Source organism: Pseudomonas sp. NPDC089743 (assembly GCF_044748785.1).
Taxonomy (GTDB): Bacteria; Pseudomonadota; Gammaproteobacteria; order Pseudomonadales; family Pseudomonadaceae; genus Aquipseudomonas; species Aquipseudomonas putida_X.
Map to the genome: position 1 here is coordinate 112357 of NZ_JBIVGS010000006.1, position 57671 is coordinate 170027.

51 protein-coding genes (2 of these 51 only partly in view) are annotated in these 57671 nt (G+C 62.1%); 28 read left to right on the forward strand and 23 right to left on the reverse strand.

All coding sequences use genetic code 11. The features are described 5' to 3' along the window. The 7 genes from ACIPZC_RS13195 to ACIPZC_RS13225 form a co-directional block, all read right to left on the reverse strand. A protein-coding gene (locus tag ACIPZC_RS13195; RefSeq protein WP_400627366.1) for a DUF6708 domain-containing protein crosses the window boundary here: on the reverse strand, positions 1–485 show its 5' portion. The gene continues 136 nt to the left of window position 1, outside the view; only the first 485 of its 621 coding nucleotides appear in the window; the start codon lies at positions 483–485; its stop codon lies beyond the left edge, outside the window. Positions 486–667: 182 nt separating this feature from the next. Beyond that, positions 668–3868 (reverse strand): T6SS effector BTH_I2691 family protein, encoded by a 3201-nt coding sequence (locus tag ACIPZC_RS13200; protein WP_400627368.1) that lies wholly within the window; start codon positions 3866–3868, stop codon positions 668–670. Next, positions 3865–4788 carry a hypothetical protein gene (locus ACIPZC_RS13205; protein ID WP_400627370.1) on the reverse strand — a complete coding sequence of 308 codons (924 nt, stop codon included), beginning with the start codon at positions 4786–4788 and terminating at the stop codon, positions 3865–3867. Before ACIPZC_RS13205 ends, ACIPZC_RS13200 begins: the two co-directional genes overlap by 4 nt. Next, the gene (locus tag ACIPZC_RS13210; RefSeq protein WP_400627372.1) at positions 4785–6857 is read right to left on the reverse strand and encodes a type VI secretion system Vgr family protein; all 2073 of its coding nucleotides are present in this window, start codon (positions 6855–6857) and stop codon (positions 4785–4787) included. The genes ACIPZC_RS13205 and ACIPZC_RS13210 overlap by 4 nt, the downstream gene beginning before the upstream one ends. 26 nt (positions 6858–6883) lie before the next feature. Continuing rightward, positions 6884–7765, reverse strand: coding sequence for a type IVB secretion system protein IcmH/DotU (gene icmH, locus ACIPZC_RS13215; RefSeq protein ID WP_241804665.1), 882 nt, complete (start codon positions 7763–7765; stop codon positions 6884–6886). A 195-nt stretch (positions 7766–7960) separates the two neighbouring features. After that, positions 7961–8326: a YbaN family protein gene (locus ACIPZC_RS13220; protein WP_241804664.1), complete on the reverse strand. Its 366-nt coding sequence runs from the start codon at positions 8324–8326 to the stop codon at positions 7961–7963. Positions 8327–8333: 7 nt separating this feature from the next. Then, positions 8334–8921 carry a YecA family protein gene (locus ACIPZC_RS13225; protein WP_012315632.1) on the reverse strand — a complete coding sequence of 196 codons (588 nt, stop codon included), beginning with the start codon at positions 8919–8921 and terminating at the stop codon, positions 8334–8336. Positions 8922–9165: 244 nt separating this feature from the next. On the opposite strand from ACIPZC_RS13225, the gene recQ reads away from it, so the two are divergent. Together recQ and ACIPZC_RS13235 are read left to right on the forward strand one after the other, a co-directional pair. Beyond that, entirely contained in the window at positions 9166–11310 is a 2145-nt protein-coding gene (recQ, locus tag ACIPZC_RS13230) for a DNA helicase RecQ (protein WP_400627375.1), read from the forward strand. A gap of 141 nt (positions 11311–11451) precedes the next feature. Continuing rightward, on the forward strand, positions 11452–11889 hold the full coding sequence (locus ACIPZC_RS13235) for a MarR family transcriptional regulator (RefSeq protein WP_241804662.1): 438 nt from the start codon (positions 11452–11454) through the stop codon (positions 11887–11889). A 21-nt stretch (positions 11890–11910) separates the two neighbouring features. On the opposite strand, the gene ACIPZC_RS13240 is transcribed toward ACIPZC_RS13235, so the two are convergent. Beyond that, a complete protein-coding gene (locus ACIPZC_RS13240; protein ID WP_241804661.1) occupies positions 11911–14094 on the reverse strand; it encodes a patatin-like phospholipase family protein in 2184 nt (727 codons plus the stop codon). A 66-nt stretch (positions 14095–14160) separates the two neighbouring features. On the opposite strand from ACIPZC_RS13240, the gene ACIPZC_RS13245 reads away from it, so the two are divergent. Then, positions 14161–14442, forward strand: coding sequence for a SelT/SelW/SelH family protein (locus tag ACIPZC_RS13245; protein ID WP_241804660.1), 282 nt, complete (start codon positions 14161–14163; stop codon positions 14440–14442). Here the strand turns inward: ACIPZC_RS13245 and ACIPZC_RS13250 are convergent, their stop codons facing one another. Both ACIPZC_RS13250 and ACIPZC_RS13255 read right to left on the reverse strand, forming a co-directional pair. Further along, positions 14443–15333 carry a DMT family transporter gene (locus tag ACIPZC_RS13250; protein ID WP_400627378.1) on the reverse strand — a complete coding sequence of 297 codons (891 nt, stop codon included), beginning with the start codon at positions 15331–15333 and terminating at the stop codon, positions 14443–14445. A gap of 110 nt (positions 15334–15443) precedes the next feature. Continuing rightward, complete coding sequence (locus tag ACIPZC_RS13255; protein ID WP_241804658.1) at positions 15444–16217, reverse strand: AraC family transcriptional regulator; 774 nt, start codon at positions 16215–16217, stop codon at positions 15444–15446. Positions 16218–16344: 127 nt separating this feature from the next. Here ACIPZC_RS13255 and ACIPZC_RS13260 point away from each other — a divergent pair, with 127 nt between their 5' ends. After that, a complete protein-coding gene (locus ACIPZC_RS13260; RefSeq protein WP_400627381.1) occupies positions 16345–17157 on the forward strand; it encodes a UDP-2,3-diacylglucosamine diphosphatase in 813 nt (270 codons plus the stop codon). Between the two features lie 15 nt (positions 17158–17172). Here the strand turns inward: ACIPZC_RS13260 and ACIPZC_RS13265 are convergent, their stop codons facing one another. Next, entirely contained in the window at positions 17173–17484 is a 312-nt protein-coding gene (locus ACIPZC_RS13265) for a DUF962 domain-containing protein (protein ID WP_241804656.1), read from the reverse strand. Between the two features lie 155 nt (positions 17485–17639). On the opposite strand from ACIPZC_RS13265, the gene ACIPZC_RS13270 reads away from it, so the two are divergent. Next, positions 17640–18701 (forward strand): AraC family transcriptional regulator, encoded by a 1062-nt coding sequence (locus ACIPZC_RS13270; RefSeq protein WP_400627383.1) that lies wholly within the window; start codon positions 17640–17642, stop codon positions 18699–18701. On the opposite strand, the gene ACIPZC_RS13275 is transcribed toward ACIPZC_RS13270, so the two are convergent. After that, the gene (locus tag ACIPZC_RS13275; protein WP_241804654.1) at positions 18658–20112 is read right to left on the reverse strand and encodes a TrkH family potassium uptake protein; all 1455 of its coding nucleotides are present in this window, start codon (positions 20110–20112) and stop codon (positions 18658–18660) included. The genes ACIPZC_RS13270 and ACIPZC_RS13275 overlap by 44 nt on opposite strands. Before the next feature lie 181 nt (positions 20113–20293). Here ACIPZC_RS13275 and ACIPZC_RS13280 point away from each other — a divergent pair, with 181 nt between their 5' ends. Next, a complete protein-coding gene (locus ACIPZC_RS13280) occupies positions 20294–20851 on the forward strand; it encodes an NAD(P)H nitroreductase (RefSeq protein WP_267817849.1) in 558 nt (185 codons plus the stop codon). A gap of 113 nt (positions 20852–20964) precedes the next feature. Here the strand turns inward: ACIPZC_RS13280 and ACIPZC_RS13285 are convergent, their stop codons facing one another. From ACIPZC_RS13285 to ACIPZC_RS13305, 5 genes are all read right to left on the reverse strand, one after another. After that, complete coding sequence (locus tag ACIPZC_RS13285) at positions 20965–22305, reverse strand: ATP-binding protein (protein WP_400627386.1); 1341 nt, start codon at positions 22303–22305, stop codon at positions 20965–20967. Between the two features lie 58 nt (positions 22306–22363). Further along, entirely contained in the window at positions 22364–22780 is a 417-nt protein-coding gene (locus ACIPZC_RS13290; RefSeq protein WP_241804651.1) for a Spy/CpxP family protein refolding chaperone, read from the reverse strand. Between the two features lie 234 nt (positions 22781–23014). After that, positions 23015–23692, reverse strand: a complete 678-nt coding sequence (locus ACIPZC_RS13295) for a response regulator transcription factor (RefSeq protein ID WP_241804650.1) — start codon at positions 23690–23692, stop codon at positions 23015–23017. A 78-nt stretch (positions 23693–23770) separates the two neighbouring features. Continuing rightward, a complete protein-coding gene (locus tag ACIPZC_RS13300) occupies positions 23771–24070 on the reverse strand; it encodes a YciI family protein (protein ID WP_039604111.1) in 300 nt (99 codons plus the stop codon). Between the two features lies 1 nt (position 24071). Then, positions 24072–24665: a septation protein A gene (locus ACIPZC_RS13305; RefSeq protein WP_241804649.1), complete on the reverse strand. Its 594-nt coding sequence runs from the start codon at positions 24663–24665 to the stop codon at positions 24072–24074. A 67-nt stretch (positions 24666–24732) separates the two neighbouring features. Between ACIPZC_RS13305 and ACIPZC_RS13310 the strand changes: the two genes are divergently transcribed. The 6 genes from ACIPZC_RS13310 (at position 24733) to ACIPZC_RS13335 (ending at position 31365) form a co-directional block, all read left to right on the forward strand. Continuing rightward, a complete protein-coding gene (locus ACIPZC_RS13310; protein WP_400627390.1) occupies positions 24733–25593 on the forward strand; it encodes a PHP domain-containing protein in 861 nt (286 codons plus the stop codon). A 13-nt stretch (positions 25594–25606) separates the two neighbouring features. Continuing rightward, positions 25607–26236, forward strand: coding sequence for an L-threonylcarbamoyladenylate synthase (locus ACIPZC_RS13315; RefSeq protein ID WP_241804647.1), 630 nt, complete (start codon positions 25607–25609; stop codon positions 26234–26236). A 125-nt stretch (positions 26237–26361) separates the two neighbouring features. Next, positions 26362–27087, forward strand: coding sequence for a ScpA family protein (locus tag ACIPZC_RS13320; RefSeq protein ID WP_241804692.1), 726 nt, complete (start codon positions 26362–26364; stop codon positions 27085–27087). Further along, positions 27074–27871, forward strand: coding sequence for an SMC-Scp complex subunit ScpB (gene scpB, locus ACIPZC_RS13325; RefSeq protein ID WP_400627392.1), 798 nt, complete (start codon positions 27074–27076; stop codon positions 27869–27871). Before ACIPZC_RS13320 ends, scpB begins: the two co-directional genes overlap by 14 nt. Positions 27872–28098: 227 nt before the next feature. After that, complete coding sequence (gene rluB / locus ACIPZC_RS13330; protein ID WP_241804645.1) at positions 28099–29163, forward strand: 23S rRNA pseudouridine(2605) synthase RluB; 1065 nt, start codon at positions 28099–28101, stop codon at positions 29161–29163. 780 nt (positions 29164–29943) lie between these two features. Further along, the gene (locus ACIPZC_RS13335; RefSeq protein WP_241804644.1) at positions 29944–31365 is read left to right on the forward strand and encodes an amino acid permease; all 1422 of its coding nucleotides are present in this window, start codon (positions 29944–29946) and stop codon (positions 31363–31365) included. Positions 31366–31507: 142 nt separating this feature from the next. Here the strand turns inward: ACIPZC_RS13335 and ACIPZC_RS13340 are convergent, their stop codons facing one another. Further along, entirely contained in the window at positions 31508–32392 is an 885-nt protein-coding gene (locus ACIPZC_RS13340; RefSeq protein WP_400627395.1) for a LysR substrate-binding domain-containing protein, read from the reverse strand. A gap of 152 nt (positions 32393–32544) precedes the next feature. Between ACIPZC_RS13340 and ACIPZC_RS13345 the strand changes: the two genes are divergently transcribed. Further along, positions 32545–35562 carry an FAD-binding and (Fe-S)-binding domain-containing protein gene (locus tag ACIPZC_RS13345; protein WP_400627397.1) on the forward strand — a complete coding sequence of 1006 codons (3018 nt, stop codon included), beginning with the start codon at positions 32545–32547 and terminating at the stop codon, positions 35560–35562. A 29-nt stretch (positions 35563–35591) separates the two neighbouring features. Here the strand turns inward: ACIPZC_RS13345 and ACIPZC_RS13350 are convergent, their stop codons facing one another. The 4 genes from ACIPZC_RS13350 to phhA all read right to left on the reverse strand — a co-directional run bounded on the left by ACIPZC_RS13350 (position 35592) and on the right by phhA (position 38397). Then, positions 35592–36779 carry an MFS transporter gene (locus ACIPZC_RS13350; protein ID WP_400627399.1) on the reverse strand — a complete coding sequence of 396 codons (1188 nt, stop codon included), beginning with the start codon at positions 36777–36779 and terminating at the stop codon, positions 35592–35594. Positions 36780–36874: 95 nt separating this feature from the next. After that, on the reverse strand, positions 36875–37000 hold the full coding sequence (locus ACIPZC_RS13355; protein WP_256215917.1) for a hypothetical protein: 126 nt from the start codon (positions 36998–37000) through the stop codon (positions 36875–36877). Between the two features lie 212 nt (positions 37001–37212). Next, positions 37213–37569 (reverse strand): 4a-hydroxytetrahydrobiopterin dehydratase, encoded by a 357-nt coding sequence (locus tag ACIPZC_RS13360; RefSeq protein WP_003254532.1) that lies wholly within the window; start codon positions 37567–37569, stop codon positions 37213–37215. 39 nt (positions 37570–37608) lie between these two features. Then, positions 37609–38397, reverse strand: coding sequence for a phenylalanine 4-monooxygenase (gene phhA / locus ACIPZC_RS13365; RefSeq protein WP_012315607.1), 789 nt, complete (start codon positions 38395–38397; stop codon positions 37609–37611). 256 nt (positions 38398–38653) lie between these two features. On the opposite strand from phhA, the gene ACIPZC_RS13370 reads away from it, so the two are divergent. Next, entirely contained in the window at positions 38654–40213 is a 1560-nt protein-coding gene (locus ACIPZC_RS13370; RefSeq protein WP_400627403.1) for a sigma-54-dependent transcriptional regulator, read from the forward strand. 71 nt (positions 40214–40284) lie between these two features. On the opposite strand, the gene ACIPZC_RS13375 is transcribed toward ACIPZC_RS13370, so the two are convergent. Further along, positions 40285–40539 (reverse strand): DUF2790 domain-containing protein, encoded by a 255-nt coding sequence (locus ACIPZC_RS13375; RefSeq protein WP_241804639.1) that lies wholly within the window; start codon positions 40537–40539, stop codon positions 40285–40287. 426 nt (positions 40540–40965) lie between these two features. Between ACIPZC_RS13375 and acs the strand changes: the two genes are divergently transcribed. The 14 genes from acs to alaS all read left to right on the forward strand — a co-directional run. Then, positions 40966–42927: an acetate--CoA ligase gene (acs, locus tag ACIPZC_RS13380; RefSeq protein ID WP_241804638.1), complete on the forward strand. Its 1962-nt coding sequence runs from the start codon at positions 40966–40968 to the stop codon at positions 42925–42927. 507 nt (positions 42928–43434) lie between these two features. Continuing rightward, positions 43435–44220 (forward strand): ABC transporter substrate-binding protein, encoded by a 786-nt coding sequence (locus tag ACIPZC_RS13385; RefSeq protein ID WP_400627406.1) that lies wholly within the window; start codon positions 43435–43437, stop codon positions 44218–44220. An 88-nt stretch (positions 44221–44308) separates the two neighbouring features. Beyond that, entirely contained in the window at positions 44309–44998 is a 690-nt protein-coding gene (locus ACIPZC_RS13390) for an ABC transporter permease (protein WP_267817820.1), read from the forward strand. Further along, the gene (locus tag ACIPZC_RS13395) at positions 44995–45693 is read left to right on the forward strand and encodes an ABC transporter permease (RefSeq protein ID WP_241804635.1); all 699 of its coding nucleotides are present in this window, start codon (positions 44995–44997) and stop codon (positions 45691–45693) included. Before ACIPZC_RS13390 ends, ACIPZC_RS13395 begins: the two co-directional genes overlap by 4 nt. A 22-nt stretch (positions 45694–45715) precedes the next feature. Next, positions 45716–46480, forward strand: coding sequence for an ABC transporter ATP-binding protein (locus ACIPZC_RS13400; RefSeq protein ID WP_241804634.1), 765 nt, complete (start codon positions 45716–45718; stop codon positions 46478–46480). Positions 46481–46580: 100 nt separating this feature from the next. Then, positions 46581–47561, forward strand: coding sequence for a transcriptional regulator ArgR (gene argR / locus ACIPZC_RS13405; protein ID WP_267817816.1), 981 nt, complete (start codon positions 46581–46583; stop codon positions 47559–47561). A 329-nt stretch (positions 47562–47890) separates the two neighbouring features. After that, a complete protein-coding gene (locus ACIPZC_RS13410; RefSeq protein ID WP_400627409.1) occupies positions 47891–49111 on the forward strand; it encodes an aspartate aminotransferase family protein in 1221 nt (406 codons plus the stop codon). A 139-nt stretch (positions 49112–49250) separates the two neighbouring features. Beyond that, positions 49251–50270 carry an arginine/ornithine succinyltransferase subunit alpha gene (gene aruF, locus ACIPZC_RS13415; RefSeq protein WP_039602670.1) on the forward strand — a complete coding sequence of 340 codons (1020 nt, stop codon included), beginning with the start codon at positions 49251–49253 and terminating at the stop codon, positions 50268–50270. 54 nt (positions 50271–50324) lie between these two features. Next, a complete protein-coding gene (gene astA, locus ACIPZC_RS13420) occupies positions 50325–51353 on the forward strand; it encodes an arginine N-succinyltransferase (RefSeq protein WP_349976545.1) in 1029 nt (342 codons plus the stop codon). Further along, entirely contained in the window at positions 51354–52817 is a 1464-nt protein-coding gene (gene astD, locus ACIPZC_RS13425; RefSeq protein ID WP_400627412.1) for a succinylglutamate-semialdehyde dehydrogenase, read from the forward strand. It begins immediately after the preceding gene. 23 nt (positions 52818–52840) lie between these two features. Continuing rightward, positions 52841–54190: an N-succinylarginine dihydrolase gene (astB, locus tag ACIPZC_RS13430; protein ID WP_400627414.1), complete on the forward strand. Its 1350-nt coding sequence runs from the start codon at positions 52841–52843 to the stop codon at positions 54188–54190. Between the two features lie 15 nt (positions 54191–54205). Then, positions 54206–54496, forward strand: a complete 291-nt coding sequence (locus ACIPZC_RS13435) for a topoisomerase II (protein ID WP_400627416.1) — start codon at positions 54206–54208, stop codon at positions 54494–54496. Between the two features lie 10 nt (positions 54497–54506). After that, a complete protein-coding gene (gene astE / locus ACIPZC_RS13440; RefSeq protein WP_400627418.1) occupies positions 54507–55514 on the forward strand; it encodes a succinylglutamate desuccinylase in 1008 nt (335 codons plus the stop codon). A 338-nt stretch (positions 55515–55852) separates the two neighbouring features. Next, positions 55853–57671: the 5' portion of an alanine--tRNA ligase gene (gene alaS / locus ACIPZC_RS13445; RefSeq protein ID WP_400627420.1), read on the forward strand. The gene runs 806 nt beyond the window's last position; only the first 1819 of its 2625 coding nucleotides appear in the window; the start codon lies at positions 55853–55855; its stop codon lies beyond the right edge, outside the window.

A 57671-nucleotide genomic window follows, 5' to 3' on the forward strand; every position in this document is an offset into this window, starting at 1 on the left:
GCTGGAATAGCTTCGATACCGTCCTGCATGAAAAGCTTCGCAAGCTCCCAGTACTGCTTCCCTTGTTCGAGATCACAGGAAAAAAATACCCGGTCGATTACCTCATCAGTTTCCGGGTTGCGAACTGATAACAGGATGTTTTCAATAAGTCCGCCGCCCCCCATGGGTCTGTAGATACGATAGACCTCTGCTGTAAGATCATCCCAGTTGTGAGCGATAGGTTTAACTCCCCAATTTCTTTTGCCTAAAGGGTTAAGTCGATCGAATCGGTACTGGTAGAAGTAGACCTTTCGACGAGCCCTGTTGAAGCGAATAGGTTCGTTGCACGGTGTTTCTATTTCCATTCTTATGTATGGGATCATGATCCAATAACCAAAAAGGTATGTGGAAATGCTGATTGCAATTATGTCCAATCTAAGTTCTGATGGTGAGATCAATGCTTCCAGTATCGGTGCTACTATCAAGAAGAAGCTCAGTAGCGTCATTATGACTCCTGTTACAATCCAGTAGCCTCTGATTCTTATCGTCCTTCTGGTGAGCTCCATGTAGATACTATTGACATGGTTGGGTGGTATGTCCAGTTGAGCTGTGATGTCATCCGTTTTGGCTGGGGTGTTGGGGCCGGGTAAATTGTAAATCCTGCCTCGTGGGCGATAGACGTCTATCATTAGATATAATCCTGAATAGTGATCTCGGCGTAACTGTTCGGGCTGTGGCGATCTGGCCAGTAACTGACGAAAAGACTGGCGGCATGGATGTTGTGTTGGGCGATCTCTGGAATGAGCTCAAGATACCCTTTGAGTTCAAGAGTGTGCGTCAGGTGAGTGGTAGGGTTTTTTATCGGGCGTTCGTTTTTATTGATAATTAAACTTTCTGGTCGGTAGTCAGTGAACTTATGTCGCTTTGAGGGAGCTATCGCATATTGTTTTGAGGTCCGTGTTGGCAAAGGGGGAGTGAAAAAGCTTTCCTCGGCTATAACTTCCCCGCCATTATAATTGGGAGAGCGGCCGTCTCCGTGTCGATGAAGTACGATAACCCACTGATAGCTCGACGTTTTCTCGGTGAACGCTGGGAGCGAGAGGTGAAACTCTATCCACTGCTTTTTTTTCGAGCCCGCTGGATCACCGACTTTAGATGTTATGGTAGAGCTCTTGAATGTGAGCGAGCTTGAGATGTTTAGCGTAGCGGCATTCAGTTCTGCGAAAGCAATATCAGCAAGTTCTGGAGTTTTCCAATGAATCTTTGGGGTCTCTTCCGCTTTGCCGAAGTAGCAGCGCATCATCCAGCGCTCGATGGTGTTTGATTCTGCGGATGCTGCATATTTGATTAAGCTGTATGTGATAATGCTAAATGCAATAGCAGCTCCGAGAGGGCCGTAAAGCAGCGGGTTGAATACTGCTGCGATTGAGGCTGCGGTTCCTAGCAGCGCTGAGAAGGCTGCGGCCTTATAATTAGTATTTGCCCAGGTGTCACCAGCCTGCTTGGACCGATAAGCCGCGAGAATTGCTTGAACACCATCGAACACCCCAGAAGTAGCACTGACTAACGCTCCGATTCTGAATATTGATTGGCCCAGTGGCACGCTAGTTTGCCCTGATTTGCTCAGTATCAACCCTAGCGCCTCAATACCTCCACCGAGCACTCCAACACTTGAGCCATAAAACGCGGTCATGGCTTCAGCAGACTTAGCCCCAGTTTCCTCTTCCACTTTTTTCAGGTTCTTGCCCAGGCTGTCACTCAGCAAATACAACCCGCCCAGCGTGAGCAGCAACTCTCCGCTTCCCGCCACCCCCTTCAGCCCAGAAAAACTGCGTCGCACCATCTGCGACGCCTGCAGCGCGCTGATCCGTATCCCCTCGAGCATTTTCCGCGCACCGGGCTCCAACGTGCCCGCCGCGACCCTTATGTCTACCAGGCTCATCTGCGCCGCGTGACTGAGCTGGTTCACATTCTGGCTGACCTCCTGGAGCAGCTGCTCTCGCAACATCTCAGCCTTGCCCTCGACCCAGACGCTGACGTCGATCAGCGTATGCGCCACCTTGGGATCGAGGACCGCTAGGCTCAACAAACCGCTCTGGATAATCGGTTGTACCTTGCGGGCGTTCATCTGGGCGCCGGCTTTCAGTTCTTCGAGACTAGGCATCATCCGGTCTCGCGCTTTGGCCAGCGTGGCGCTTGCCTTGTTTTGCAATTCCCGAAGGTGCGCATTCTGCAGGGCGTAGTACTCGCCCAGTTTCATCTTTACCTGCAGCTCGACCAGGTGTACGCCGTTATAGAGGTACTGACTGGCGCTGTTCAGATGTCGCACGGCTTGCTGGATACCTGGGCCGAGCAGGGCCTGCAGGCGTTGACTGGCTGCATTCAACGCGCCTTGAGTTTGCGCGACCGCCTGATTGAGCTGATGACGCAGGTGAAGACGACCCTCTTCGCTGGTGATCATCTTGCTCAACGCCGCGTAGAGCTTTTCGCTGTCGTTCCAGTTGATGGGGGCGCTGGCGGAAAAACTGGGCAGCAGTGCCGCCAGTAGAAATTCATTGCGTAGCAACACGGCGCGGTAGGGTGGGCTGTTTGGGTCCTGCAGCCATTTGAGCCACAGCGCTTCGCTGGTGCCGGAGGAGGGCTGGCCATGCGCTGCGCTGGTTGCAGCCGCCTCGGTGACGCCGCCAGCCAGGCAACCGGCCATGGTCTTGCTGTAGGCCACGCCGGACTCACGATCATGGCCGTCATAGTCGTATTGCTCGATCAGCGTGAACATCTGGCTTTGGCAGCGTTCGGCATAGGCGTTGGCGTTCTGGTCGATATAGGCCTGGAACTGGCGTTCCTGCCGATCGTATTCGTCCTGGAACGCGGCACGCTGGGGCTCGTGGTAGCGCTCCTCAAGGCGTTTATCGCTTTGTTGCTCCTGCACCGCGACGAGCCGTTGCCTCTCCACCTCGGGCGCAGCAAAGGCCGGTGCCCCATCACCTGTAGTCGGGGCTCCGAACGGCGCGACCTGCTGCGCCGCCCACTGTCTGTGCGTAGCCCGAATGATCTGCAGAATTTGCGATGTCTGGAATTGGTAGGCGCGCAGCGGGTCCTCGCGCCATGCCTGGCGTTTGACGAGCCAGCTCAGGCGCTGATGGTTGTACTCCTGCACCAGCCCGACCGTGTCATCCAGCACCACGGCTAGTACGCCCTGTTCGAGTTGGTGCCTGTTCATGGCATTGACCACGAAGCCACGCAGGGCGGTTCGGCGCAACAGCCGGCTGTGAAAGCCATGTGCACTGTCGAAGGGTGCGCAACGCTGCTGGGCGTATTCAAAGACCTGCTTGTCTACCTGCAGGTTGTCTGGGGTCATCGCCAAGCCCAGCAGTTGCGGGTGCTCACGCGCCTGAACCAGGTCCAGGCCCTCGAAACGCTGCGCAGGTGCATGGCCGCGCTTGTACGCATCCAGCACGCTGCGCGGCCAGGCGTCACTGGAAAAGGCCAGCCAGGCCGAGCCGTAGGCTTCGCTGTCGAGGGTGAGAAAAGACGAGGGGATATCGTGGTTTTCGTTCAGGCACCGGGCGGGCAGCGAAGGCGGCGGGCCGGGCGGTGGCTCGTAGGGGTTGAAGCGGCGCAGGTGGCCTTGGTCGGTGACCTCGTAGGCCTGCCAGATGCGCTGGTCGAGCAGCACGTACAGGTAACCGGAGCGCAAGGTGCGTAGCCCCATTCGGGTCTCGACATGGGGCTCACCGGCCACGGTGCCGGCGTAGCCCGGGCGCGTGTCGGGCACCAGGGCGCGGCGCAGTGGCAGGATCGGCAGGCCTTGCCGCTCACAGGCCCTGCACGGGTCGACCGAGACTGCGGCTTCGGCGAGGGCGGTGGCGACGCGTTGGCTGATGCTCATGGGCGAACCTCTGAAGGGCCAAGGGTGGCGATCATTTGCCGCCAGTGCGCATCGTCGTGGCGGGCGAGCAGTGGCGCGAGGGGACGTTGCTGTTGCACAGCGGCGTCGATGATCTGGCGCACGTAGGGCGCGGCGTGCAGGCGAGGGTGCAGGTACAGGTGGTACAGGGCGAAAACCAGGATGTCATCGGTTGCGCTCAAGCCCAGCCTGCGAGCGTCATCTATGTGGTTGGAGGCTTTTACCGCAGCGAACGCCGGTAGCGGCCTTGGCTTCGGATCAGCAGGGCCTGATGGCAGGGCTCGCCAGGCCGCGAGGAGCATTTCGATCAACGCCACGTCGTCCTGAATGCGCAAGGCGGACGCAGGCAAGCCGCTGCGAGGACGGGCTTCACCGCTGAAACCAGCCAGCTGCGCGCCGCTGCTCACGAACAGCCAGTGCTTGATCGGCCACCAAGGCCCGCGCTCCACGTGTTCGAAGCTCGCAGCCAGCAGTTCGAGGCGCACGGGTTCGTAGAGGGGGTAGAAACGGGGCTCGCTTGCGGAACCGGGAAGCCGGCACAGTGCTGCCAGGTGCGCAGCGATTACCGATGCCGGTGCTTCGCTCAGCAACCAGCCACACACGTGGCGCTTTCGGCGCTGGTTATCACGTTGTGCTGCATGGGCAGTCATCTTCAGCAGTGGCGGGCTCGGTTTCGCGCCGGGTGATGACAGGCAGGCCAGCACGGGGTGCAGCTGCGGGGCATGGGGCAAGTCGGCTCGAATCACCCGACTCATCGCACCTTCCCCCAACGCTTTCTTCAAGTGTGAAAGCACGGATTGGTCGCTGTTCTCGGGTATTGCCAGCGGGTCGATCAGTACATGGCAGTGCAGCTCTGGGGTGTGGTAGTCGGCGATGAGTTGGAGCAAGGCTTCGGTGCTCATCGGCGTCGTTCCTCGCACTGGCTGCCGGTAACGGCGGCGAGGTCCAGTGCCAGGGCGTTTCCAGCGCCTTTTGCCCCGGCTTTGGTCGGCCCAAGCAGGGTGAGTGACAGGCCATTGAGGGTGATGCCTTCGGCGTCCAGCACGATGCTGCCCCCCGGGCTTCTGAACTCGATACGTTCGCTGGCGCGGAGCTGGTAGACGGTCGTCTGCTGATCCACGCCATCGCCGACGCTGATCTTCTGGCCGCCTTTGACGAGTAGTGCGCTTTGACCTCCGATGGTGACAGAGTGATTGACCCCCGTGGATTCGCAGCGGTCATTGCCGACGTGCTCGATCAGGTCGTGGCCAACCTTCACCTTGCACGTTCGCCCCGTCCGTTCGGTGCGGTCCTGGCCTATGTCCTGGCAAAGATTGTTGCCGACACTCAGCTGTTCATCATTGCCCACTTGCTCTACACGGTTGCGCCCGATGCAGGTCGACTCATCGTTGCCGACTTCGATGTTCTGGTCCCGTTGCGCATGGATATAGAGTTCCTCGCGCCCCAGCTCATCCTCGAAGCGCAGCTCATTGAAGCCTGTGCCCTTGTGAGTCTGGCTCTTGATGGTCATGCGCGTCTTGTGCTGTGGCAAGTCGTAAGGGGGCAGCTGATTACCGCAGTAGGTGCGCCCGGTGATCATCGGTTGGTCCGGGTCGGCGTTGACGTAGTGGATGATCACGTCCTGGCCAATGCGCGGGATGGCCATCGAGCCCCAGCTCCCACCGGCCCAACCTTGCGAAACACGCACCCAGCAGGAACTGAACTCGTTGTTCTTGCTTTCCCGGTCCCAGGGGAAGCTGACCTTGACCCGGCCCCACTCATCGCAATAGATCTCTTCGCCGGCCGGACCGACCACGGTGGCCATGTGTGGGCCATCGATGCGCGGTTTGGGCAGCGGCTGTGGGCGCCACTCGAAGCGGCCGGGTACCAGTACTGCAGTCTGCTGGTAACGGGTACCCTGCTCGGCACCAGCGGCTTCGTCCTCCAGGCTGGAGTACTGGATGCCTTCGTGGGCCACGCTTTTCACGCGCCAGTGCACGTTGAGGTCGTCACGCTCGTGGTTGACGAGGTTGAAACTCAGGCCGGGTTGCAAGCGCTCGTCATCGCCTTCGACCTCGGCAACGCGTGCGTCATGGCGCAAACCGGTGATGCGGGTTTCGGTGAAGGGCTTGCCGACCGCGTCGCGCTTGTAGCGGCCGGGATAATCGAAGCGTTCGTACGCCTTGGACTGGTGCTCGAGGTGAGTACCGGTGGCGCGATGCTCCTGGCGGTACTCGGGGTTGGTGAAGGTATGGTCGCGTTGCACCTGGCGTGCTGTGCGTACTTGTTCGCTGTAGTGGAAACGACGCAGGCAGGGTTCGGCCTGATAGCCGCCGCTGTTTGGGTTGTACAGCACGGTGTAGCCAGCTGCGGTTTCATCGCGCTCGACGCGGGCCAGCTCTCTATCCTTGATCACGCTGATCGTGCCCAGCGAAAGCACCCGGTCAGTGATGACCAGTTCGTGCCGTTCAGCGGTGTGCTTGAAGCGATAGACGAACCCTGCCTCGCCTGCCAGGCGGGCGAAGAAGTCAAGGTCAGTTTCGCCAGCCTGAACACAAAACTCGCGGGGTGGGTCGTCGTTTCTGATAATGAACTGGGACCGGGTAATGCCTTGGCGTTCGAGCATCAGCTCAAGAATCTGTCGTGTGGTTTTGTGCTGGAAGATGCGCCAGTTCGAGCGCAGGCTGGCCCGGGCCAGTTGCGGTTCGACCAGCGCTTTGTAGCGCGTACGATGAAAGCCGGTCTCCCCTTGAGTAAAGCTGCTGACCAGGCCGTGCACATAACGCACCGGGCATTCGTCACGCCAGATCGTGAACAGCACAGGCTTGTCGAGCAGGTGACCGAAGTCGACAGCGTGCTCGAAACTGACCAGTTCCAGCGTCAGGGTGAACGGCTGGCTCAGTTCCTCTTCGAGGGTGAACGACACCACATCGAATTCGCCATCGCCCACGAGCGGCTCAAAGGTGTAACGCAGATCGGATTGGCTAGACACGGTTCCTCCTGGAAGCACTTTTCCAGCTACTGCTGCAAAATGAGGTCGAGCGATTCGAGTACTTCTGCGGTGAGCAGGCCCAGGCGGTAGCTGTAATAGCTGTACGCAGCTACCATGGCCAAAGCCGATATCACCAATGGACTCCACCAAGGCAGCCAATCGCGTGGCTTTTTGTACGGGCGCATGACGACATTGGTGTAAGGGTCGCAAACGTCTTCAGGCACGGGCCCGCGAAGTTGGCGGATGATGCCGTGAAGTTCCGTTATCAGTGCGTCCAGCAGTTCATCGCCTTTGGGCTCTAGGGCGTACTTGCCTTTCAGGCCAAAGCACAGGCACAAGTAGAGAAATTCCAGAACATCCTGGAAACGCTCAGGCTCTTGCATCATGCGCGAAAGCACCGCGAATATTTTTTCGCCACCCTGAGTGTCCTGATGAAAATCGCTGAGCAATGTTCGGCCACTCCAGACGGAGTTGCTGCCCCACGGTGTGGCCATGACGATTTCGTCGAGGTGCAGGCACAAGGCATAGGAGTAGGCCTGCATCTGGATAGCGTCGTAGCCGCGCTGGCCCACCTCTTCGAGAATGGCGCAAATCTGCGTGTGCACCTGCTGGCGTAGCGCCGCGATATGGGGGAGTGCGTCCAGGGTGCGAAGGCGCATGGCCAGGCCGAACAGCGGCATGGCTGCATCGACCATCAGGTTGCTGTGGCCGCCCCTCAGCTGGAATTGCGGGTCGGCTGGATAGCCGCACACGTTGATTTCAGGGCCCGCTGAAGAGCCTTGAGCCGATGAGGGGGGATCGCCCCACACCGCCTGTTTGAGCAGCAGATTCGCTCGGCGCTCGGTTACGTCGTAAGGAGGAGTGTTCGAATCGTCCGTTTCAGTGCAACGCCTCGTTTTATCTGGCATTGGTAATCCTCGCGCACTGTTAGTGTCCATGTTTTAGCTGTGGACCTAACACTAACGGGGAACTGAATCTTAGTGCAGATTTTGGCGTCCTAAAATGATGTAGGAATTGTCGCTAATATATATTTGTAATTGTTGCAGTGAAAATAAACGGCAAAAATTGATCAACAGGAAGTACCCGTTGGCAACAGGGCCAATTCAGTCAGGTTTGCGCAACGTCTTCTGCTTCAGAATGTACAGGCTGACCAGCACCGCACTGGTCAGCATGAATGCCCGCGCCCAAAACAGGGGTACCAGGAAGCACGACAGGCCGATGCTCGCCCACATCAGGCCGATGGCGTACACCTTGCCCTTCAAGGGGATACCTTCACCGCTCAGGTAGTCGCGGATCCACGGCCCCAGGGTGGGGTGGTTGACCAGCCAGTGATGAAAGCGTGGCGAGCTGCGGGCGAAGCAGGCCGCCGCCAGCAGCAGAAAAGGGGTGGTGGGCAACACCGGCAGGAAGATCCCCAGCACCCCCAGCGCAACGCTGAGCCAGCCGATGGCCAGCAGCAGGTAGCGCACAGCCGACTCAGTGGTGGCGGGGCTTGAGCAGCGCAGGCTTCTCGTCAGGCGCGTGCAGCAGCAGGAACAACGCGCTCAGCGCCTCTGGGATCTGCACGATCATGTCGTCCTGCAGGTTGGCGTTGCTGGCGATGTCGGCGAACTCCGGCTGCTCGTCGAACAGGCCCGAACCGACCATGATCGGCAGCAGCATCTCGCTGACTTCTTCTTCGGCGTTCTCGAACCAGGCCTCTTCACGCAGGAAAACGCCTTCCATGAAGCCGATGCACCAGCCGCGCAGGTCGGAGTCGTCCGGCTCGTCGGTCAGGTCCAGGTCGCACGGCAGGTCGAATTCTTCGTCGCTGGCCAGCTGGCGGGCGATGTGGCCCTTCAGTGCCACCAAGGTAGCTTCGATCTCGGTGCGCTGGGCATCGCTGGCGTAATGAGGCTCTTCGGCGAACAGTGCGTCGATCCATTCACGCTCGGGGACGTCTTCCGAGCAGATCGACAGCGCGGTCAGGTAGCCGTGGGCGGCGACGTAGTCCAGCGCTTCTTCGTGCAGCTCGTCGGCGTCGAGGAAGGCTTGCAGGCGGGTCAGTTGCTCGGCGAAGGACATTACAGGGCTACCTTGGGGAATAAACGATAGTGAATTCTAGCACCTTGCGGCGATGGCGGGGCAAAGGGAACGTCTGTCACCGGGCATCCTGTACAGGCTGGCACTGGGGTATACTTCGCGGTTTTTCACCCAGGGGCGGGTTTCCCCGGCTTCTGGCAAAAGCCGCTTACGCATTTGGCGTGTGCGGAGCGGGTTTTTCGTCCAGCCTGTGTCCAGGATGGTACGGCGATTTGTGGAGTTGCACATGCTCGAACAGGCTCAGCGCGTTCTCAAGGATATCTTCGGCTACGACAGTTTCCGTGGGCGCCAGGCAGCAATCATCGAATGCGTGGCCAATGGTGGCGATGCCCTGGTGCTGATGCCCACCGGCGGCGGCAAGTCGCTGTGTTTCCAGGTGCCGGGGTTATTGCGCCCGGGCCTGACCGTAGTGGTGTCGCCGCTGATCGCGCTGATGGACGATCAGGTCGCCACGCTCGATGAACTCGGGGTCGCGGCCGCGGCCCTGAACTCCACCCTCAGTGCCGAACAGCAGCGTGATCTGGCCGGGCGGCTGCGCCGCGGTGAAGTGAAGATGCTGTACCTGGCGCCTGAGCGCCTGGTGCAGCCGCGGATGCTGGATTTCCTGCGCGGCCTGGACGTTTCCCTGTTCGCCATCGACGAGGCCCACTGCGTTTCGCAATGGGGCCACGACTTCCGCCCCGAATACCTGCAACTGGGCCAGCTGGCCGAGCTTTTCCCGCATGTGCCACGCATCGCCCTTACCGCCACCGCCGACATGCGTACCCGTGAGGAAATCGTCCAGCGCCTGCACCTGCAGGGCGCCGAGCGCTTCCTGTCGAGCTTCGACCGGCCCAATATCTTCTACCGCATCGTGCCCAAGGAGTCGCCGCGCAAGCAGTTGATGGCCTTCCTCGGCGAGCGCCGCGGCAATGCCGGCATCGTTTACTGCCTGTCACGCAAGAAGGTCGATGAGACCGCCGCCTACCTGTGCGCCCAAGGCTTCCCGGCGCTGCCGTACCACGCCGGCCTGGCTGCTGAAACCCGTTCGGCCAACCAGCATCGCTTCCTCAACGAGGAAGGGCTGATCATGGTCGCCACCATCGCCTTCGGCATGGGCATCGACAAGCCTAACGTGCGCTTCGTCGCCCACCTCGACCTGCCCAAGTCGCTCGAGGCTTACTACCAGGAGACAGGGCGTGCCGGCCGGGATGGCTTGCCGTCCGATGCCTGGATGGCCTACGGCCTGCAGGACATGGTGATGCTCAAGCAGATGCTGCAGAACTCCGACGGGGACGAGCGCCACAAGCGCGTCGAGCAACACAAGCTCGATGCCATGTTGGCGCTGTGCGAGGAAACCCGTTGTCGCCGCCAGGCGTTGCTGGCCTATTTCGATGAAGTCCTCGAACAGCCGTGCGGGCATTGCGACAACTGCGTCGACCAGGTCCAGACCTGGGACGCCACCGAGCCTGCGCGCCAGGCGCTGTCGGCGGTGTTCCGTACCGGCCAGCGGTATGGTGTCGGCCACCTGATCGATGTGCTGCTTGGCAAGGATACCGAAAAGGTGCGCAATTTCGGCCACGAGAAACTGTCGGTGTTTGGTGTTGGCAAGGCGATGGCCGAGGTCGAATGGCGCTCGCTGTTCCGCCAGTTGGTGGCGCGCGGCCTGGTCGACATCGACCTGGAAGGCTACGGTGGCCTGCGCCTGTCCGACAGCTGCCGGCCGCTGCTGCGCGGCGAAGTGACCTTGCAGTTGCGTCGCGACCTAAAGCCGCAGACCGTGGCGAAAACGTCCTCGGGCGGCGGCAGCCCGGCCAGCCAGTTGGTGCGCGCCGAGGAGCGCGAATTGTGGGACGCGCTGCGCACGTTGCGCCGCAAGCTGGCCGAAGAGCACAGCGTGCCGCCTTATGTCATTTTCCCGGACTCCACGCTGCTGGAGATGCTGCGTAGCCAGCCTACCAGCCTCAGCGACATGGCCCAGGTCAGCGGCGTGGGTGCGCGCAAGCTGGAGCGCTACGGGCAGGCCTTCCTCGAAGTGCTCAATGACGCCGGTGGCACCACGGAGGCGCCCAAGGTGGTACTCGATCTGCGCCACGAACTGGTCAGCCTGGCCCGTGCCGGCATGACCCCGGCGCAAATCGCCGGCCAGCTCAATTGCAGCGAAAAGAACGTCTACAGCTTGCTGGCCGAAGCCATCGGCCGTCAGGAGCTGAGCCTGGACCAGGCGCTGGACCTGCCAGAAGACTTGCTGATGGAGGTGCAGGATGCCTTCCTCGATGGCGAAGGCGAGCTGCCGCCGGTCTCGACCATTGCCCCGCTGTTCGGCGCGCGCCTGCCCGAAGGGGTGCTGTACTGCGTGCGTGCTGCGCTGGCGGCTGAGTTCGAGCTCTGATGATGGAAGACATTTCGGACATCCACTGATCAATGTCATCCTTTTTGACGACTTTCAGACATTTCCGGGCGGGGCAGCCTTGCCTGATGGCCCGGGGCATGGTTAGCTGACTAATAATTAGTTCTAGTCAATGAGTTGTTTATGCCCCTGACCGACAACCAACACCGTTTCGGCATGCAGCTGGCCCAGATGTCCCGTGGCTGGCGCGCCGAACTGGATCGCCGCCTGGCCGGGCTCAATCTGTCCCAGGCGCGCTGGCTGGTGTTGCTGCACCTGGCTCGTTTCGAAGAAGCGCCTACCCAGCGCGAGCTGGCCAAAAGCGTCGGCGTTGAAGGCCCGACCTTGGCGCGTCTGCTGGACAGCCTGGAAAGCCAGGGCCTGGTTCGACGCCAGGCAGTGCTTGAGGACCGGCGGGCGAAGAAGATCCAGCTGTGTCCTCCGGCAAAGCCGCTGATCGAACAGATCGAAACCATCGCCAATGCCTTGCGCCTGGAATTGTTCACCGGGGTTGATGAGGCTGACCTGGATGTGTGCATGCGCGTGCATGCAAAGATTCTGGCCAACCTGGAAAAGTCCTGAGGCCCGATTCGGGCTTCAAGCTTAGAACGTGTTCCCCAGGTTCAAGTAGATTGCCTGCTCATCCGCCGTGTTGGCGCCATAGCTGAGGCTCAGCGGCCCCAGTGGCGTGTCCAGGCCCAGGAAGATACTCGCGGCATTGATGTAGCCACTGTCGAACTCATTGTCATTGTTCCACGCCCGCCCGCGCTCCAGGGACCCGCCGATGTAGAGTGGAAAGTCCAGCGGCAGATAAGAGCGCGGCGTGAGGCGGCGGTAATAGACCATGCGCAGCAGGCTCACGTTCTGCCCGGATACCGAGTCCTGGCGGAACCCGGACAGTTGCCGTGCCCCGCCAAGCACAAAGCTCGACGTCACCACCTCGGTGTCGTCGAGCGTGCGACCATACCCCCCACCGAGCACCAGCGTGTTCGGCCCGCTGCTCAATGCCTTGTCCAGATTGAACATCCATTGGCGGTAGTCCGCGTCCGAGTCCAGCGATTTGTCGTATTTGCGCAGGGTCAGGCCTATGTTCTCGCCACTGTGCGGGAAGTACACATTGTCGAGCGTGTCGAACGAGTATTTCAGCTCGTAGAAGCCTTCGTTGAAACTGACCTTGGGCAGGTCCTGTTCACCGATGCGCACCTCGGCCTCGCCCCAGGCCTTGCCCGCACCCAGGCGCACTTCGCCATAGGTGCCGATCTGGCGGCCGATGTTGAGGCCAAAGCCATAGCGTTCGAGGCGGTATTCGGCTATCGGATCGCTGTCCAGGGTGGCTTCGATATTCTGCGAGCCGAAGTCCAGATAAGGGGCGATGAAGTAGCGTGAACCCACGTCAAGTGGCTGGTAGAACTCGCTGTAAAGCTCTTGCTTGTCCCCGATCTGCGCGCGCGTCAGCCACTCTGCGCCCAGTTGGTTGATACCGTTGACCCGATAGCTGGCGCCCAGGTTGAAGGCACTGTCCCCGCGCAGGTCATCCGACAGGTTCAGGCCCAGGCGCAGGTAATCGGTGCCGCCGCGCTTGCCGCGGGCGTTGATCACCAAGGTGTTGTCGTTGCCTTTGTGGACCACGCGGTATTGCACGCGGTCGAAGTAGTCCAGGCCATACAAGGTGCCCATGTCGGTTTGCAGGCGGTCGAGTTCCAGCGGCTCGCCGATCGGCTGGCGGATGTAATAGCGGATCACGTCATCGCTGACCTTGGAGTCGTTCTCCACCTTGATGGCGGTGATCACCGGGGTGCGTTGGCGCGGTGAGCGTGCCATGGCCAGTTCGGCGTCCCCTTCAGGCTGGCGCAGGGCAGCCAGGCGAGGGTCGAGCAGGCGGGTTGCGCGGTAGCCGGCTTCGATCATGTCGCGCGCGCGGCCGAAGTCAGTGACGCCGAACGCCGCCAGCTGTGGCTGGATGAGGATGTCATCTCTGTGCAAACTGGCCAGCTGCTCTTCGGAATTGCGCCGGGTCATCAGCGTGATGGACTGGTTGAGTACGTCCACCACCGTGGCCAGTTGTTTGCGGTCACGCAGCGGGGTGCCGATATCGACCACGATGGCCAGGTCAACGCCCATGTCCCGGGCGACATCCACGGGTATGTTGTCGACCATGCCGCCATCGACCAGCAGGCGCCCATCAAGCTCGACCGGGGCGAATACCGCCGGGATCGACATGCTGGCGCGGATCACTTGGGGTAGGTGGCCGCGGCGGAATACCACTTTCTCGCCGCTGGCGATGTCGGTTGCCACGGCGCGGAATGGTATCGGCAATTTGTCGAAATCGCGGGTATCGGCGGTGTGGGCCAGCTTGCTTTCCAGCAGCAGTGCGAGGTTCTGGCCTTGAATCACGCCCAGTGGCAGGCCGAGGCTGCCGTCGTCTCGAAAACTCAGCTTCTGCTTGACCAGGAAGTCGCGGTCATCCTGCTTGCGCCGGAAGGGCACGTCCTTGCGCGGCGGGGCATCGGACAAGGCTTCCTGCCAGTCCAGCGTGGTGGCGAGCTTTTCCAGCTCCTCGACGCTGTAGCCGGACGCATACAGACCGCCAACCACGGCGCCCATGCTGGTGCCGGCGATGGCGTCGATGCGCACGCCCTGTTCCTCCAGGGCCTTGAGCACGCCGATGTGGGCCAGGCCACGGGCGGCGCCCCCGGAGAGTACCAAACCGACCTTGGGGCGTGCCGCCTCGGCGAGCACGGTGAAGGAGCTGAGCGTCAGCAGGAGGCAGAACAGCAGGCGGCGCATCGTGAGTCTCAAACAGGGGGCTAAAGACCGCTAGTATAAGCGGCCATCACCTGGAGAAAGCGCACCATGGCCGACAACAAGCCGGAAATCATCATCACCTATTGCACGCAGTGCCAATGGCTGCTGCGCGCCGCCTGGCTCGCCCAGGAACTGCTCAGCACCTTCGCCGATGACCTGGCCAGGGTGGCGCTGGAGCCTGCTACCGGCGGTACTTTCCGCATCACTTGCAATGGCGTGCAGATCTGGGAACGCAAGGCTGACGGTGGCTTCCCTGAGGCGAAGGTGCTCAAGCAGCGTGTGCGTGACCAGATCGACCCGCAACGCGACCTTGGGCACAACGACCGCTGATCAGGCGCCCTCGGCCACGGTGCGTGGCCTGGGCGGCTGCTCGGCGGCAAGGCGGCTGGAGAGCACGATGGCGAAGATGATCAGTGCACCGCCCAGCAGCATGCGCAGGGTTGGGGTTTCGGCGAACACCATCCAGGCAACAGCGATGCCGTAGATCGGTTCCATGCCGAAAACCAACGCGGCAGTACGTGCCTTGATCACCGCCAGGCTGGCGACGAACAGGCTATGGGCGACGCCCGTGCAGAAAACCCCCAGCAGGGCGATCCACAGCCAATCCATGGGCTCTACCGTACCCAGGCCCTGCGCAGCGAACGGCAGCAGGCACAGGCCGACCACGAGGTTTTGCCACAGCGCCGCCTGAACGGCAGGCAAGCGCCCGGAGCCTGCCCGGTTGGTCAGCGACAGTAGCGAAAACAGCAGGCCGGAAAGCAGGGCCCATAGCAGCCCGCCCGTGGCGTCGCTGGCCAGGTCGAAAGAGGGCGTCACCAGCACCAGGCCGATACTCACCAGCAACACCAGCAGCGCTTCATTGCGGCGGATGCGTTCATGGAACAGCAGCCCTTCGAGCATCACGGTGAATGCCGGGAAACTGGCGAAACCGAGGGTGGCGATAGCCACGCCACCGACTTTGACGGCGATGAAGAAGCTGACCCAGTGGCCGGCCAGTAGCACACCGCCCAGCAAGAGGCGCTGTACGTCCTGGCTGCGCAGGCGCTGCCAGCCTGGGCCGGCGATGCTGGCGAACAGCGCAAGGGCAAGCACGGCAAAGGCGGCACGGCCGAAGACGATGATGGCTGGGCTCGCGCTGGCGGCCAGTTTGCCAAAGACGCCGGTCAGGCCGAAGAACAGTGCGCCGATGTGCAGGGCGCCCAGGGCGGTACGGTGGTTCATGGTGATCCTTTGAAATCCGTCTGGTCAGGCCCGGCCTTGTCGTGCGGTTACCCCAACAGGCCGGGGCAGGCACAGTGTAAAGCCGCTGCCAAGCCCGGTCTGTCGCCACCCTAGCGTGGTTTGTCGCCAGATTCTCGTCGCAATGCACTCGGCACGCATCCGAACATGCGCAGCATCGCCGCCGAAAACGCACTTTGTGAACTGTACCCCACCTGCGCGGCGATCTCTCCCATCGGCAGCAATGTCTGGGTAACCAGCTCGCGCGCCTTGAGCAAGCGCCGCTGGCGGATGTAATCCATTGGCGTCATGCCGCACTCGGCCGTAAATCGCGCATGCAGCCGCGCACTGGACAACCCGGCGATGCGCGCCAGGTCGGCGACCTGCAGCGGGTAGGCTGCGTGTTGCTCGATATGGCTGTCGAAAGCGGCGTAAGGCAGGCGATGGCTGGGTGTGACATTGGCCGACGCCGCAGGGTTGAGGCAGGCCAGCAACAGCGCTGCGCCTTGGCGGGCGATCAGCGGGTCGTCCACCGGGCTTGCCGCCAGCCAGTCCACCAGTTGCTGTTGGCGAGGGTCCAGGCCCAGCGCGCCAGAGCGGTCCAGCAGGCGGCGGCTGGCGTCGGCATGCTCGCCGAGTTGCTCGTCCAGCCAATGGTCGCTCGGTACATCGAGCACCAGGCAGTGGCTGCCAGTATCGCTGCCACAGGTATGGTGGGCACCGGCGGGCACCACGATCAGGCCTTGACGGTCGATCCGTGCCCCGTGCCCTTGTACCTCGAAATCCAGCCGGCCGCGCAGGCCGAACACCAACTGTGGGTGGTCGTGGCTGTGAGCGATTACGTCATCGCGGTAGTGGCGAAGGGAAAGAATCGGGCCGGCGGCCATGGTGGGTCCTCGCAGGGCAGAGCGTCATTGTGCATCAATCCTGGCTGGTCAGCACCGGTCACATCGCTGCCACCAGCCTGTCATGTACCGATGCCAGTCTCCAGCAAACAGCGCCGGAGCCCGCCCCATGACCCATGCCGAACTCTCTCGCCCGTCGCGCAAGCAGCGCGTACGCACCCTGTGGATCTCTGACGTGCACCTGGGCACCCGCGACTGTCAGGCCGAACACCTGTCGCGCTTCCTCAAGGGCTACCAGGCCGACCGTATCTACCTGGTCGGCGACATCATCGATGGCTGGAAGCTGCGTGGCGGTATCTACTGGCCCCAGGCCCACACCAACGTGATCCGCCGCTTGTTGACCCTGAGCAAACGCGGCACCGAGGTGATCTACGTGACGGGCAACCATGATGAGTTCCTGCGGCGCTACTCCAGGCTGGTTCTGGGCAACATCCACCTGGTGGACGAGGCTGAGCACCTCACGGCCGATGGCCGTCGGTTGCTGGTGATCCATGGTGACCAGTTCGATGTGATTACCCGCTACCACCGCTGGCTAGCGTTCCTTGGCGATCGTGCCTATGAATGCACCTTGGTGCTCAACCGCTGGCTCAACCATTGGCGGGCCCGCTACGGGTATGGTTATTGGTCACTTTCGGCCTACCTCAAGCACAAGGTCAAAGGTGCGGTGAACTTCATCAGCGATTTCGAGGATGCCATAGCCCATGAGTGCACCCGCCGTGGCTTTCACGGGGTGGTGTGCGGGCATATCCACCATGCCGAAATCCGCAAGGTCGGGAACGTGGATTACCTCAACTGTGGCGATTGGGTGGAGTCCTGCACTGCGCTGATCGAGCATTGGGATGGCAGCATCGAGCTGTACCGGTTGGCCGACGCCCAGCTACGGCAGGCAGAGAGCGTGGCGGCGTCGCGCGAACCTGCGTGACAGCCGCCCGGGCAACTAGAGGCTGATCCTGCCCAGCAGAATGTCGCGGAACATGGCGAAATCGCCAATCAGGCTGTACAGCGGATGCTTGAAGGTCGCTGGCCGGTTTTTCTCGAAAAAGAAGTGCCCGACCCAGGCAAACCCATAGCCGAACACCGGCACCGCCAATAGCAGCAGCCATTTGCCGCTGGCGATGGTGTACGCCAGCAGGGCGATCACCAGGCTGGTGCCGACGAAGTGCAGGCGCCGACAGGTGGGGTTGCTGTGCTCCCCCAGGTAATAGGGGTAGAACTCGGCAAAACTGCGAAACTGCGCTGAGCTGTTCATGGGCAGTGCTCCAGGATTGACACTTTTTGACAGGATACACGGCGTGGAGCCTGAATCGAGTCTAGAGTCATTGGCGGAGCCTACCAGTGACAATAGGCGCCAAATGAGTATCCTTGGGGTTAACCGCATGAAGCGGTCAGCATAAGAAGCCTGTCATGAGCGAGAGAACCACGTCAGCCAGCTGGGCATCAGGGATTGTGAAGGCGCTCGAGCTGGAAGGGCTCGATTGCCCGGCCATGTTCGAGCAGCTCGGCCTGGATTTCGCTGCCCTCGACGACCCCGACGCGCGCTTCCCGCAGGATGCCATGACCCGCCTTTGGCAACTGGCTGTAGAGCTGTCGGGCAATGAAGCGATTGGCCTGAACATGGCACGGGTGGTCAGGCCGGCTTCGTTCCATGTGGTGGGCTACGCCTTGATGTCCAGCCGCACCTTGGCCGAAGGTTTCGAGCGCCTGGTGCGCTACCAGCGCATCATCGCCGAAAGCTCCGATCTGAGTTTCCGCCTGGGGCCTGAGGGGTATTCGCTGATCCTCACCGTGCACGGTGATCACCTGCCGCCGACGCGGCACAGTGCGGAGGCTTCGCTGGCCTGTGCGCTGGCGCTGTGCAAGTGGCTCAGCGGGCGACCCATCCAGCCGCGGCGGGTACTGATCCAGGGGCCTCAACCCAAGGACGTCGAGCCCTACAAGGTGGCTTTCCATTCCCCGCTGGTGTTCGGTGCGCCCCATGATGCGCTGGTGTTCGAGCGCGCCGACATGGAAGCTGCGCTCCCTACCGCCAATGAGGCCATGGCCATTCTGCACGACCGGTTTGCCGGGGAATACCTGGCACGCTTCGCTGAAAGCCGGGTGACCCACCGGGTGCGCCAGGTGCTATGCCGCATCCTGCCTCAGGGCGAACCGAAGCGGGAAACCCTGGCCCAGGCGCTGCACCTGTCCCAGCGTACGCTGCAGCGCCGCCTGCAGGAGGAGGGCACCAGCTTTCAGGCATTGCTGGACGACACCCGTCGTGAGCTGGCCGAGCAGTACCTCGCCCAGCCCGGCATGACCTTGCTGGAAACCGCCTACCTGTTGGGGTTCGCTGACCCGAGCAACTTCTACCGGGCCTTCCGCCGCTGGTTCGACGTTACCCCCAGCGAGTACCGCGCCCGTCTGGGCGCGGGCCCCGAGGCGGTCAGTGACGCCAGAACGCCGGCATGCACAGCACCAGCACCGTGATGATCTCCAGGCGGCCGAGCAGCATGCCGCCGGCAAGAATCCACTTGGCAGCGTCCGGCAGCATGGCGTAGTTGCCTGCCGGGCCGATCACTTCACCCAGGCCCGGGCCGACGCCTGAAACGGTTGCCGCGGCGCCGGTCAGTGCGGTCATCCAGTCCACGCCCAGCAGCGACAATAGCAACGCCATCACGCAGATGGTGATCGCGAAGAAGAACGAGAAGGTCAGGATCGAGCGCACGATCTCTTCGTCCAGGCGATGGCCGTTGTATTTCTGCTTGATCACCGCACGTGGATGGATCAACTGGTTGAGGCTGGCCTTGAGCAGGATGTAGGCCACTTGGAAGCGAAAGATCTTGATACCGCCGGCGGTCGAACCAGAGCAGCCACCGACGAAGCCCAGGTAGAAGAACAGCATCAGCGAAAAATTGCCCCACAGGCTGTAATCGCCCAGGGCGAAACCGGTGGTGGTGACCACGGAGGTCACGTTGAACGCAACGTGGCGCAAGGCATCGAGCCAAGGCAGGTTGGTGGTGACCCAGTACCAGGTGCCCAGCACCAGCCAGGTGACCACCAACAAGCCAAGCAGCCCCTGGACCTGCTGGTCGCGAATCAGCGCCCTGCGGTTGCCGCGCAAGGTGGCCACGTACAAGGCGAAGGGCAGGCTGCCCAGAATCATCACGACCACCGCGACCCAGTGCACGGCAGGGATGTCCCACTTGGCCAGGGACTGGTCAGAGGTGGAGAACCCCCCGGTGGAAATGGCTGACATGGCGTGGTTGATGGCGTCGAACGGCTTCATGCCGGCCCACCAGAAGGCCAGGGCGCCAAGCACCGAGAAGCAGACGTACACCCCGACGATCGACTTGGCGACCATGTGTGAGCGCGGCATGACCTTTTCCGAGCGGTCGGACGATTCGGTCTGGAACAGGCGCATGCCACCGATGCGCAGCAGCGGCAGGATCGCCACCGCCATGGCGATGAAGCCGATACCGCCGAGCCAGTGCAGCATCGAGCGCCACATCAGGATGCCCGGCGACATGGTATCCAGCCCGCTGAGCACGGTGGCACCCGTGGCAGTGATGCCGGACATGCTTTCGAAGAAGGCGTCGGTGTAGCTGATGTGCTGGGTCAGCAGGAAGGGCAGGGCGGCGAATACGCCTACCACCAGCCAGCTGCTGACGGTCAGCAGGTACATGTCGCGCGGACGCAGGTGCACATGCTCTGGACGGCCTTGGACGATCAGGAGCAAGCCTGCGACGAAGGTGATCAGGCTTGACCAGAGGAACGACGGCATGTCGCCGGTACGTTCGAAGATCACCAGCGTCGCCATGGGTACGACCATGCTGACCGCCAGGGTGATCAGGAAGATGCCGATGATGAAACCAATGATCCTTAAGGTCGGCAACGCCATGTGATCTGCTCTGACTTTGAACGGAGGGGCGCCATTCTACCTATGGGCCTGCCAGCTGCAAGCCGAGAGCTACCCGCAGGCGGAAATGGCAGTGTGCACCGGGTGGCTTCTGCGTGGCGCTTGCAGCTTGTGGCTTGCAGCTTGAGAATGGCCGCACATTCAACTGCCAGGAGGGTAGCCGATGGAGGCTCTCGACGCATTGCTCAACCGTGTATCCGTGCCACGCCTGACCGAACCTGCGCCCAATGCCGCCCAGCGTGAGGCGCTGTTCCAGGCTGCGCTGCGCGCGCCCGATCACGGCCAGCTGCGGCCATGGCGCTTTCTGACCATCGAAGGCCAGGGCCGCGACAAGCTCGGCGAGCTGTTTGCCGAAGCGGTGCAGAACAAGGGCGATGCCACCCAGGCTGCGCTGGACAAAGCCCGCGCCATGCCGTTGCGTGCGCCGCTGCTGATCGTGGTGATCGCCAAGCTGCAGGAGCACTACAAGGTGCCGATGTCGGAACAGCGCCTGGCCGCTGGATGTGCCGCGCATGGCATTCTGATTGCCGCGCATGCCCAAGGCATCGGTGCCGTGTGGCGTACCGGCGACATGGCCTTCGATGCCCATGTGCACAAGGGCTTGGGGCTGGGCGAGAACGAAGAGTTGATCGGCTACCTGTATGTCGGCACGCCGCTGGCCGAGCCGCGTACGGCGCCAGTGCTGCAAACCGCCGAGTTCGTCAGCGCCTGGGGCCAGTAACGCCAGGGCCGCTGTGGCTTGATCGCCGGCAAGCAGGCCCCCGCAAGGTGGTTTGCGTCAACGTTTAGACATTGGGTAAGGCAGCTGCTCCCACTGCTGCGGGAACGCTGAATTCAGCTGCCAACCTCCACTTCCAGCGGCAACTCCAGGCGGGCGACAAAACCACCCTGTGGGTGGTTCGCAAGTACCAGGCTCCCGCCATGGCGCTCCGCCGCCTTGCGCGCAATCGCCAGCCCCAGGCCATGCCCCGCTGCTTCCTGCCCGGGGGCACGGAAGAACGGCTCACCCAGCTGCGCCAGGTGCTCGGCCGACACCCCAGGCCCATGGTCACGCACACTCACGACGATGCGCCCCTGCTCGCGCCTGGCGCGCACTTCGATCGGCTGCCCCTGTGGGTTGAAGCGCAAGGCATTGCGCAGCAGGTTGTCAACGGCACGTTCGATCAGCGTTGGCCAGCCTTGCAAGGTCAAGCCTGGTTGCGCCTCCAGCCGAACGTCCTGCTCTGGCGCGCTGAGCTGTGCGTCCTTGCGCACACTGCCCAGCAGGGCGTTGAGGTCGACCGTTTCGGCGTGAGACTGTTCGGCATCGACCCGGGCCAGCGTGAGGATCTCGCTGATCAGGTCTTCCAGGCGGTCACATTCGCGGGTCAGGCGCGGCCACAAGGCTTGGCGTTGCTCGGCTTCAGCCCGTTCGGCGAGCGCCAGGGCGATGCGCAGGCGTGCCAGCGGTGAGCGCAGTTCGTGGGAAACGTCGCGCAGCAACTGGCGCTGGCTGCCGATCAGGCTCTGCAGGCGGGCGCCCATCTTGTTGAAGTCCTTGGCCAGCACGCCGAACTCATCGCGCCGTGCAGCCAGGCGCGCCAGGCTGTTCTGCTGGTAGCTGGCCTGGCCAAGGTCGTGCACGGCACTGCGCAAGCGGCTCAGAGGGCGGGTGATGGACAGGGTCACCAGCAGGCTGAACAGGGTCAGCACCACCAGGGCTATACCCAAGGCACTCAACGGCCAGAGCAGGCTCTCGCGGTGCCAGGCATCCAGTTCCGGGTGTGGAATTCGGTAGATCAGCAGGTACGTCTCGCCGCTCTCGGGGCTGGTGTACTCCTCGGTCAGGCGACGCCACGGCAGGTGCCGCTCGTCATTGCGCTGGCGGGCCTCGAAGGCTGCGGCGCGGCGCGGGAAGGTACCGGGCACCACCGCCTGGCCACTGTCGTCGAGTACCTGTACATCGATCTTGAAGCGCTGCTTGCGACGTTCGAGGAAATGCTGGGCCGACGCCAGGCCTTGGTGTTCATAGTGCTTGACCCAACGGCTGGCGAGGTTGCTGAGGCCGGGGTGGCGGCTGAGTATCCAGGCATCCTGGTTGAGCATGTGGCCCAGCAGGATCGACAGGCCTGCGACCAGGGTGATAGCCAGCCAGAAACTGGCCAGGATGCGCCAGAACAGAGAACGCAAGAGCACCTCCTAAACGGGAAAAGCCCGGCCCGCTTGGGGGCGGGCCGGGCATGGGTGGGACAGCTTACTGGGCCTTGGCGGCTTTTTCAGCTTTCCAGGCCTGGAATTCCTTCCATTCAGCCTTGCGTGCTTCGCGGGCTTTCTGCAGTTCGTCGAACTTCTTTTGCTGCTCTGGCTTGAGCAGGGCGCGGACCTGGCTGTCGGTCTTGTCGCGGCTGGCCTTGAGTTCGTCCTTCATGGCTTTCTGGTCTGCTGCTGGCAGTTTGGCCAGGTAGCGTTCGGTGATGTCGTGGCGGTTTTTCATCTGCTCGCCCATCAGCTTGCCAATCTGCTGGCGCTGGTCGCGGCTCAGGTCCAGTTGGGCGAAAGGCGCGTCACCGCGATGATGCGGGCCGTCGTGACGCGGGCCGCCGTCGGGCATGGCCATGGCCACGGTCGGCAGGGCAGCGGCGAACATCAGGGCGATCAAGGTCTTGCGCATGGTGTCTCTCCTGTCATGGGCCGGTGGTTACCGGATGAGCTCAGTTTAGGGAGATCAAGGTCAGGCGCGGTCAGCGAACGGTAAAGGCTGGGTAAAGAAGGGGCTTTGAGCTGCGAGCTGCGAGCTGCAAGCTGCAAGCTGCAAGCTGCAAGCAAGAGCAAGAGCAAGAGCAAGAGCAAGAGCGAGCGCGCACGCCGGGCTTTTTCTTGCAGCTTGCAGCTTGAAGCTTGCAGCTCAGAGACTGTAGTAGTAGCCGCGGCTACGCAGTGCGACGATGCGGGGGCGGCCGTCGGCGTGGGGGCCGATCTTCTTGCGCAGGTTGCTGACATGCATGTCCAGGCTGCGATCGTAAAGGGTCAGCTTGCGGCCAAGGCCGATTTGCGCAAGCTCCTGCTTGTCCAGCGGCTCGCCAGGCTGGCGCAGCAAGGCTTCGAGGATGCGGCTTTCAGACAGCGTAAGGGTCATCTCGCGGCCATCGATGCTGACCACCCCGCGCACAGGGCTGAAGGCCAGATCGCCGATCTCCACCTGCGTCGTGGTGGCTGTCGGGTGGCTACGGCGCAGCACTGCGCGCAGGCGGGCGGTCAGCTCGCGCGGGTCGCAGGGCTTGGCCAGGTAATCATCAGCGCCCAGTTCCAGGCCAAGAATGCGGTCCAGAGGCTCGCCGCGGGCCGACAACATCAGTACCGGCAGTTCTGCGTGGTCGCTACGCAACTGCTTGAGCAGCTCAAGGCCGCTACCGTCAGGCAGCATCACGTCAAGCACCACAGCTGCCGGCGCATGTTCGGCCAATGCCTGGCGCGCGCTCTGGCCATCATGGCAGGCGCGCACGGCAAAACCTTCCTGGGTCAGCCAGCTGCCGAGCAGCTCGCAGAGTTCCTGGTCATCATCAATCAGTAACAGCTCGCTCATGACTCACTCAATTCAAATCGACGGCGTCTGACGCGCTCGCCAGTGGCAAAGATACCGCAGACGCCGACAATTTATCGATCAGGGCAAGACTTGCTTGAAGGGTTTGACGATGACCTGGTCGTAAACACCCGCAGCGATGTACGGGTCGGCATCGGCCCAGGCCTGGGCAGCGCTCAGGGAATCGAACTCGGCGACGATCAGGCTGCCGCTGAAGCCGGCTTCGCCCGGGTCGTTGCTGTCGATGGCCGGGTGCGGGCCGGCCAGCACCACGCGGCCTTCGCTCTGCAGCTGCTTCAGGCGCTCGATGTGCGCCGGGCGCGCGGCCAGGCGTTTTTCCAGGGAATTTGCGACGTCGCTGGCAATGATGGCGTAAAGCATGTCAATCCTTGGGTTTGGAGGTAGAAGGGTCGTCGTGCAGGTGGCGCGACAGGTACAAGCCTTGCGCTACCAGGAATATCACGGTCATGCCCAGGCTGCCGAACACTTTGAAGTCGACCCAGAAATCCTGGAAGGTGAAAGCGACAAACAGGTTGGCCGCGCCACAGAACAGGAAAAACGCGATCCACGCCACGTTCAGTCGGGTCCAGATGGCATCGGGCAAGCTCAAGGCGTGGCCCATGATGCGCTTGATCAGCACCCGGTCGCCGATGAAATGGCTGCCGGCAAAGCCCAAGGCGAACAGCCAGTTGACTACCGGCGCCTTCCACTTGAGGAAGGTTTCGCTATGGAAGGTCAGGGTCAGGCCGCCGAATACCAGGCAGGCCACCAGCGTCAGCCACTGGCCTTTCTCTAGCTTGCGCTGGCGCAGGAACAGCGCGCCATACACCACCAGCGAACTGATGATCAGCATTGCCGTGGCGCTGTAGATGCCGCCGAATTCGAAGCTGTGCCCGGCAACTTCCATGGGGCGTGGGTCAAGCTTGTAGACGATGAAGAACAGCAGCAGCGGGATGAAATCGATGAATTGTTTCACAATGGCAGCCAGAATCGGGATGTGGCGGCATAATAACAAACATCGAATCCAGCGGTAGCGCTCCTCCATGAATGTTGATCTGCACTGTCACAGCACGGCCTCCGACGGCGCCCTGTCGCCTACGGTCCTGGTCGCCCGGGCCCATGAGCACGGGGTGCAGACCTTGGCGCTGACCGACCACGACACCCTTGAAGGCCTACCCGAGGCCCACCAGGCCTGCGTCGAACGGGGTATGCGCTGGGTCAGCGGCGTGGAGCTTTCGTGCACGTGGGGGGGCGCGACCATCCATGTGCTGGGGTATGACTTCCCGCTTGATGCCCCGCCGTTGCTCGAAGCGATCGAAGCCCTGCACCGTGGCCGCTGGCTGCGAGCCGAGGAAATCGACAAGCGGCTGGCGGCCAAGGGCATGCCAGGTGCCCTCGAGGGTGCCCGCGCCGTGCAGCAGGCGTTGGGCGACAGCGGTAACGCGCCGGCGCGGCCGCATTTTGCCGAGCACCTGGTGCGCGCGGGCCACGTCAAAGACCGTGGTGAAGCGTTTCGCAAGTGGTTGGGGGCCGGCAAGCTGGGTGACGTCAAACTGCATTGGCCGACGCTCGAGGAAACCGTTGCCACCTTGCGCCGGTCCAAAGCCTGGGTGAGCCTGGCCCACCCGATGCACTACGATCTGACTCGCAGCAAGCGCAGGCGCCTGATTGCCGACTATATTCAGGCAGGCGGGCAGGCGCTTGAAGTGGTCAATGGGATGATGCCTGCCGAGCAGGTGGGCACGATGTCCATCCTCACTCGTGAGTTCGGCCTGCTGGCAAGCGCTGGCAGCGATTTCCACGGCCCCGGCACCTGGGGCGAGATCGGTGCCTACCGGCCATTGCCTGAGGATCTGCCACCTCTGTGGCGCCGATTCAGCCATGAACAACCTATGGCGATATGAACAGGAAGACTTCGTGAGCCAATTTTTCCAGATTCATCCGGAAAACCCCCAGCCGCGGCTGATCCGTCAGGCGGTGGAAATCATCCGCAAGGGCGGTGTGGTCGTCTACCCGACCGATTCGGCCTACGCACTGGGATGCCAGATCGGTGACAAGGCAGCGATCGAACGGGTTCGGCGTCTGCGTGGGTTGGACAAGACCCACAATTTCACCCTGATGTGCTGCGACATGTCGCAGCTGGGCCTTTACGCCAAGGTCGACACCGGTACCTTCCGCCTGCTCAAGGCCCACGTACCCGGCCCCTACACGTTCATCCTCAATGGCACCCGTGAGGTGCCGCGGCTGTTGCTGCACGAGAAGCGTCGCACCATCGGCCTGCGCGTGCCGGACCACGGCATCACCCTGGCATTGCTGGCTGAGCTGGGTGAGCCGCTGATGAGCGTGAGCCTGATCCTGCCCGGGGATACCGAGCCGATGACCGACCCCTATGAAATCCGCGAGCGCCTGGAACACCATGTGGACCTGGTGATTGACGGCGGTTTCGGCGACCTCAAGGCCTCGACCATCATCGACCTGTCCGGCGAAGAGCCTGAACTGATCCGCGAAGGTTGCGGCGACCCCACGCCATTTCTGGTCAACGCGTGAGCCAGATGGAGCTACCTGAGGCTTCGGCCATCGAAGCCGAACTGCCTCGGCAATTGCAGTTGGCCCTGGTCTACGGCGAAGCCCTGACCGAGATGCCGGTGGACCTTTACATTCCGCCGGACGCGCTGGAGGTCATCCTCGAAGCCTTCGAAGGCCCGCTCGACCTGCTGCTTTACCTGATCCGCAAGCAAAACATCGACATTCTCGACATCCCCGTGGCGGAGATCACCCGCCAGTACATGGGTTATGTCGAGTTGATGAAAAGCGTGCGCCTGGAGTTGGCCGCCGAATACCTGGTGATGGCTGCCATGCTTGCCGAGATCAAGTCGCGCATGTTGCTGCCACGCTCCGCCGAGGTCGAGGAGGAGGAAGGCGACCCGCGTGCCGAACTGATTCGCCGCTTGCAGGAGTACGAGCGTTTCAAGGCTGCAGCCGAAGGCATCGACGAGCTGCCGCGTGTTGGCCGTGACGTCGTGGTGCCGCGCCTGGAGGCGCCCCAGGCCAAGGTGCGCAAGCTGTTGCCCCAGGTCAGCCTGGAAGAATTGTTGGTCAGCATGGCCGAAGTCATGCGCCGCAACGATCTGTTCGAAAGCCACCAGATCACCCGTGAAACGCTGTCTACCCGCGAGCGCATGAGCGAAGTGCTGGCGCGCCTGAAGGGCGGCGGCTTCGTGCCTTTCGTCGAACTGTTCACGGCTGAGGAAGGCAAGCTGGGGGTGGTGGTCACCTTCATGGCGATTCTTGAGTTGGTGAAGGAATCGCTGATCGAACTGGTGCAAAATGAGCCTTTCGCCGCTATTCATGTCCGGGTGCGTGCCGAGTCTGTCGAAGAACCTGATGAATCTGAATGAACCCCGCGACCTGGCGTCGCTGATCGAGGCGTTTCTACTCGCCTCAGGCAAGCCGCAATCTCTCGAACGGCTGTACGAGCTGTTCGAGGAGGCCGAGCGCCCTGAGCCGAAGGTATTCAAGAAAGCGTTGGAAGTGCTCGGCAAATCCTGCAGTGGTCGGGCCTTCGAGCTCAAGGAAGTGGCCAGCGGCTATCGCTTGCAGATTCGCGAGAATTTCGCGCCGTGGGTGGGCCGCCTGTGGGAAGAGCGGCCGCAGCGCTATTCCCGTGCGCTGCTCGAAACCATGGCCTTGATCGCTTACCGCCAGCCCATCACCCGCGGCGAGATCGAGGACGTGCGGGGTGTTGCGGTCAACAGCAACATCATCAAGACCCTGATGGAGCGTGAATGGATCCGGGTGGTTGGCCATCGCGAGGTACCTGGGCGGCCGGCGATGTTCGCCACCACCAAGGCGTTTCTCGATCATTTCAACCTCAAGAGCCTGGACGAGTTGCCGGCCTTGGCCGAGCTGCGCGAAATGGAGCCGGCGCCCTCGATCGACCCGGATGATGCACCGGTGCCGGCGCATTTGCAGGCGTTGGCCGATGCCAGCCTGGCCGACGAGCAGGCAGTTGCCGAACCTGAGGAGAAAACGAGCTTTCGTAGCCTGCTGGTGGAACTGGATGCGATGGAGGAGGGGCTCAAGACCGATTTCGATGATTTGCCAGAGCAGGATGCGCCAGCGCCAGAGCCAGAGCCAGAGCCAGAGGCCTCGGTCGAGGATCAAGGTAAGCTGCAGCCCTGAGTCTTGTGCGCCAAGATCACAGGCGCTGCGCGGTCGGGTGGGCGCCGGCTTGCCGGCGATGAGGCCGGGGCTTTCAATACGAAACCGCTGGGCAGAAAACCACTTCACCCCCTGAAAACCCTCTAAGCTCCAGTGCGTTCCCCGTTAGAAGCGCGTATGATGCGCGACCTTTTGGCGCGTTCGTCGCCAGAATCTCTGTTTTCATTCCTACACCGGGAGGTGCCCAGATGAGTGAGCAAGACCTGCAAAACACCGAAATCACCCCGCCAGCCGGCGAAAAGCTGCAGAAAGTGCTGGCGCGCATTGGCGTGGGTTCGCGCCGTGACGTCGAGGCCTGGATCAGCCAGGGCCGTATCAAGGTCAATGGCGTCGAGGCCACCCTCGGCCAGCGCGTCGACCTGCACGATGCCATCGCTGTCGACGGCAAGCTGATCAAGCGCGAAGAAGCCGCCGAGGCCACGCGCCGGGTGATCATGTACAACAAGCCCGATGGCGAGATCTGCACCCGTGACGACCCGGAAGGCCGCCCGACCGTGTTCGACCGCCTGCCGCGGCCGAAAGAAGGCCGCTGGATCAACATTGGCCGCCTCGACATCAACACCACCGGCCTGCTGCTGTTCACCACCGACGGTGAGCTGGCCAACCGCCTGATGCACCCGTCCTACGAGATGGACCGCGAGTACGCGGTGCGTGTGCGTGGCGAGGTCGATGACGAGATGATCGAACGCCTGAAGGCGGGCGTGATGCTTGAAGACGGCCCGGCCAAGTTCACCGACATCCAGAAGGCTCCAGGGGGTGAAGGTTTCAACCACTGGTACCACTGTGTGGTGATGGAAGGGCGCAACCGTGAGGTACGCCGCCTGTGGGAATCGCAGGGCATGGTGGTCAGCCGCCTCAAGCGCGTGCGTTTCGGCCCGGTGTTCCTCAACTCCGATCTGCCGATGGGCCGCTGGCGTGAAATGACCCAGGGCGAAATCGACATCCTGGCCGCTGAAGTGGGCCTGCAGCCGGTGGCGCTGCCTGCCATGAACCTGAAGGCCAAGGACAAGATGGAGCGCCTGCAGCGCAAGTCGACGCGGCCGATGGGGCGTAGCGAGCGTGTGCGCAGCCTGCGGCCGGCGCAGGATGCCGCGGCTGCCGAGCGTCCGGCTCGCCAGCCGCGTGAAGAGGCGCCACGCAAAGGCAGCCGCGGCAGCGCCGTTGCTGAGCGTCCGAGCGAGATGCGCAAGCGCCCGGCCAAGCCTGACGGTGACAAGCCGGCAGGGCGTGGTCGCGGCAAACCGCGCGGCTGATCCGCTACGGCCCGTCAGTTAAGCGACTTGTGGCCGCTGTGCGGCCCATCGCCGGCAAGCCGGCTCCCACCCGGACCGCGCAGTCTTCAGATTTGCGCGGTGACCTGTGGGCCGGCGTGCCGGCTATGGGCTGCGTAGCGGCCCCAACAACGCTGACGGGCAATACATCATCCTTCAACCTGGCTTTTTGCGTCCGCAGTAGCTCCGTGCACGCCTCACCGCGCGCCAAGATATTGAAGAAAAAGATTTTTTCGGACGACTGGCAAGTTTTCGAACCGCGCTGTAAAGAAAACTATACAAATTAGCCCGCTTTCTCTACTCGGGCTCCCTCCCTGTAAACAGATCTTGCCGCGCCCCACCGCCCAAGACCCCACCTGCGCCCGTCAACCCTATTGCTCAAACCCCCGTCCCACGCTGATATAGCGACCATTGCCGTGCGCAAAAGCCCGTCCACAGAGCCGGGCACACAGAACAACAAATGGAGGCGCCATGTACGCCGATCACTCCGCCTTTCAAGGCTTCCTACCACAGGATCGCTGCGTTTTTTCTGAGGAAACGACGCAACGCGTTGACGCCTGCGCGCTTGCAGGGGTATACAGTGCGCCGCGTTTTACCTGTGACCCTCTTGCGTACCGCGCACTCTTGCTCACACCCGGCTGATCCGCTCCGGCAGCGGCTGTGTTCAAGAAACCAAGGTAACCACCTTGCCCATTCCGCTGCGCCACGAGCGCGGTGGGTCCGATTCCGTCACAGATAAAAACAATGCAGGTGACTTCGTTCATGAGTGAACACAACATGCATTCAGGCGAGCTCAAGCGGGGCCTGAAGAACCGCCACATCCAGTTGATCGCCCTTGGCGGCGCGATTGGTACCGGCCTGTTCCTTGGCTCGGCAGGCGTGATGAAATACGCCGGCCCGTCGATGATCCTGGGCTACGCCATCTGCGGTTTCATCGCCTTCATGATCATGCGCCAGCTTGGGGAGATGATCGTCGAAGAGCCGGTGGCCGGTTCGTTCAGCCACTTTGCCCATAAGTACTGGGGCGGTTTTGCCGGTTTCATGTCAGGCTGGAATTGCTGGGTGCTGTACATCCTGGTGGGCATGTCGGAGCTGACGGCGGTCGGCAAGTACATTCACTACTGGTGGCCGGAGATCCCGACGTGGGTCACGGCAGCAGGCTTCTTCCTGCTGATCAACGTCATCAACCTCATGAACGTGAAGGTGTTCGGCGAAGCCGAGTTCTGGTTCGCCATCATCAAGGTCGCCGCCATCGTCGGCATGATCGGCCTGGGTGCCTATCTGCTGACCAGCGGCAGCGGCGGCCCCGAAGCTTCGGTGACCAACCTGTGGGCGCATGATGGCTTCTTCCCGAACGGTGTCAGCGGCCTGGTCATGGCACTGGCGTTCATCATGTTCTCCTTCGGTGGCCTGGAAATGCTCGGCTTCACTGCAGCCGAGGCAGACAAGCCGAAAACCGTGATCCCCAAGGCCATCAACCAGGTCATCTACCGCATCCTGATCTTCTACATCGGTGCACTGGTCGTCCTGCTGTCGCTGACCCCGTGGGATACCCTGGTCGCCAGCATCGATGCTTCTGGCGGCAGCTACGGCAGCAGCCCGTTCGTGCAGGTGTTCTCGCTGCTGGGCAGTGACGTGGCCGCCCACCTGTTGAACTTCGTGGTCCTGACGGCGGCACTGTCGGTGTACAACAGTGGTACCTACTGCAATGCCCGCATGCTGCTGGGCATGGCCGAGCAAGGCGATGCCCCCGCAGCGCTGGCCAAGGTCGACAAACGTGGTGTGCCGGTGCGTTCGATCCTGGTGTCGGCAGCCGTTACCCTGATCGCCGTGCTGCTCAACTACTTCATGCCGCATGACGCGCTGGAGCTGCTGATGTCGCTGGTCGTGGCGACCCTGGTGATCAACTGGGCAATGATCAGTTTCTCGCACCTGAAATTCCGCCAGCATTTGAACCGCACCGGCCAGAAGCCGCTGTTCAAGGCGCTGTGGTACCCCTATGGCAACTACATCTGCCTGGCGTTCGTGGTGCTGATCCTGGGCATCATGCTGCAAATCCCGGGCATCCAGGTTTCGGTATATGCCATTCCAGTGTGGGTGCTGATGATGTTCCTGTTCTACATCATCAAGCCCAAACGCCGTGAGCTGGGCAACGGCGCAGCAGCCGGTACTGTTGCCAAGTAAGCGCAGCGGGCGGTGAACGAAACCCGATGTCAGGTAGCTGGCATCGGGTTTTTCATTGCCTGCCCCCAGCGTTTTCGCGGGCATTGCTGGAGGCTGTCTGCGTCGCCTTGGCAGCGACAGGGCCTGTGACGGGAGAAAGCACTCAGATCTGCTCGAGCAGCCAGCCACGAAACGCCCGCAGCGAGGGCAGCGCTTCGTTCCGTGGGGGGTAGATCAGGTAATAGCTGCGCTGGCTGGCGAACGCCGTGCCAGGGCTGAACAGTTCGCCCTTGGCCAGCTCCTCGTCCACCAGTATCCGCGGCACCAGGCCGATGCCGATCCCTGCGCGCACCGCCTGAATCAGGTGTGACGTCAGTTCGAAGCTTGGCCCCAGGCGCATCGCCCGGTGCGCCAGGCCATGGTGCGAAAACCATTCGCCCCAGGCATGAGGATTGTTGGCGACGTTGAGCAGCACCTCGGCACTGACGCGTGCCGGGTCCCAGGCCTGGGCATCGCTGCCGGCTTGCGGCGGGAGGATCACCACCAGCTCCTCGGCATGCAGCCGATGGCAGATCAGCCCCGGCAGGTCATGGCTGGCCACGCCGATGGCGGCATCGATCTCGCTGGTATCGAAGTTGATCGCTTCGATCCTCGAATGAATGTGCACCAGCATGCCCGGGTGGGCGCTGTAGAAGGCATGCAGGCGCGGCAGCAGCCACTTGGAGCCGAAGGTGGGCAGGGTAGCCAAGCGCAGCGTGCCGACCCCGGACTGGTAAGCCAGGGCTTGCAAGGTGGCGCTGCGGATGCGGCCCAACGCTTCGCTCAGTTCGCGCTGGTACAGCCGGCCCACGTCGGTGAGTTGTACCTGGCGGCCTTCGCGGCGGAACAGGGTCAGCCCGAGTTGCTGTTCCAGCGCCTGCACTTGCCGGCTGACCGCGCTCTGGGTCAGGGACAGTTCGGCAGCGGCGCGGGTGTAGCTTTCATGCCGGGCGGCAGCCTCGAAAGCCAGCAGCAATGACATGGAGGGTGTCAGGTGACGGTAATTCATTCATTAAAGTCATTGATAGCGGCAGGATTATCCGTTTGCCCCTGGGGCGAAACTACAGGAACATTGGCCCATTCGTCATCCTTGCGTGGTTCGATCCATGCCAAGGCGACAGGAATCCCGTGAATTAGCCCATTTCAAGAGGCCATCCTTCGATGATCGCCCAACTGCCGATCACTGCGCCAAGCGCCGGTTACCCAGAATTCCTCGAAGCCCTGCGCAACAGCGGCTTCCGGGGCCAGATCAGCGCCGATTACGCCACCCGTACCGTGCTGGCTACTGACAACTCCATCTACCAGCGCCTGCCCCAGGCGGCGGTATTCCCGCTGGATGCCGACGATGTCGCGCGGGTGGCCGCGCTGATGGCCGAAGAACGCTTCCAGCAGGTCAAACTGACCCCGCGCGGTGGCGGTACCGGCACCAATGGCCAATCGCTGACCGACGGTATCGTGGTCGACCTCTCGCGGCACATGAACAGCATCCTCGAAATCAATGCCCAGGAGCGTTGGGTGCGGGTGCAGGCTGGCGTGGTCAAGGACCAGCTCAATGCCGCGCTCAAGCCCCACGGGCTGTTCTTTGCGCCTGAACTGTCCACCTCCAACCGCGCTACCGTCGGGGGTATGATCAACACCGACGCCAGCGGCCAGGGCAGTTGCACCTACGGCAAGACCCGCGATCACGTGCTGGAATTGCACAGCGTGCTGCTCGGTGGTGAGCGTCTGCACAGCCTGCCGATCGACGATGAAGCGCTGGAGCAGGCTTGTGCGGCCCCCGGTCGGGTGGGGGAGGTGTACCGGACTGCCCGCGACATCCAGCAAACCCAGGCCGAGCTGATCGCAGCCACCTTTCCCAAGCTCAACCGCTGCCTGACCGGCTACGACCTGGCGCACCTGCGCGACGAGCAGGGCCGTTTCAACCTCAACAGCGTGCTGTGTGGCGCCGAAGGGTCGTTGGGTTATGTGGTCGAAGCCAAGCTCAACGTGCTGCCGATTCCCAAGTATGCGGTGCTGGTCAACGTCCGCTACACCAGCTTCATGGACGCGCTGCGCGATGCCAATGCACTGATGGCGCACAAGCCCCTGTCGATCGAGACCGTGGATTCCAAGGTGCTGATGCTGGCGATGAAGGACATCGTCTGGCATAGCGTTGCCGAGTACTTCCCGGCCGACCCAGAGCGCCCGACGCTGGGTATCAACCTGGTGGAGTTCTGTGGCGATGAGCCTGCCGAGGTCAATGCTCGGGTTGAAGCCTTCATCGATCACCTGCAGCGCGACACCAGTGTCGAGCGCCTGGGCCATACCCTGGCCGAAGGGGCTGAGGCCGTGACTCGCGTCTACACCATGCGCAAGCGTTCGGTGGGGCTGTTGGGCAACGTCGAGGGCGAGGTGCGCCCGCAACCTTTCGTTGAAGACACTGCGGTGCCGCCCGAGCGACTGGCCGACTACATTGCCGATTTCCGCGCGCTGCTCGACGGCTATGGCCTGGCCTACGGCATGTTTGGCCACGTCGACGCCGGCGTGCTGCACGTACGCCCGGCTCTGGACATGAAAGACCCCGCCCAGGCGGCGCTGGTCAAGCCGATTTCCGATGCAGTGGCAGCGTTGACCAAACGCTATGGCGGCCTGCTGTGGGGCGAGCACGGCAAGGGGTTGCGTTCGGAATATGTGCCGGAGTACTTCGGCGAACTGTATCCGGCTCTGCAGCGCCTCAAGGGTGCCTTCGACCCGCGTAACCAGCTCAACCCTGGCAAGATCTGCACCCCGCCGGACAGCGCCGAAGGGTTGACCAAGGTAGATGGCGTGACCTTGCGGGGCGACCTCGACCGTACCATCGACGAGCGTGTATGGCAGGACTTCGACAGCGCCGTGCACTGCAACGGCAATGGCGCCTGCTACAACTACGACCCCAACGACGCCATGTGCCCCTCGTGGAAGGCCACCCGTGAGCGCCAGCATTCGCCCAAGGGGCGCGCCTCGTTGATGCGTGAATGGCTGCGCCTGCAGGGTGCAGCGAACATCGATGTGCTGGCTGCGGCGCGCAACAAGGCATCCTGGTTCAAAGGGCTGCCGGCGCGGCTGCTCAACAACCGGGCACGCAACCAGGGCCAGGAGGACTTTTCCCATGAGGTCTACGACGCCATGGCCGGCTGCCTGGCGTGCAAGTCATGTGCAGGCCAGTGCCCGATCAAGGTCAACGTGCCAGACTTCCGCTCGCGCTTCCTCGAGCTGTACCACGGCCGCTACCAGCGCCCGGTGCGTGACTACCTGATAGGCTCGCTGGAGTTCACCATCCCCTACCTGGCCCATGCACCTGGGCTGTACAACGCGGTGATGGGGTCGAAGTGGGTCAGCAGGTTGCTGGCGGACAAGGTCGGCATGGTCGACAGCCCGCTGATCAGTCGCTTCAACTTCCAGTCCACCCTCACGCGCTGCCGGGTTGGTGTGGCCAGCGTTCCGGCGCTGCGCGAGCTGACCCCGGCCCAGCGCGAGCGCAGCATCGTGCTGGTGCAGGATGCCTTCACCCGTTACTTCGAGACACCGCTACTGGCGGCGTTCATCGAGCTGGCCAATCGCCTTGGTCACCGTGTATTCCTGGCGCCTTACAGTGCCAATGGCAAGCCGCTGCATGTGCAGGGCTTTTTGGGGGCATTCGCCAAAGCGGCAATCCGCAATGCCACCCAGCTCAAGGCCCTGGCTGACTGCGGTGTGCCGCTGGTGGGCCTGGACCCTGCCATGACCCTGGTCTACCGCCAGGAGTACCAGAAGGTGCCGGGCCTGGAGGGCTGCCCCAAGGTGCTGTTGCCGCAGGAGTGGTTGATGGAGGTGCTGCCCGAGCAGGGGCAGGCCGAGCCTGCAAGCTTCCGGCTGATGGCCCACTGCACCGAGAAAACCAACGTGCCGGCCAGCACCCGCCAGTGGGAGCAGCTATTCGCGCGCTTGGGCCTGAAGCTGGTGACCGAGGCCACGGGGTGCTGCGGTATGTCCGGTACCTACGGGCACGAGGCACGTAACCAGCAGACGTCGCGGACCATCTTCGAGCAATCCTGGGCGACCAAGCTGGACAAGCAAGGGGAGGCGCTGGCAACCGGCTATTCGTGCCGTAGCCAGGTCAAGCGCATGACCGAGCGGCAGATGCGTCATCCGCTGGAAGTGGTGTTGCAGTACGTGCGCTGAAGCAAGGAGTGGGGGCGCTTCGCCCCCACTCAACTCTGCCTGAAACGCCGTGCCTGAGGGTACAGATACAGGCTCAACAGCAGCCCGCTGCAGGCTGCCGCTGCCGCGAACAAAAACATCGAAGCGAAGCCGAACCCCGAGGCCACCGCGCCCACCAGTGGCCCGGTAATCCCCAGCGACAGGTCGATGAACAGCGAGTACGCCCCCACCGCCGCCCCGCGGTTGGCTGCCGAAACCTGGTTCACCGCTTCCACGCCCAGTGCCGGGAATACCAGCGAGAAGCCGAAGCCACTTAGCGCCGCGCCGGCCAAGGCGAGCTCTGCACTGGGTGCCAGCCACAGCATCAACAGCCCCAGTGTCTCGACCGACAGGCACGCGATCGCCACCTTGAACCCGCCAATCCGGTTGATGAGGTTGCCGAACAGCAGCCGCGCACAGATGAAACTGGCACCGAACAGGCTCAGGGTCAGTGCTGCGTTCGCCCAGCCACGGCTGGCGTAGTACAGGGTGATGAAGGTGGCGATGGTGCCAAAGCCGATCGAGCCCAAGGCCAGGCCCGAACCGTGTGGGAACACCTTGCCCAGTACCCGCAGAAACGGCAGGCGCACGCCGCTGACGATCGGCGCAGCGCGTTTTGGCCATGCCAGCAGCAAGCCTGCCGCGCACAGCGCGATGATGCTCGCCCCCATGCTCCACAGCCCCAGGTGCTTGACCATCAGCACGCCCAGTGGGGCGCCGATGGCCAGTGCACCGTAGCTGGCGATACCGTTCCAGGAGATGACTTTAGCGGTGTTTTCGGCGCCGACCCGGCCAATCCCCCAGCCTATCGAGCCCGAGCCCACCAGGCTCTCTGCACTTCCCAGTACCAGGCGGCCGACCAGCAGGCAGACCAGGCTCAGCCAGGGCAGATGGGTGAAAAAGGCGCAGGCGAGCATGAACACGCCACTCAGGCCGCAACCGGCGAGGCCATACATGACGGCCTTCTTGCTGCCCAGGTTGTCGATGATGCGGCTGGCTGTGGGGCGGCTGAGCAGGGTGGCGAGGTATTGCACGCTGATCACCAGGCCGGCGACGACGGTGCTGAAACCCAGATCGTTGTGCACATAGCCAGGCAGTACGGCGAGGGGGATGCCGATGTTCAGGTAGCCGATGAAGGTGAACAGGACGATGGAGACGACTTGCAGGGTGACCGCAAGGGGGCGCGGTGAGTCGGGCATGGGGGCCTACGTGGCAGAGGTTCTGGACGGTGTGAAAACGTGATGACAGCGGTAATCCGAAAGTCAGCCGTTTTCACACAGTCGGGGTTGCGCGGTTATTCCTGGTCAGCGCTGGATTGATCGTCGCCATCCTCGACGGCAGGCGTCGGTTCGGAATGAGCGGCAACGGTTTGCTCTTCGGGGTTCAGGCTTGGGAAGGGAAGATTCGGGATTTCGTGCATCTCGTCGTTCCTCGCAAGTGTGAGTCAAAAGGCTGCGCCAGGCGCGTTTGGAGCTTCGCAAAGCTGACGCAGGATACACAAGTCTGGATGACAGTTTGTAATTTTTCCCGGTCGCTTGTCGGTTTTGCGGGCGGATACCGGACATTGCCCGGGCACGAAAAGGCCGCTGCGCACCCCGCGAACAGGGCGCGCAGCGGCCTTGGCCAGCGCGTTTACTTGCGCCCTTCAGCGGTTTCGGCAACCTTGTCGGTGCGCGCGCACATGATGAAGTCGTTGCGGTGCAGGCCTTTGATGGAGTGGCTCCACCAGGTGACAGTCACTTTGCCCCACTCGGTCAGCAGGCCTGGGTGATGGCCTTCAGCTTCAGCGATTTCGCCTACGGCATTGGTGAAGGCCAGGGCATGCTTGAAGTTCTTGAACAGGAACACGCGCTCCAGCTCCATGTGACCGTCACGTACTTCGATGTTCCAGTCCGGGATCTCGCGGATGAGTTCGGCCAGTTCCTCGTCGGTGACTTTTGGCGCATCGGCGCGGCAGGCTTCGCAGTGGGCTTGGTTCAAGGCATTCATGAGGTGTTTTCCGATTCGAGTTGTTGTCGGCGAGGTCGCTCAGGCGGCGACCTTGGGTGGAAATTTCGGTGCATGCAGCCCCAGCTGCATGGCTTGCTGGACCATGCCCATGATGTCTTCGTGGGCCAGGTCGAACAGGCGCTTGAGGTTCGGTAGCACGAAGTACAGCGGCTGCAGAATGTCGATACGGTAGGGGGTGCGCATGGCTTCGATCGGGTCGAAGGCCTGGTGCTCGGGCTCACCGGACAGACTGTAGACGGTTTCCTTGGGCGACGAGAGGATGCCGCCGCCATAGATCTTGCAGCCCTGCGCGGTTTCCATCAGGCCGAACTCAATGGTCATCCAGTACAACCGCGCCAGGTAGACGCGCTGTTCCTTGGTCGCGGCCAGGCCCAACTTGCCATAGGTGTGGGTGAATTCGGCGAACCAGGGGTTGGTCAGCAGTGGGCAGTGGCCGAAGATCTCGTGGAAGATGTCGGGCTCCTGCAGGTAATCCAGCTCTTGCGGGGTGCGAATAAACGTAGCGACCGGGAAGCGCTTGCTGGCCAGCAGCTCGAAGAAGGTCTGGAAAGGGATCAGTGCCGGCACACGGGCAACTTGCCAGCCGGTGGTGGCGCCCAGCACCTTGTTGATCTCGCCCAGCTGCGGGATGCGGTCATGGGGCAGTTTGAGCTGATCGATGCCATCAAGGTACTCCTGGCATGCCCGGCCTTCGATGACCTTCAGCTGACGGGTGATCAGCGTATTCCACACCGCATGCTCTTGCTGCGGGTAGTCGATGAAGCCTTGCGCATCGGGCTCGCGTGCCACGTATTGCGTCTGTTTCATGTGGCTCTCCTGGTGAGGGCTTTTATTGTTATGTCCACGACATACCCAAGAAATATCCCTTCATCCGACCGATTGCACGGGGTGCCCGAACCCTCGGGCGGCAGTTTGCAGGTGATTTTCGTAACGATAATTTTACAAATGCTGCAGGGTCGCGGAAAATTTGGTGTGTCGGGCTGACCGTTGCTGTGTTTTCGTCAGCTTTTCTTTACGGATTTTATGTGGCCTGTTGAAAAACTTCGCCGCTTCGAGAGCTTTCATGCGTATCAAAGTGCATTGCCAGAACCGCATCGGCATCCTGCGCGACATTCTCAACCTGTTGGTGGAGTACGGTATCAACGTGCTCCGTGGTGAAGTCGGTGGCGACCATGGCAACGCCATCTACCTGCACTGCCCGAACCTGATCAACCTGCAGTTCCAGGCTCTGCGCCCGAAGTTCGAGTCGATCGCCGGGGTGTTCGGGGTCAAGCGCGTCGGCCTGATGCCCAGTGAACGACGGCACATGGAGCTCAACGCGTTGCTGGGTGCCCTGGACTTCCCGGTGCTGTCGGTCGACATGGCTGGCAGCATCGTCGCCGCCAACCGCACCGCGGCGCAGTTGCTGGGCGTGAGGGTCGACGAGGTGCCGGGCATCCCGTTGGCGCGTTATGCCGAGGACTTCGACCTGCCGGAACTGGTGCGGGCTAACAAATCGCGAATCAATGGCCTGCGGGTCAAGGTCAAAGGCGACATTTTCCTGGCCGACATCGCACCGTTGCAGTCCGAGCATGACGACAGCGAGGCATTGGCTGGCGCGGTATTGACCCTGCACCGTGCCGACCGCATCGGTGAGCGGATCTACAGCGTGCGCAAGCAGGAGCTGCGCGGTTTCGACAGCATATTCCAGAGCTCGCGTGTGATGGCGGCGGTGGTGCGTGAGGCGCGGCGCATGGCGCCACTGGACGCGCCGTTGCTGATCGAAGGCGAGACAGGTACCGGCAAGGAGCTGCTGGCGCGTGCCTGTCATCTGGCCAGCCCGCGCGGCCAGGCGCCCTTGATGGCACTCAACTGTGCCGGCCTGCCAGAGTCCATGGCGGAAACCGAGCTGTTCGGTTATGGCCCCGGTGCGTTCGAGGGCGCGCGCGCCGAAGGCAAGCTGGGCCTTCTGGAGTTGACCGCGGGTGGCACACTGTTCCTCGACGGGGTGGGGGAGATGAGCCCGCGCCTGCAGGTGAAGCTGCTGCGCTTTCTGCAGGATGGCTGCTTCCGCCGGGTAGGCAGTGATGAAGAGGTGTTCCTGGATGTACGGGTGATCTGCGCCACCCAGGTGGACCTGTCCGAGCTGTGCGCCCGGGGTGAATTTCGCCAGGACCTGTACCATCGCCTCAATGTGTTGTCGTTGCACATACCGCCGTTGCGCGAGTGCATGGACGGCCTGGAAGGGTTGGTGCAGCACTTTCTCGATCAGGCCAGCCGGCAGATTGGGTGTGCCATGCCGCGCCTGGCGCCTGCGGCGATGGACAAGCTGGCGCACTACCATTGGCCGGGCAATGTCCGGCAACTGGAAAACGTATTGTTCCAGGCGGTATCGTTGTGCGAAGGCACAATGGTGAAGAGCGAACATATTCGCTTGCCGGATTACGGCGTACGGCAACCCTTGGGTGAGTTTACCCTTGAAGGTGATCTTTCGCAGATTGTCGGGCGCTTCGAAAAGGCTGTACTGGAAAGTCTGATCGGTGAATACCCAAGTAGCCGGGCGCTGGGCAAACGGCTGGGTGTTTCACATACGACCATTGCCAACAAGTTGCGGGATTATTCGTTGGGCAAGTCGAACGAATAGTGCTGGATTGAACTCAAGCGGTTCATTATGCAATCGTTAATGAATGGGCCCCGCAGGGCCCAGATCATTCATCAGCCGTTGGAGCAGCCGTTACCCATCACGCGGTATTCGAGAATATGCTTCTGGCCCTTGGAGTCCTCATAGGTCATGCGGGCCGGCACGACTTCGCACACGTTTGGCACTTCGCTCATGGAGATGACGCGGGCGATGTCCAGGTGCTGCGAATAACTGTACTGCTCAACCGGAATCTGCTCGACATCTTTTGCTTCACCGGCGATTGCCGCACTGCAAAGACCGCCAAGTACCAATACCAGTAACGCTTTCATTTTCAATTTACCTGTCTAAGGTCGTAAGAGGGCATGCGGCGCTTGTGGCGCCGCAAGTAAAGCCAAGTGTTCAACTGTCGGATTAGCGTGGGATTAACGTATTGCCTTCGTGGGGGCTGTTACTGTTACCAGTTGTTAATCGCCTTGCCGTTGCTGGCGAGGTGAATGTTATGCCTGGGTAATTACGGGAAACAGTAGGGGTTTTGATAAAGTTTTTTCGCCTTTTGACAGAAACTGTAACAATCCCCCCGGCCAAATCTTGTGCATTCCCTCTCGCCAGGCTGCCAGCTGCGGCCTAGAGCCTTTCCGGCGGGTCACGAGGTGCGCAGCCCGTCGCGTTACTACCATCGTCGTATGGCTTTTGCCGCTCTGGTACAGTTACAAACGGTTCCATACAAAAACAACTATTACACCGAGGTAACACAGATGAGTGCGGCTCCACTGTATCCCGTTCGTCCCGAGGTTGCGGCCACTACCCTGACCGACGAGGCCACCTACAAGGCCATGTACCAGCAATCGGTGATCAATCCGGACGGCTTCTGGCGTGAGCAGGCCCAGCGCATTGACTGGATCAAGCCTTTCACCAAGGTCAAGCAGACTTCCTTCGACGATCACCATGTCGATATCAAGTGGTTTGCCGATGGCACTCTGAACGTTTCCTCCAACTGCCTGGACCGCCACCTCGAAGAGCGCGGCGACCAACTGGCGATCATCTGGGAAGGCGACGACCCTTCCGAACACCGCAACATCACCTACCGCGAACTCCACGAGCAGGTCTGCAAGTTCGCCAACGCCCTGCGCGGGCAGGACGTGCACCGTGGCGATGTAGTCACCATCTACATGCCGATGATCCCCGAGGCCGTGGTGGCGATGCTGGCCTGTGCCCGCATCGGTGCGATTCACTCGGTCGTGTTTGGCGGTTTCTCGCCTGAAGCGCTGGCCGGGCGCATCATCGATTGCAAGTCCAAGGTGGTGATCACTGCCGACGAAGGTTTGCGCGGCGGCCGCCGTACTCCACTCAAGGCCAACGTCGACCTGGCGCTGACCAACCCTGAAACCAGCAGCGTGCAGAAAATCATCGTGTGCAAGCGCACCGGTGGTGACATCGCCTGGCACCAGCACCGCGACATCTGGTACGAAGACCTGATGAAGGTGGCTTCCAGCCATTGTGCGCCAAAGGAAATGGGCGCCGAAGAGGCGTTGTTCATTCTTTACACCTCCGGCTCCACCGGCAAACCCAAGGGGGTGCTGCACACAACGGGTGGTTACCTGGTGTACGCCGCGCTGACCCACGAGCGCGTCTTCGACTACCGCCCCGGCGAGGTCTACTGGTGCACCGCGGACGTCGGTTGGGTCACCGGCCACAGCTACATCGTCTACGGCCCGCTGGCCAATGGTGCTACCACGCTGCTGTTCGAGGGCGTACCGAACTACCCGGACATTACCCGGGTGTCGAAGATCGTCGACAAGCACAAGGTCAACATCCTCTACACCGCTCCTACCGCGATCCGCGCCATGATGGCCGAAGGGCAGGCGGCCGTTGAGGGTGCCGATGGCTCGAGCCTGCGCCTGCTGGGTTCGGTCGGTGAGCCGATCAACCCTGAGGCGTGGAACTGGTACTACAAGACCGTCGGCAAGGAGCGCTGCCCGATCGTCGACACCTGGTGGCAGACCGAGACCGGCGGCATCCTGATCAGCCCGCTGCCAGGCGCCACGGGCCTGAAGCCGGGTTCGGCGACCCGTCCGTTCTTCGGTGTGGTGCCGGCGCTGGTGGACAACCTGGGCAACCTGATCGATGGCGCGGCCGAGGGCAACCTGGTCATCCTCGATTCCTGGCCGGGCCAGTCCCGCTCGCTGTATGGCGATCATGACCGCTTCGTCGATACCTACTTCAAGACCTTCCGTGGCATGTATTTCACCGGCGACGGTGCGCGCCGTGACGAGGATGGTTACTACTGGATCACGGGCCGCGTAGATGACGTGCTCAACGTTTCCGGCCACCGTATGGGTACCGCAGAGATCGAAAGTGCCATGGTCGCCCATGCCAAAGTGGCCGAGGCTGCAGTGGTGGGTGTGCCGCACGACATCAAAGGGCAGGGCATCTATGTGTACGTGACCCTCAACGCCGGTGTGGAGCCCAGCGAGCAGTTGCGCATGGAGCTGAAGAACTGGGTGCGCAAGGAAATCGGCCCGATTGCCTCGCCAGATGTCATTCAGTGGGCGCCAGGGCTGCCGAAGACGCGCTCGGGCAAGATCATGCGGCGTATCCTTCGCAAGATCGCCACGGCGGAATACGGCTCGCTGGGGGATATCTCCACCTTGGCCGACCCGGGCGTGGTGCAGCACTTGATCGATACGCACAAAGCGATGAGCCTGGCATCGGCTTGATGAGCTGAGCAGGGCTGCAGCGCAGTTCTGCTTCAAACGAAAACCCCGTACGGGCGACCGGCGGGGTTTTTGCTTTACTGTTACCCGACATTCATCGGTAACTCTGTTTGTCACCGATTACGCACAGTCACGGGGCGAGCGGGAACACTCATGACTCGTTTCGGTGCGTTCATGGCGCCATTTTTCCCATGGCGGCACGCTGCACTTGCCGTCGTACAAGGCTTTGCCAATAATAGGCCCAGTAATTGCTAGGTCTGTAGGTTGTTTTCCTTGTGCTCTTGCATATCTTGCAGGGGCTGTCAACCTCGCCCGCTGCCGTTTCAAGCGCTTCTGTAAGTAGTTGTCGCTTTGAAGAAATATCGACTACCGGGCTGTCGTTAAAATGCCACTCACTCGCTCGTGGTCTGCGACCTTGGTCGAACCCTGCGCGGCTCGCGTTGTACCCATTCGCATATCGGGCAGTTGTTACTCCTGCCTTGTATTGCCCCGTACCGATGGAGTTACCTGATGAAGAAGCTCGCACTGCTTGGCGCCCTGGCGCTTTCCGTGTTTTCCCTGGTGTCGCAGGCTGATGAAAAACCGTTGAAAATCGGTATCGAAGCCGCTTACCCACCCTTCGCCTTCAAGCAGCCCGACGGCAGCCTCGCTGGTTTCGACTACGATATCGGCAACGCCCTGTGTGAAGAGATGAAAGCCAAGTGCACCTGGGTAGAACAGGAGTTCGATGGTCTGATCCCGGCACTGAAAGTGCGCAAGATCGACGCGATTCTGTCGTCCATGTCGATCACCGAAGACCGCAAGAAGTCGGTCGACTTCACCAAGCGCTACTACCTGACCCCGGCTCGCCTCGTGATGAAGGAAGGTACTGCCGTGAGCGACAGCCTGGCTGAGCTCAAGGGCAAGAAGATCGGCGTGCAGCGTGGTTCGATCCACGACCGCTTCGCCAAGGAAGTGCTGGCCCCGCAAGGCGCTACCGTGGTGCCGTACGGTACCCAGAACGAAATCTACCTGGACGTCGCCGCTGGCCGCCTGGACGGCACCGTGGCCGATGCCACCCTGCTCGAAGACGGCTTCCTGAAAACCGACGCTGGCAAGGGCTTCGCCTTCGTGGGCCCCTCGTTCACCGACGTGAAGTACTTCGGTGACGGTGTCGGCATCGCCGTGCGCAAGGGTGACAAGGCCAACGCCGAGCGCATCAATGCCGCGATCGACGCCATCCGTGCCAACGGCAAGTACAAGGCGATCCAGGACAAGTACTTCAATTTTGACATCTACGGTCCAGACTCGAAGTAAGACGTCGGGTTTCACCTGTGCAATGGTGCAAACAGCAGAGGCTCTGAGGTTTGCACCATTTTTCATTCTCTAGGTCGAGGACCTCATCATGTTGAAAGGCTACGGGGCAGTCATCCTCGACGGGGCGTGGCTGACGCTGCAGCTCGCCCTGTCGTCGATGGCCCTGGCCATCGTGCTCGGCCTGATTGGCGTGGCGCTGCGCTTGTCGCCGGTGCGCTGGCTGGCCTGGTTGGGCGATATGTATGCCACGGTGATCCGTGGTATTCCGGACCTGGTGCTGATCCTGCTGATCTTCTACGGCGGGCAGGACATCATCAACCGTGTGGCGCCGCTGGTCGGCTATGACGATTACATCGACCTGAATCCGCTGGTGGCAGGGATCGGTACCTTGGGCTTCATCTTTGGCGCCTATCTGTCGGAAACCTTCCGTGGTGCCTTCCTTGGTATCCCCAAGGGGCAGGCGGAGGCCGGCGCGGCCTACGGCATGAGCGGGCGGCAGGTGTTCTTCCGCATTCTGGTGCCGCAGATGATCCGCCTGGCGATTCCGGGCTTCACCAACAACTGGCTGGTGCTGACCAAGGCTACGGCGCTCATTTCGGTAGTGGGCCTGCAGGACATGATGTTCAAGGCCAAGCAGGCGGCAGACGCCACCCGCGAACCTTTCACCTTCTTCCTGGCGGTGGCTGCGCTGTACCTGGTGCTCACCAGTGTCTCGCTGCTGGCGCTCAAGTATCTCGAGAAGCGCTACTCGGTGGGCGTCAAGGTGGCTGAGCTATGATCTTCGACTACAACGTCATCTGGGAAGCCATGCCGCTTTATATCGGCGGGCTGCTGACCACGCTCAAGCTGCTGGCGCTGTCACTGTTGTTCGGTTTACTGGCGGCGGTGCCGCTGGGCCTGATGCGGGTGTCCAAACAGCCGCTGGTGAACATGACGGCCTGGCTGTACACCTACGTCATCCGCGGTACGCCGATGCTGGTGCAGTTGTTCCTGATCTATTACGGCCTGGCCCAGTTCGAGGCGGTGCGCCAGAGCATCTTCTGGCCGTGGCTTTCCAGTGCGACCTTCTGTGCCTGCCTGGCGTTCGCCGTCAACACCAGCGCCTACACCGCCGAAATCATCGCTGGCAGCCTCAAGGCCACGCCGCATGGCGAGATCGAAGCAGCCAAGGCCATGGGCATGTCACGCATGAAGATGTACCGCCGCATCCTGCTGCCTTCGGCCTTGCGCCGGGCGCTGCCGCAGTACAGCAACGAAGTGATCATGATGCTGCAGACCACCAGCCTGGCGTCGATCGTCACCCTGATCGACATCACCGGTGCCGCACGTACGGTCAATGCCCAGTATTACCTGCCTTTCGAGGCCTACATCACGGCGGGCGTGTTCTATCTGTGCCTGACCTTCATCCTGGTGCGCCTGTTCAAGATGGCCGAACGCCGCTGGCTCGGCTACCTGGCGCCGCGCAAGCACTGAACGCTCTGTGAGAACCGACAGCATGTACAAACTAGAAGTCCAAGACCTGCACAAGCGCTACGGCAGCCATGAAGTGCTCAAGGGTGTGTCCCTGGCGGCCAAGGCAGGCGATGTGATCAGCATCATCGGCTCCAGCGGTTCGGGCAAGTCGACCTTCCTGCGCTGCATCAACCTGCTCGAGCAGCCGCACGCCGGCAAGATCCTGCTCAACAACGAAGAGCTGAAGATGGTCGCCGGCAAGGACGGCGCCCTCAAGGCTGCCGACCCGCGCCAACTGCAGCGCATGCGCTCGCGGCTGTCGATGGTGTTCCAGCACTTCAATCTGTGGTCGCACATGACCGCGCTGGAAAACGTCATCGAGGCGCCGGTGCATGTGCTTGGCGTGAACAAGAAGGAAGCCCTGGAAAAAGCCGAGCACTACCTGGCCAAGGTGGGCGTGGCCCATCGCAAGGACGCTTTCCCGGGGCATATGTCCGGCGGTGAGCAGCAGCGTGTGGCGATTGCCCGGGCGCTGGCCGTGGAGCCGGAGGTGATGCTGTTCGACGAACCGACGTCGGCGCTGGACCCGGAGTTGGTCGGCGATGTGCTGAAGGTCATGCAGGCCCTGGCCCAGGAAGGCCGGACCATGGTGGTGGTGACCCACGAGATGGGCTTTGCCCGCGAAGTGTCCAACCAGCTGGTGTTCCTGCACAAAGGCCTGGTCGAAGAGACCGGCTGCCCGCGCGAAGTGCTGGTCAACCCACAATCGGAGCGGCTCAAGCAGTTTCTCTCTGGCAGCCTGAAGTAAAGGCTGCACCTTTGCACCAGAATAGGGCATGCTGCGCAGCAGTGCGCAGTCTGCCCTGGCGCCACAGACTCGAACGACTTCAGGTTTCGGACCTTACCCTATGACCACCCAGCGAATCGGTTTTCTCATCTGGCCAAGCACCAAGCCCTTGACGTTGGCGCTGGCGGAGGAAGTATTGCTGGTGGCCCAGCGGGTACATCCTGACGTGGTATACGAGCTGGCCTTTCTCCAGGCCGAGCCTGCGCAGGAAGGCGCCTGGCGCCTGCCGGGCGAGCCCTGGAGCGGGCGCCTGGAGGGGTGTCACAAGCTGTTCCTGCTCGCTGACGAACTGCCCCAGGCACTGGGGTCGGCGCTGTCCACGGCGCTCAAGCAACTGGCCCGCAGCGGCTGCATCATCGGTGGGCTGTCTGCAGGTGTGTATCCGTTGGCCATGCTCGGCCTGCTCGACGGTTACCGCGCTGCGGTGCATTGGCGCTGGCAAGACGATTTCGCCGAGCGTTTCCCCAAGGTCATCGCCACCAGCCATCTGTTCGATTGGGACCGTGATCGCCTGACCGCCTGCGGCGGTATGGCGGTGACCGATCTGCTGTTGGCGGTGCTGGCACGTGATCACGGGGCCGAGCTGGCGGGTGCGGTTTCCGAGGAGCTGGTGGTCGAGCGCATCCGTGAGGGTGGGGAGCGTCAGCGCATTCCGCTGCAGAACCGCCTCGGCTCCAGCCATCCGAAGCTGACCCAGGCGGTGCTGTTGATGGAAGCCAATATCGAAGAGCCGCTGACCACCGACGAAATCGCTCAGCATGTGTGCGTATCGCGCAGGCAGCTGGAGCGCATCTTCAAGCAGTACCTCAACCGTGTGCCTAGCCAGTACTACCTGGAGCTGCGGCTGAACAAGGCACGGCAGATGCTGATGCAGACCAGCAAATCGATCATCCAGATCGGCCTTTCCTGTGGCTTCTCCTCCGGCCCGCATTTCTCCAGTGCCTACCGCAATTTCTTTGGCGCCACGCCACGGGAAGACCGTAACCAGCGGCGTAACAGCAGCCCCTTCGAATTGAGTTCGGCGCCTGCCGAAAAGGGCTGAACGCTGCCCGGTGCACTGCGCCTCTGTCGCCTGCAAGCCAGCGTCCAGGCTGATCGGGTTGCCGCCGGTCCGGTGGCGGCCGGCTTGCCGGTGAGGGCGGCGGTGCAGCCGGCGTATCTTCTTATGTGAACACCCGTTCACCCAGTCCCGCTCTGCCGTTACACTGCGCGATTGCGACAGTGTTTGTCGCATTGCCGAAAGCCTGGGTAAAACTGGGTTTTGCGCTGTAACAAGTTGTCGCTTGGCCGCAAGGACAGGCGTAGATCAGTCCTTACAATCCCCCCATCGCTCGCCACTTCCAGGCCAGCGTTCCTCTTCAGGAGACTCAGATGTCCGTTGAGCAAGCCCCGGTGCAGCGTGCCGATTTCGACCAGGTCATGGTCCCCAACTATTCTCCGGCGGCCTTCATTCCTGTGCGAGGCGAGGGTTCCCGCGTGTGGGACCAGTCGGGCCGCGAGCTCATCGACTTTGCCGGCGGCATCGCGGTGAATGCCTTGGGCCACTGCCATCCGGCACTGGTCAAGGCCCTGACCGAGCAGGCCAATACCCTCTGGCACGTTTCCAACGTCTTCACCAACGAGCCGGCACTGCGCCTGGCGCACAAACTGGTCGACGCCACCTTTGCCGACCGGGCTTTTTTCTGCAACTCAGGCGCCGAATCCAACGAGGCCGCCTTCAAGCTGGCCCGTCGCGTCGCCCATGACCGCTTCGGTCCTGACAAGCACGAAATCATCTCCGCCGTGAACAGCTTCCACGGTCGCACCCTGTTCACCGTCAGCGTCGGCGGCCAGCCGAAGTACTCGGATGGTTTCGGCCCGAAGATCACTGGCATCAGCCATGTGCCCTACAACGATCTGGAAGCGCTGAAGGCACAGATTTCCGACAAGACCTGCGCCGTGGTGATCGAGCCGATCCAGGGCGAGAGTGGTGTGGTCCCGGCCGACAAGGCGTACCTGGAAGGCGCCCGCAAGCTGTGTGACGATCACAACGCCCTGCTGATCTTCGATGAAGTGCAGACGGGTGTGGGCCGTACCGGCTCGCTGTACGCCTATCAGCATTACGGTGTGACGCCAGACATCCTGACCAGCGCCAAGAGCCTGGGCGGTGGCTTCCCGATCGGCGCCATGCTCACCACCACTGAGCTTGCCAAGCATCTGGCGGTCGGTACGCACGGCACCACCTATGGCGGTAACCCGTTGGGCTGCGCCGTTGCCTGCGCGGTATTGGACGTGATCAATACCCCAGAAACCCTGGCCGGTATCAAAGCCAAGCACGAGCGCTTCAAGGCGCGCCTGGAGCAGATCGGCCAGAAGGCTGGCCTGTTCTCTCAGGTGCGTGGTGTCGGCTTGTTGATCGGCTGCGTGCTGACCGAAGCCTGGCAGGGCAAGGCCAAGGACATCCTCAATGCCGCCGAGAAAGAAGGCGTGATGGTGCTGCAGGCCGGCCCGGACGTGGTGCGCTTCGCGCCGAGCCTGGTGATCGAAGATGCCGATATCGATGAAGGTCTGGACCGCTTCGAGCGGGCTGTGGCCAAACTGACCCAGGCCTGATTCGCCGGCGGTCCCTTCGCCGGCCCCGTCGGGCCGGCGATTGCAGAATCCCAGTGCGGGCGCGTGCTTGCAGACTCAACACGCGCCCGCCGTTTTTCCGTGCCGCCAGAGCGGCCAGTTTTTCCAAAGGAGTGACACCATGCTGGTGATGCGCCCCGCGCAAATGGCTGATCTGAACGAAGTGCAGCGCATGGCTGCAGACAGCCCCGTTGGTGTCACTTCGCTGCCAGATGACGCTGCCCGTCTGGGCGACAAGATAGCCGCCTCGGAAACGTCGTTCGCTGCCGAAGTCAGTTTCAATGGCGAAGAAAGCTACTTCTTCGTGCTCGAGGACAGTGTCACCGGCAAGCTGGCCGGTTGCTCGGCAATCGTCGCCTCGGCAGGCTACTCCGAGCCTTTCTACAGCTTTCGTAACGAAACCTTCGTGCACGCCTCCCGCGAGCTGAAGATCCACAACAAGATCCACGTGCTGTCGCTGTGCCATGACCTCACCGGCAACAGCCTGCTGACCAGCTTCTATGTCCTGCCTGAACTGGTGAACAGTGGCTGGGCCGAGCTGAATTCGCGTGGTCGCTTGCTGTTCATGGCTTCGCACCCTGAGCGCTTTGCCGACTCGGTGGTCACCGAGATCGTCGGTTACAGCGATGAGCAAGGCGAGTCGCCGTTCTGGGATGCCATAGGGCGCAACTTCTTCGACCTCAACTACGCCCACGCCGAGCGCCTGTGCGGCCTGAAGAGCCGTACTTTCCTCGCCGAACTGATGCCGCATTACCCGATCTACGTACCCCTGCTGCCGGACGCTGCGCAGGAGGCCATGGGCCAGGTGCATCCGCGCGCGCAAATCACGTTCGACATCCTCATGCGTGAGGGCTTCGAGACCGAGCACTACATCGACATCTTCGATGGCGGCCCCACCTTGCATGCGCGTGCCTCGGGCATCCGCTCGATCGCCCAGAGCAGGGTGGTGCCGGTCAAGCTCGAGGAGCTGCCGGCCAAGGGCGGGCGCCCGTACCTGGTGTGCAACGGCCAACTGCAGGATTACCGTGCGGTGCTGGTCGAGCTGGACTGGGTGCCGGGCAAGCCTGTGAGCCTCAGTGCCGAGGCTGCCGAGGCGCTGGGTGTGGGCGAGGGCGCCAGCGTGCGCCTGGTCGCGGTCTGAGGCCTGGGAACAGAGAGTTTTGCGGTAGCCACAGCTGCCGCACAAGGAGATAGCATGATCGTTCGTCCTGTACGCAGCAGCGATTTACCTGCGCTGATCGAGTTGGCACGCAGCACCGGTACCACCGGGCTGACCACCTTGCCGGCCAACGAGGAACGCCTCGGGCACCGTGTCGGCTGGGCCGAGAAGAGCTTCCGGGGTGAAGCCGAGCGCGGTGACACCGACTACCTGTTCGTGCTGGAGAACGACGAAGGCCTGGTGGTCGGCATCAGTGCCATCGCCGGCGCCGTCGGCCTGCGCGAGCCCTGGTACAACTACCGGGTGGGCCTGACCGTCAGCGCCTCGCAGGAGCTGAACATCTATCGCGAGATCCCCACCCTGTTCCTGGCCAATGACCTGACCGGCAACTCCGAACTGTGCTCGCTGTTTTTGCGCAGTGACCACCGCTCTGGGCTCAATGGCCGCTTGCTGTCGCGGGCGCGCATGCTGTTCATCGCCGAGTTCCCAGAACTGTTCGGCAACAAGATCATTGCCGAAATGCGCGGCATGTCCGACGAGCAGGGCCGTTCGCCGTTCTGGGAGAGCCTTGGCCGGCACTTTTTCAAGATGGAGTTCAGCCAGGCCGACTACCTCACTGGCGTAGGCAACAAGTCGTTCATTGCCGAGCTGATGCCCAAGTTCCCGTTGTACACCTGCTTCCTGTCGGAGGCCGCACGCAGCGTGATCGGCCGTGTGCACAGCGACACCGAGCCTGCGCTGGCCATGCTCAAGCAGGAAGGCTTCAGCTATCAGGGGTATGTCGACATCTTCGACGCAGGCCCCGCCATCGAGTGCGAAACCTCGAAGATTCGTGCCGTACGCGAGAGCCAGACCTTGGTTCTGGCCGTGGGTACGCCTGGCGATGACGCAACCCCTTACATCATCCATAACCGCAAGCGCGATGACTGCCGTATCACTGCCGCGCCCGCACGCCTGGCGGCGGGCACCCTGGTGGTCGACCCGCTGACCGCCAAGCGCCTGCGCATGGGCGCGGGTGACAACGTGCGCGCCGTGCCGCTGTCGGCAAGCCGGGAGGCCCAGTAAATGACCACGCATTACATCGCCGGCCGCTGGCAGGCCGGCCAGGGTGAAGCCCTGCAGTCGCTCAACCCGGTCACGCAAGCCGTTGTCTGGCAAGGGCAGGGCGCCGATGCCGGCCAGGTCGAGGCTGCCGTACAGGCTGCGCGTCAGGCTTTTCCAGCCTGGGCGCAACTGAGCCTGGAGGCGCGCATCGACGTACTGGAAAAGTTCGCCGAACAGCTGAAGCAGCATTCCGAGGCGCTGGCTCACTGCATTGGCGAAGAAACCGGCAAGCCGCTGTGGGAGTCGGCTACCGAAGTGAGCAGCATGGTCAACAAGGTCGCGATCTCGATACAGAGCTACCGCGAGCGCACGGGCGAGAAAAGCGGCCCGCTGGCAGAGGCTACCGCGGTACTGCGGCACAAGCCCCACGGAGTGGTGGCGGTGTTCGGCCCCTACAATTTCCCCGGCCATTTGCCCAATGGGCACATCGTTCCGGCACTGCTGGCGGGTAACTGTGTAGTGTTCAAGCCCAGCGAGCTGACCCCCAAGGTCGCTGAGCTGACCGTCAATTGCTGGATCGCCGCGGGCCTGCCTGCCGGCGTGCTGAACCTGGTGCAGGGCGCGCGCGATACGGGGGTGGCGCTGGCTGCCAACCCGGGTATCGATGGCTTGTTCTTCACAGGCTCCAGCCGCACCGGCAACTTGCTTCATCAGCAGTTTGCCGGCCGTCCGGACAAGATCCTTGCCCTGGAAATGGGCGGCAACAACCCATTGCTGGTGGATGAGGTCAAGGACCTCGATGCGGCGGTGTACACGATCATCCAGTCGGCGTTCATCTCCGCTGGCCAGCGCTGCACCTGCGCTCGCCGCCTGCTGGTGCCGCAGGGCGCCTGGGGCGATGCGCTGCTCGCGCGGTTGGTCGAGGTGTGCAAAGGCATCACGGTCGGCGCTTTCGATCAGCAGCCGGCACCTTTCATGGGGTCGGTCATTTCGCTGCAGGCTGCGCAGGTGCTGATCGCGGCCCAGGCTGAGCTGCTCGCCAAAGGCGCCACCCCGTTGCTGGAGATGACCCAGCCCCAGGCCGATGCCGCATTGCTGACCCCGGGCATCATTGATGTCACTGCCGTGACCGACCGGCCCGACGAAGAATTTTTCGGCCCGCTGCTGCAGGTGATTCGTTACGCGGACTTCGATGCCGCCATCGATGAGGCCAACAACACCCAGTACGGCCTGGCGGCTGGCCTGCTGTCCGACTCCCGTGCCCGCTACCAGTACTTCTGGCTGCGCAGCCGCGCCGGCATCGTCAACTGGAACAAGCAACTGACCGGTGCCGCCAGCAGCGCGCCGTTCGGGGGGGTAGGCGCCAGCGGCAACCATCGCGCCAGCGCCTATTACGCCGCCGACTACTGCGCTTACCCCGTGGCTTCGCTGGAGACTGCCAGCCTTGCCCTGCCGGCGACCCTGACGCCGGGCGTCACCCTATAACAACAGGTCACGGAGCCTAGCCGATGAAATCCTATGAAGTGAATTTTGATGGCCTGGTGGGGCCTACCCACAATTACGGCGGCCTGTCCTACGGTAACGTGGCTTCGCAGAGCAACAGCCAGCAGGCCTCGAACCCGCGTGAAGCGGCGCGCCAAGGCCTGGCCAAGATGAAAGCGCTGGCCGATATGGGCTTCAAGCAGGGCGTGCTGGCGCCGCAGGAGCGCCCGGACGTGGCCGCTCTGCGTCGTCTGGGCTTCAGCGGTAGCGATGCCGAAGTGATCCGGCGCGCCGCCAAAGAGGCCATGCCGCTGTTGGTCGCCAGCTGTTCGGCATCGAGCATGTGGGTGGCCAACGCGGCCACCGTCAGCCCCAGCGCCGACACCGCTGATGGCCGCGTGCATTTCACCGCTGCCAACCTCAACTGCAAGTACCACCGCAGCATCGAGCATCCGACCACCAGCCGTGTGCTGGCCGCCATGTTCAGCAATGAGCAGCACTTTGCCCATCACCCGGCGCTGCCTGCCGTGGCGCAGTTCGGCGACGAGGGCGCGGCCAACCATACGCGCTTCTGCCGCAGCTACGGCGAGGCGGGCGTCGAGTTTTTCGTCTATGGTCGCAGCGCGTTCGACGGCCGTTATCCCGCGCCGCAGAAGTATCCGGCACGCCAGACCCTGGAAGCCTCACAGGCCGTGGCACGGCTTCACGGTCTGAGCGATGACGGTGTGGTCTACGCTCAACAGAACCCATCGGTGATCGATCAGGGTGTATTCCACAACGATGTGATTTCGGTGGGCAATGGCGAGGTGCTGTTCTACCACGAAGATGCTTTCCTCGAGACTGACGCGGTGCTTGGCCAGCTGCAAGCTAAACTGGCCAGCAAGGGTGGCAACTTCCAGGCCATCCGTGTACCACGGGCAGCGGTGGCGGTAGAGGATGCGGTGCGTTCCTACCTGTTCAACAGCCAACTGCTCAGCCGCGACGACGGCTCGATGCTGCTGGTGGTGCCGGAGGAGTGCCGCAACAATGAGCGGGTCTGGGCGTACTTGCAGCAACTGACCCGCCAGGGTGGCGCGGTGAAGGAGGTCAAGGTGTTCGACCTCAAGCAAAGCATGCAGAACGGCGGCGGCCCGGCATGCCTGCGCTTGCGCGTGGCTTTGAAGGAATCGGAACTGGCGGCGGTCAATCCAGGCGTTATCATGACCGCCCCGCTGTACGACACACTGGTGCAGTGGGTCGACAAGCACTACCGCGACCGCCTGGGCGAAGCGGACCTTGCCGACCCGCAGTTGCTGTTCGAATGCCGTACGGCGCTGGATGAGTTGACCCAGATTCTGAAGTTGGGCTCGGTCTATCCGTTCCAACGCCAACCTTGAAGAGAGACTTTTGTAATGACCGACGCCCTGCGCCTGATCCTTGAAGATGTAGACGGCACTCAGCTGGAAACTTCCTGCACCCGCTTTGCCGTTGTCTGGCAGGGCAAGGAAGTGTGGATTCAGCAAGACGGCCGTGGCCAATTGCTGATCGGTGTCGACGTCGATGAGAACGACACCGAGTACGCCAACCTGCTCCTGCGCCCGATGGCTACCAACCTGGTCAGCCTGCAGCTGGAGATGGAGCCGGCAGAAGTCGGTGAAGACGATGACCACGTCCATGGCCCCGACTGCGGCCACGGCCACTAAGGAAGCGCCTATGCTCGCCCTTGGCAAATTGCTTGAGCTGACCCTGACCGATCACGAGCCGGCCGAGAAGACCCAAGTTACACCCAAGGGCGTGCGTTTACGCTGGCTGGGGGAGGGCGCACTCGAGGTGCGTCCGCCCGAAGGCGACGATTGCGGGCTGGACCTGCTGTTGTCGGCCGGTATTCATGGCAATGAAACAGCGCCGATCGAATTGCTCGAACGGCTGCTGCACGGCGTGGCCAATGGCAAGATCAAGCCGCGTTCGCGTGTGATGTTCCTGTTCGGCAACCCAGCGGCGATCCGCAAGGGCGAGCGCTTCATCGAGCAGGACATCAACCGCCTGTTCAATGGTCGTCACGAGCTTTCCAGTGGTTTCGAGGCACTGCGTGCCGCGGAGCTTGAGCAGTTCGCCCGGGTGTTCTTCAGCAAGTCTGAGCGTACCCGTCTGCATTACGACCTGCACACCGCCATTCGTGGCTCCAAGATAGAGCAGTTTGCCCTTTACCCCTATAAAGAGGGGCGCAAGCATTCCCGCCGTGAGCTGGCTCGGCTGGCTGCTGCAGGCATGGAGGCGGTGCTGCTGCAGAGCAAGTCATCGATCACCTTCAGTGCGTTCACCTATGAGCAACTGGATGCCGAAGCATTTACCTTGGAGCTGGGCAAGGCGCGGCCGTTCGGGCAGAACGAGCAGGTCAACCTCGACAAGCTGGAGCAGCGCCTGATCCAGATCATCGAAGGCGATGAGCCTGAGGCCGGGGAGTCGCTCGATGGTCTTAAACTGTTCAGTGTGGCTCGCGAGATCATCAAGCACAGTGAGGGCTTTCGCCTGCATCTGCCGGCGGATATCGAGAACTTCTCCGAGCTGAGCAAAGGTTATCTGCTGGCCGAGGACCTGGCTGAAATGCGCTGGGTGGTGGAGGAGGAGGGGGCGCGGATCATCTTCCCCAACCCCAAGGTCAAGAACGGGCTGCGCGCCGGGATTCTCATCGTCCCGGATTCAGGGCAGCGTCTGGCCTGAGTTTGCGCAGTGCCTGGCAGGAGCGGCCTTGTTGTCGCCAAAGGGCGCTTCTGCCAAGGCCGGTCGTCGCTGAACCTTGCCCATGACAATCATTTAATTCACCGCCTGTTCCATTTTCCCTTCCCTTGAGCGGTAATAGGCTTGCCAGCGGCAAAAGCCTGCATTTAGCATCCGGTCATGTCATTTTCGTTTGCACGCGCTTCAAAAGCCGTCCAATCGACGTTTTGCATCGCATAAACACACTGCACCGAGATTGCAGGACCGATATAATGCGGCCCTTTGCCGTCGTTTCGTCGACGCGTTTGCCCCCAGGGGCCGTCGTTTCCGTGGAAGAACCTATGAAAAGCGCAGAAATCCGTGAAGCCTTCCTTCGCTTCTTCGAAGAGCAGGGCCATACCCGAGTCGCCTCCAGTTCGCTGATTCCGAACAACGACCCGACCCTGCTGTTCACCAACGCAGGCATGAACCAGTTCAAGGACTGCTTCCTCGGTGCCGAGAAGCGCGCCTACACCCGTGCGGTCAGCAGCCAGAAGTGCGTGCGCGCCGGTGGCAAGCATAACGACCTGGAAAACGTCGGTTACACCGCGCGTCACCACACCTTCTTCGAGATGCTGGGCAACTTCAGCTTCGGCGACTATTTCAAGCGCGATGCGATCACTTTCGCCTGGACCTTCCTGACCTCCGACAAGTGGCTGAACCTGCCCAAGGAAAAGCTCTGGGTCACCGTCTACGCCAGTGACGACGAAGCCTACGACATCTGGACCAAGGAAGTCGGCGTGCCGGCCGAGCGCATGGTGCGCATTGGTGACAACAAAGGCGCCCCGTACGCCTCCGACAACTTCTGGACCATGGGCGATACCGGCCCGTGCGGCCCTTGCACCGAGATCTTCTACGACCACGGTGCCGATATCTGGGGCGGCCCACCCGGTTCCCCGGAAGAAGACGGCGACCGCTACATCGAGATCTGGAACAACGTCTTCATGCAGTTCAACCGTACTGCCGATGGCGTGCTGCACCCGCTGCCAGCGCCGTCGGTGGACACCGGCATGGGCCTGGAGCGCATCAGTGCGGTCATGCAGCACGTGCACTCGAACTACGAGATCGACCTGTTCCAGAACCTGCTGAGCGCTGCGGCCAAGGCCATCGGCTGCAGCAACGACGGCCAGGCTTCGCTGAAAGTCGTGGCAGACCACATCCGCTCCTGCGGCTTCCTGATCGCAGACGGCGTGCTGCCGTCCAACGAAGGCCGTGGCTACGTGCTGCGCCGCATCATTCGTCGCGCCTGCCGTCACGGTAACAAGCTGGGTGCCAAGGGCAGCTTCTTCTACCTGATCGTCGCAGCCCTGGCTGCCGAGATGGGCGAGGCGTTCCCCGAGCTCAAGAGCCAGCAGGCCCACATCGAGCGCGTGCTCAAGGCCGAAGAAGAACAGTTCGCCAAGACCCTCGAACAGGGCCTGCGCATCCTCGAGCAGGACCTTGCCCAGCTCAAGGGCGACGTCGTGCCGGGTGACGTGGTGTTCAAGCTCTACGACACCTACGGCTTCCCGATGGACCTGACCGCCGACATCGCCCGTGAGCGCGAGCTGACCATCGATGAAGCGGGCTTCGAGCGCGAGATGGATGCCCAGCGTGAGCGTGCCCGTTCGGCCAGTGCCTTCGGCATGGATTACAACAGCTTGGTCAAGGTCGACACCGCCACCGATTTCGTCGGGTACAACGCCACCGAAGGTCAGGGCAAGGTCATTGCCCTGTACAAGGACGGCCAGTCAGTCGACCAGTTGGGCGAGGGCGAGCAGGGCGTGGTGGTGCTGGATCGCACCCCGTTCTATGCCGAATCCGGTGGCCAGGTCGGCGATACCGGCTACCTGCAGTCCGGCGCCGTGCGTTTTGACGTGCAAGACACCACCAAGACCGGCGGCGCTTTCCTGCACCATGGCGTGGTCGCCAGCGGCGCGCTGCTGATCGGTTCTCCGGTCGAAGCCAAGGTCGATGCCGAGGTGCAGCACGCTACCTCGCTGAACCACTCGGCCACGCACCTGCTGCACGAAGCGTTGCGCCAGGTGTTGGGCGAGCATGTGCAGCAGAAGGGCTCGCTGGTCGACAGCCAGCGTCTGCGTTTCGACTTCAGCCACTTCGAGGCGGTGACGCCTGCGCAGA

Coding starts and splice junctions, on each gene's coding strand:
- ACIPZC_RS13200 (WP_400627368.1), bottom strand. CDS start 3,868: ATGAGCATCAGCCAACGCGTCGCCACCGCCCTCGCCGAAGCCGCAGTC.
- ACIPZC_RS13205 (WP_400627370.1), bottom strand. CDS start 4,788: ATGAGCACCGAAGCCTTGCTCCAACTCATCGCCGACTACCACACCCCA.
- icmH (WP_241804665.1), bottom strand. CDS start 7,765: ATGCCAGATAAAACGAGGCGTTGCACTGAAACGGACGATTCGAACACT.
- ACIPZC_RS13225 (WP_012315632.1), bottom strand. CDS start 8,921: ATGTCCTTCGCCGAGCAACTGACCCGCCTGCAAGCCTTCCTCGACGCC.
- recQ (WP_400627375.1), top strand. CDS start 9,166: ATGCTCGAACAGGCTCAGCGCGTTCTCAAGGATATCTTCGGCTACGAC.
- ACIPZC_RS13235 (WP_241804662.1), top strand. CDS start 11,452: ATGCCCCTGACCGACAACCAACACCGTTTCGGCATGCAGCTGGCCCAG.
- ACIPZC_RS13240 (WP_241804661.1), bottom strand. CDS start 14,094: ATGCGCCGCCTGCTGTTCTGCCTCCTGCTGACGCTCAGCTCCTTCACC.
- ACIPZC_RS13245 (WP_241804660.1), top strand. CDS start 14,161: ATGGCCGACAACAAGCCGGAAATCATCATCACCTATTGCACGCAGTGC.
- ACIPZC_RS13250 (WP_400627378.1), bottom strand. CDS start 15,333: ATGAACCACCGTACCGCCCTGGGCGCCCTGCACATCGGCGCACTGTTC.
- ACIPZC_RS13255 (WP_241804658.1), bottom strand. CDS start 16,217: ATGGCCGCCGGCCCGATTCTTTCCCTTCGCCACTACCGCGATGACGTA.
- ACIPZC_RS13260 (WP_400627381.1), top strand. CDS start 16,345: ATGACCCATGCCGAACTCTCTCGCCCGTCGCGCAAGCAGCGCGTACGC.
- ACIPZC_RS13265 (WP_241804656.1), bottom strand. CDS start 17,484: ATGAACAGCTCAGCGCAGTTTCGCAGTTTTGCCGAGTTCTACCCCTAT.
- ACIPZC_RS13270 (WP_400627383.1), top strand. CDS start 17,640: ATGAGCGAGAGAACCACGTCAGCCAGCTGGGCATCAGGGATTGTGAAG.
- ACIPZC_RS13275 (WP_241804654.1), bottom strand. CDS start 20,112: ATGGCGTTGCCGACCTTAAGGATCATTGGTTTCATCATCGGCATCTTC.
- ACIPZC_RS13280 (WP_267817849.1), top strand. CDS start 20,294: ATGGAGGCTCTCGACGCATTGCTCAACCGTGTATCCGTGCCACGCCTG.
- ACIPZC_RS13290 (WP_241804651.1), bottom strand. CDS start 22,780: ATGCGCAAGACCTTGATCGCCCTGATGTTCGCCGCTGCCCTGCCGACC.
- ACIPZC_RS13295 (WP_241804650.1), bottom strand. CDS start 23,692: ATGAGCGAGCTGTTACTGATTGATGATGACCAGGAACTCTGCGAGCTG.
- ACIPZC_RS13300 (WP_039604111.1), bottom strand. CDS start 24,070: ATGCTTTACGCCATCATTGCCAGCGACGTCGCAAATTCCCTGGAAAAA.
- ACIPZC_RS13310 (WP_400627390.1), top strand. CDS start 24,733: ATGAATGTTGATCTGCACTGTCACAGCACGGCCTCCGACGGCGCCCTG.
- scpB (WP_400627392.1), top strand. CDS start 27,074: ATGAATCTGAATGAACCCCGCGACCTGGCGTCGCTGATCGAGGCGTTT.
- rluB (WP_241804645.1), top strand. CDS start 28,099: ATGAGTGAGCAAGACCTGCAAAACACCGAAATCACCCCGCCAGCCGGC.
- ACIPZC_RS13335 (WP_241804644.1), top strand. CDS start 29,944: ATGAGTGAACACAACATGCATTCAGGCGAGCTCAAGCGGGGCCTGAAG.
- ACIPZC_RS13340 (WP_400627395.1), bottom strand. CDS start 32,392: ATGAATTACCGTCACCTGACACCCTCCATGTCATTGCTGCTGGCTTTC.
- ACIPZC_RS13345 (WP_400627397.1), top strand. CDS start 32,545: ATGATCGCCCAACTGCCGATCACTGCGCCAAGCGCCGGTTACCCAGAA.
- ACIPZC_RS13350 (WP_400627399.1), bottom strand. CDS start 36,779: ATGCCCGACTCACCGCGCCCCCTTGCGGTCACCCTGCAAGTCGTCTCC.
- ACIPZC_RS13355 (WP_256215917.1), bottom strand. CDS start 37,000: ATGCACGAAATCCCGAATCTTCCCTTCCCAAGCCTGAACCCCGAAGAG.
- ACIPZC_RS13360 (WP_003254532.1), bottom strand. CDS start 37,569: ATGAATGCCTTGAACCAAGCCCACTGCGAAGCCTGCCGCGCCGATGCG.
- phhA (WP_012315607.1), bottom strand. CDS start 38,397: ATGAAACAGACGCAATACGTGGCACGCGAGCCCGATGCGCAAGGCTTC.
- ACIPZC_RS13370 (WP_400627403.1), top strand. CDS start 38,654: ATGCGTATCAAAGTGCATTGCCAGAACCGCATCGGCATCCTGCGCGAC.
- ACIPZC_RS13375 (WP_241804639.1), bottom strand. CDS start 40,539: ATGAAAGCGTTACTGGTATTGGTACTTGGCGGTCTTTGCAGTGCGGCA.
- acs (WP_241804638.1), top strand. CDS start 40,966: ATGAGTGCGGCTCCACTGTATCCCGTTCGTCCCGAGGTTGCGGCCACT.
- ACIPZC_RS13385 (WP_400627406.1), top strand. CDS start 43,435: ATGAAGAAGCTCGCACTGCTTGGCGCCCTGGCGCTTTCCGTGTTTTCC.
- ACIPZC_RS13390 (WP_267817820.1), top strand. CDS start 44,309: ATGTTGAAAGGCTACGGGGCAGTCATCCTCGACGGGGCGTGGCTGACG.
- ACIPZC_RS13395 (WP_241804635.1), top strand. CDS start 44,995: ATGATCTTCGACTACAACGTCATCTGGGAAGCCATGCCGCTTTATATC.
- ACIPZC_RS13400 (WP_241804634.1), top strand. CDS start 45,716: ATGTACAAACTAGAAGTCCAAGACCTGCACAAGCGCTACGGCAGCCAT.
- argR (WP_267817816.1), top strand. CDS start 46,581: ATGACCACCCAGCGAATCGGTTTTCTCATCTGGCCAAGCACCAAGCCC.
- ACIPZC_RS13410 (WP_400627409.1), top strand. CDS start 47,891: ATGTCCGTTGAGCAAGCCCCGGTGCAGCGTGCCGATTTCGACCAGGTC.
- aruF (WP_039602670.1), top strand. CDS start 49,251: ATGCTGGTGATGCGCCCCGCGCAAATGGCTGATCTGAACGAAGTGCAG.
- astA (WP_349976545.1), top strand. CDS start 50,325: ATGATCGTTCGTCCTGTACGCAGCAGCGATTTACCTGCGCTGATCGAG.
- astD (WP_400627412.1), top strand. CDS start 51,354: ATGACCACGCATTACATCGCCGGCCGCTGGCAGGCCGGCCAGGGTGAA.
- astB (WP_400627414.1), top strand. CDS start 52,841: ATGAAATCCTATGAAGTGAATTTTGATGGCCTGGTGGGGCCTACCCAC.
- ACIPZC_RS13435 (WP_400627416.1), top strand. CDS start 54,206: ATGACCGACGCCCTGCGCCTGATCCTTGAAGATGTAGACGGCACTCAG.
- astE (WP_400627418.1), top strand. CDS start 54,507: ATGCTCGCCCTTGGCAAATTGCTTGAGCTGACCCTGACCGATCACGAG.